This window comes from Cupriavidus sp. FW305-27 (assembly GCF_058787995.1).
This window is the reverse complement of the sequence record NZ_JBYTAG010000056.1, coordinates 1-47,701: the sequence shown is the minus strand read 5'-3', so window position 1 is coordinate 47,701 and position 47,701 is coordinate 1. Positions and strand designations below refer to the sequence as shown.

Annotated in this window: 47 protein-coding genes; 22 read left to right on the top strand and 25 right to left on the bottom strand. The window is 67.0% G+C overall.

Annotated features, from left to right (window positions below):
* The first annotated feature begins 254 nt into the window (after nt 1-254).
* From AC3WRI_RS24260 to AC3WRI_RS24230, 7 genes are all read left to right on the top strand, one after another.
* A complete protein-coding gene (locus AC3WRI_RS24260; RefSeq protein WP_010812814.1) occupies nt 255-941 on the top strand; it encodes a hydrolase in 687 nt (228 codons plus the stop codon).
* 60 nt (nt 942-1,001) lie between these two features.
* Nucleotides 1,002-1,823: an alpha/beta fold hydrolase gene (locus AC3WRI_RS24255; protein WP_010812815.1), complete on the top strand. Its 822-nt coding sequence runs from the start codon at nt 1,002-1,004 to the stop codon at nt 1,821-1,823.
* A 5-nt stretch (nt 1,824-1,828) separates the two neighbouring features.
* Nucleotides 1,829-3,769, top strand: a complete 1,941-nt coding sequence (locus tag AC3WRI_RS24250) for an amidohydrolase (RefSeq protein ID WP_011617553.1) — start codon at nt 1,829-1,831, stop codon at nt 3,767-3,769.
* Nucleotides 3,770-3,803: 34 nt separating this feature from the next.
* The gene (locus tag AC3WRI_RS24245; RefSeq protein ID WP_010812817.1) at nt 3,804-4,253 is read left to right on the top strand and encodes a DoxX family protein; all 450 of its coding nucleotides are present in this window, start codon (nt 3,804-3,806) and stop codon (nt 4,251-4,253) included.
* Complete coding sequence (locus AC3WRI_RS24240) at nt 4,250-5,875, top strand: MFS transporter (RefSeq protein WP_011617552.1); 1,626 nt, start codon at nt 4,250-4,252, stop codon at nt 5,873-5,875. Before AC3WRI_RS24245 ends, AC3WRI_RS24240 begins: the two co-directional genes overlap by 4 nt.
* Before the next feature lie 161 nt (nt 5,876-6,036).
* Complete coding sequence (locus AC3WRI_RS24235) at nt 6,037-7,497, top strand: aldehyde dehydrogenase family protein (RefSeq protein WP_011617551.1); 1,461 nt, start codon at nt 6,037-6,039, stop codon at nt 7,495-7,497.
* A gap of 39 nt (nt 7,498-7,536) precedes the next feature.
* A complete protein-coding gene (locus AC3WRI_RS24230) occupies nt 7,537-7,824 on the top strand; it encodes a XapX domain-containing protein (RefSeq protein WP_010812820.1) in 288 nt (95 codons plus the stop codon).
* A gap of 8 nt (nt 7,825-7,832) precedes the next feature.
* Here AC3WRI_RS24230 and AC3WRI_RS24225 read toward each other — a convergent pair whose 3' ends face one another.
* Nucleotides 7,833-8,807, bottom strand: coding sequence for a tripartite tricarboxylate transporter substrate-binding protein (locus AC3WRI_RS24225; protein ID WP_010812821.1), 975 nt, complete (start codon nt 8,805-8,807; stop codon nt 7,833-7,835).
* A 178-nt stretch (nt 8,808-8,985) separates the two neighbouring features.
* Between AC3WRI_RS24225 and AC3WRI_RS24220 the strand changes: the two genes are divergently transcribed.
* Together AC3WRI_RS24220 and AC3WRI_RS24215 are read left to right on the top strand one after the other, a co-directional pair.
* A complete protein-coding gene (locus AC3WRI_RS24220; RefSeq protein ID WP_010812822.1) occupies nt 8,986-9,915 on the top strand; it encodes a LysR family transcriptional regulator in 930 nt (309 codons plus the stop codon).
* 460 nt (nt 9,916-10,375) lie between these two features.
* The gene (locus AC3WRI_RS24215) at nt 10,376-10,681 is read left to right on the top strand and encodes a DUF1272 domain-containing protein (protein ID WP_010812824.1); all 306 of its coding nucleotides are present in this window, start codon (nt 10,376-10,378) and stop codon (nt 10,679-10,681) included.
* Nucleotides 10,682-10,693: 12 nt separating this feature from the next.
* Here the strand turns inward: AC3WRI_RS24215 and AC3WRI_RS24210 are convergent, their stop codons facing one another.
* The gene (locus tag AC3WRI_RS24210; RefSeq protein ID WP_010812825.1) at nt 10,694-11,122 is read right to left on the bottom strand and encodes a phasin family protein; all 429 of its coding nucleotides are present in this window, start codon (nt 11,120-11,122) and stop codon (nt 10,694-10,696) included.
* A 280-nt stretch (nt 11,123-11,402) separates the two neighbouring features.
* On the opposite strand from AC3WRI_RS24210, the gene AC3WRI_RS24205 reads away from it, so the two are divergent.
* Nucleotides 11,403-12,944 carry a methyl-accepting chemotaxis protein gene (locus AC3WRI_RS24205; protein WP_011617550.1) on the top strand — a complete coding sequence of 514 codons (1,542 nt, stop codon included), beginning with the start codon at nt 11,403-11,405 and terminating at the stop codon, nt 12,942-12,944.
* Between the two features lie 70 nt (nt 12,945-13,014).
* On the opposite strand, the gene AC3WRI_RS24200 is transcribed toward AC3WRI_RS24205, so the two are convergent.
* On the bottom strand, nt 13,015-14,376 hold the full coding sequence (locus tag AC3WRI_RS24200) for an esterase-like activity of phytase family protein (protein WP_011617549.1): 1,362 nt from the start codon (nt 14,374-14,376) through the stop codon (nt 13,015-13,017).
* A gap of 340 nt (nt 14,377-14,716) precedes the next feature.
* Here AC3WRI_RS24200 and AC3WRI_RS24195 point away from each other — a divergent pair, with 340 nt between their 5' ends.
* A complete protein-coding gene (locus AC3WRI_RS24195; RefSeq protein WP_011617548.1) occupies nt 14,717-16,954 on the top strand; it encodes an NADP-dependent isocitrate dehydrogenase in 2,238 nt (745 codons plus the stop codon).
* 82 nt (nt 16,955-17,036) lie between these two features.
* Here the strand turns inward: AC3WRI_RS24195 and AC3WRI_RS24190 are convergent, their stop codons facing one another.
* On the bottom strand, nt 17,037-17,264 hold the full coding sequence (locus AC3WRI_RS24190) for a hypothetical protein (protein WP_010812829.1): 228 nt from the start codon (nt 17,262-17,264) through the stop codon (nt 17,037-17,039).
* Between the two features lie 325 nt (nt 17,265-17,589).
* Here AC3WRI_RS24190 and AC3WRI_RS24185 point away from each other — a divergent pair, with 325 nt between their 5' ends.
* From AC3WRI_RS24185 to AC3WRI_RS24170, 4 genes are all read left to right on the top strand, one after another.
* Nucleotides 17,590-17,793 (top strand): cold-shock protein, encoded by a 204-nt coding sequence (locus AC3WRI_RS24185; RefSeq protein WP_010812830.1) that lies wholly within the window; start codon nt 17,590-17,592, stop codon nt 17,791-17,793.
* Nucleotides 17,794-17,971: 178 nt separating this feature from the next.
* Nucleotides 17,972-18,274, top strand: coding sequence for a hypothetical protein (locus tag AC3WRI_RS24180; protein ID WP_010812831.1), 303 nt, complete (start codon nt 17,972-17,974; stop codon nt 18,272-18,274).
* Nucleotides 18,275-18,414: 140 nt separating this feature from the next.
* Nucleotides 18,415-18,741, top strand: a complete 327-nt coding sequence (locus tag AC3WRI_RS24175; protein ID WP_010812832.1) for a hypothetical protein — start codon at nt 18,415-18,417, stop codon at nt 18,739-18,741.
* Nucleotides 18,742-18,835: 94 nt separating this feature from the next.
* Nucleotides 18,836-19,210 carry a hypothetical protein gene (locus AC3WRI_RS24170; RefSeq protein WP_010812833.1) on the top strand — a complete coding sequence of 125 codons (375 nt, stop codon included), beginning with the start codon at nt 18,836-18,838 and terminating at the stop codon, nt 19,208-19,210.
* A gap of 29 nt (nt 19,211-19,239) precedes the next feature.
* Here AC3WRI_RS24170 and AC3WRI_RS24165 read toward each other — a convergent pair whose 3' ends face one another.
* The 4 genes from AC3WRI_RS24165 to AC3WRI_RS24150 form a co-directional block, all read right to left on the bottom strand.
* Complete coding sequence (locus tag AC3WRI_RS24165; protein ID WP_010812834.1) at nt 19,240-19,494, bottom strand: hypothetical protein; 255 nt, start codon at nt 19,492-19,494, stop codon at nt 19,240-19,242.
* Between the two features lie 77 nt (nt 19,495-19,571).
* Nucleotides 19,572-19,793 carry a translation initiation factor IF-1 gene (infA, locus tag AC3WRI_RS24160; RefSeq protein ID WP_008646230.1) on the bottom strand — a complete coding sequence of 74 codons (222 nt, stop codon included), beginning with the start codon at nt 19,791-19,793 and terminating at the stop codon, nt 19,572-19,574.
* Between the two features lie 98 nt (nt 19,794-19,891).
* Complete coding sequence (locus tag AC3WRI_RS24155; protein WP_037023361.1) at nt 19,892-20,116, bottom strand: hypothetical protein; 225 nt, start codon at nt 20,114-20,116, stop codon at nt 19,892-19,894.
* Between the two features lie 427 nt (nt 20,117-20,543).
* Entirely contained in the window at nt 20,544-21,452 is a 909-nt protein-coding gene (locus AC3WRI_RS24150; protein ID WP_010812836.1) for a LysR family transcriptional regulator, read from the bottom strand.
* A 152-nt stretch (nt 21,453-21,604) separates the two neighbouring features.
* Here AC3WRI_RS24150 and AC3WRI_RS24145 point away from each other — a divergent pair, with 152 nt between their 5' ends.
* On the top strand, nt 21,605-22,282 hold the full coding sequence (locus AC3WRI_RS24145; RefSeq protein ID WP_010812837.1) for an isochorismatase family protein: 678 nt from the start codon (nt 21,605-21,607) through the stop codon (nt 22,280-22,282).
* A 90-nt stretch (nt 22,283-22,372) separates the two neighbouring features.
* Entirely contained in the window at nt 22,373-22,999 is a 627-nt protein-coding gene (gene ycaC / locus AC3WRI_RS24140) for an isochorismate family cysteine hydrolase YcaC (RefSeq protein ID WP_010812838.1), read from the top strand.
* 79 nt (nt 23,000-23,078) lie between these two features.
* Here ycaC and AC3WRI_RS24135 read toward each other — a convergent pair whose 3' ends face one another.
* The 4 genes from AC3WRI_RS24135 to AC3WRI_RS24120 all read right to left on the bottom strand — a co-directional run bounded on the left by AC3WRI_RS24135 (nt 23,079) and on the right by AC3WRI_RS24120 (nt 28,195).
* Entirely contained in the window at nt 23,079-24,437 is a 1,359-nt protein-coding gene (locus AC3WRI_RS24135; protein WP_010812839.1) for an MFS transporter, read from the bottom strand.
* A gap of 47 nt (nt 24,438-24,484) precedes the next feature.
* On the bottom strand, nt 24,485-26,089 hold the full coding sequence (locus AC3WRI_RS24130; RefSeq protein ID WP_058696524.1) for a benzoate-CoA ligase family protein: 1,605 nt from the start codon (nt 26,087-26,089) through the stop codon (nt 24,485-24,487).
* Between the two features lie 85 nt (nt 26,090-26,174).
* On the bottom strand, nt 26,175-27,722 hold the full coding sequence (locus tag AC3WRI_RS24125) for a 3,4-dehydroadipyl-CoA semialdehyde dehydrogenase (protein WP_492294237.1): 1,548 nt from the start codon (nt 27,720-27,722) through the stop codon (nt 26,175-26,177).
* A gap of 8 nt (nt 27,723-27,730) precedes the next feature.
* A complete protein-coding gene (locus AC3WRI_RS24120) occupies nt 27,731-28,195 on the bottom strand; it encodes a DUF4863 family protein (RefSeq protein ID WP_010812842.1) in 465 nt (154 codons plus the stop codon).
* An 88-nt stretch (nt 28,196-28,283) separates the two neighbouring features.
* On the opposite strand from AC3WRI_RS24120, the gene AC3WRI_RS24115 reads away from it, so the two are divergent.
* The 4 genes from AC3WRI_RS24115 (at nt 28,284) to boxA (ending at nt 33,961) form a co-directional block, all read left to right on the top strand.
* Entirely contained in the window at nt 28,284-29,246 is a 963-nt protein-coding gene (locus AC3WRI_RS24115) for a helix-turn-helix transcriptional regulator (RefSeq protein ID WP_011617543.1), read from the top strand.
* A 159-nt stretch (nt 29,247-29,405) separates the two neighbouring features.
* Nucleotides 29,406-31,064, top strand: a complete 1,659-nt coding sequence (gene boxC, locus AC3WRI_RS24110; protein WP_492294235.1) for a 2,3-epoxybenzoyl-CoA dihydrolase — start codon at nt 29,406-29,408, stop codon at nt 31,062-31,064.
* A gap of 45 nt (nt 31,065-31,109) precedes the next feature.
* Nucleotides 31,110-32,537, top strand: coding sequence for a benzoyl-CoA 2,3-epoxidase subunit BoxB (boxB, locus tag AC3WRI_RS24105; RefSeq protein WP_010812845.1), 1,428 nt, complete (start codon nt 31,110-31,112; stop codon nt 32,535-32,537).
* Nucleotides 32,538-32,680: 143 nt separating this feature from the next.
* Complete coding sequence (boxA, locus tag AC3WRI_RS24100) at nt 32,681-33,961, top strand: benzoyl-CoA 2,3-epoxidase subunit BoxA (protein ID WP_010812846.1); 1,281 nt, start codon at nt 32,681-32,683, stop codon at nt 33,959-33,961.
* A gap of 23 nt (nt 33,962-33,984) precedes the next feature.
* Here boxA and fusA read toward each other — a convergent pair whose 3' ends face one another.
* Together fusA and AC3WRI_RS24090 are read right to left on the bottom strand one after the other, a co-directional pair.
* The gene (gene fusA, locus AC3WRI_RS24095; protein ID WP_010812847.1) at nt 33,985-36,039 is read right to left on the bottom strand and encodes an elongation factor G; all 2,055 of its coding nucleotides are present in this window, start codon (nt 36,037-36,039) and stop codon (nt 33,985-33,987) included.
* A 202-nt stretch (nt 36,040-36,241) separates the two neighbouring features.
* Complete coding sequence (locus tag AC3WRI_RS24090) at nt 36,242-37,120, bottom strand: oxidoreductase (protein WP_010812848.1); 879 nt, start codon at nt 37,118-37,120, stop codon at nt 36,242-36,244.
* 189 nt (nt 37,121-37,309) lie between these two features.
* Here AC3WRI_RS24090 and gcvA point away from each other — a divergent pair, with 189 nt between their 5' ends.
* On the top strand, nt 37,310-38,206 hold the full coding sequence (gene gcvA / locus AC3WRI_RS24085) for a transcriptional regulator GcvA (protein ID WP_011617541.1): 897 nt from the start codon (nt 37,310-37,312) through the stop codon (nt 38,204-38,206).
* Between the two features lie 6 nt (nt 38,207-38,212).
* Here gcvA and AC3WRI_RS24080 read toward each other — a convergent pair whose 3' ends face one another.
* The 11 genes from AC3WRI_RS24080 to AC3WRI_RS24030 all read right to left on the bottom strand — a co-directional run bounded on the left by AC3WRI_RS24080 (nt 38,213) and on the right by AC3WRI_RS24030 (nt 47,622).
* On the bottom strand, nt 38,213-39,448 hold the full coding sequence (locus AC3WRI_RS24080) for a CaiB/BaiF CoA transferase family protein (RefSeq protein WP_058696520.1): 1,236 nt from the start codon (nt 39,446-39,448) through the stop codon (nt 38,213-38,215).
* A 1-nt stretch (nt 39,449) separates the two neighbouring features.
* Nucleotides 39,450-39,869 (bottom strand): PaaI family thioesterase, encoded by a 420-nt coding sequence (locus tag AC3WRI_RS24075; RefSeq protein ID WP_010812851.1) that lies wholly within the window; start codon nt 39,867-39,869, stop codon nt 39,450-39,452.
* Entirely contained in the window at nt 39,866-40,849 is a 984-nt protein-coding gene (locus AC3WRI_RS24070) for a tripartite tricarboxylate transporter substrate binding protein (RefSeq protein ID WP_010812852.1), read from the bottom strand. The genes AC3WRI_RS24075 and AC3WRI_RS24070 overlap by 4 nt, the downstream gene beginning before the upstream one ends.
* 32 nt (nt 40,850-40,881) lie before the next feature.
* On the bottom strand, nt 40,882-41,685 hold the full coding sequence (locus tag AC3WRI_RS24065; protein ID WP_010812853.1) for an enoyl-CoA hydratase/isomerase family protein: 804 nt from the start codon (nt 41,683-41,685) through the stop codon (nt 40,882-40,884).
* A gap of 11 nt (nt 41,686-41,696) precedes the next feature.
* Nucleotides 41,697-42,461: an SDR family oxidoreductase gene (locus AC3WRI_RS24060; protein ID WP_010812854.1), complete on the bottom strand. Its 765-nt coding sequence runs from the start codon at nt 42,459-42,461 to the stop codon at nt 41,697-41,699.
* Nucleotide 42,462: 1 nt separating this feature from the next.
* On the bottom strand, nt 42,463-43,608 hold the full coding sequence (locus tag AC3WRI_RS24055; RefSeq protein WP_492294233.1) for a thiolase family protein: 1,146 nt from the start codon (nt 43,606-43,608) through the stop codon (nt 42,463-42,465).
* A 28-nt stretch (nt 43,609-43,636) separates the two neighbouring features.
* Complete coding sequence (locus AC3WRI_RS24050; protein WP_010812856.1) at nt 43,637-43,990, bottom strand: Zn-ribbon domain-containing OB-fold protein; 354 nt, start codon at nt 43,988-43,990, stop codon at nt 43,637-43,639.
* A gap of 200 nt (nt 43,991-44,190) precedes the next feature.
* Complete coding sequence (locus tag AC3WRI_RS24045; protein ID WP_011617538.1) at nt 44,191-44,538, bottom strand: hypothetical protein; 348 nt, start codon at nt 44,536-44,538, stop codon at nt 44,191-44,193.
* A 194-nt stretch (nt 44,539-44,732) separates the two neighbouring features.
* Nucleotides 44,733-45,662: a LysR family transcriptional regulator gene (locus tag AC3WRI_RS24040; protein WP_010812858.1), complete on the bottom strand. Its 930-nt coding sequence runs from the start codon at nt 45,660-45,662 to the stop codon at nt 44,733-44,735.
* Nucleotides 45,663-45,798: 136 nt separating this feature from the next.
* Nucleotides 45,799-46,242, bottom strand: a complete 444-nt coding sequence (locus AC3WRI_RS24035) for a GNAT family N-acetyltransferase (RefSeq protein ID WP_010812859.1) — start codon at nt 46,240-46,242, stop codon at nt 45,799-45,801.
* 234 nt (nt 46,243-46,476) lie between these two features.
* Nucleotides 46,477-47,622, bottom strand: coding sequence for a xanthine dehydrogenase family protein molybdopterin-binding subunit (locus AC3WRI_RS24030; protein ID WP_492294231.1), 1,146 nt, complete (start codon nt 47,620-47,622; stop codon nt 46,477-46,479).
* Between the last annotated feature and the right edge of the window lie 79 nt (nt 47,623-47,701).

Genomic DNA, 47,701 nt, shown 5'->3' with positions numbered 1-47,701 from the left:
CTCTGGCAGTACCCACCCCGCAGCGCTGGGCAGCGCCCTCACGCTCGCCATTTCCCGCCACGGCCCGCCGCCCGACTGCATCTCCCGATTATTCGCAAATCGCGAACACTGTCCTCGGACTTTGCTACGTAGTCAGTGCACGGCGCCTTGCCTACTATGCACACACCCCAGGCGAACACCACTGGTGAACGAATACAGCGGTAGCAATAACTAACTTCACAGCCTATCCAGGCGCCCCCTGACCGGAGATCATCATGACGAACCCCAAGCTCGAAGTCCTGACCCCGCAAAACAGCCAGCTGATCTTTATCGACCACCAGCCGCAGATGGCCTTCGGGGTGCAGTCGATGGACCGCCAGGCCCTGAAGAACAACACCGTTGGCCTGGCCAAGGCGGCGAAGATCTTCAATATCCCGACCACCATCACCACGGTGGAAACGGAGTCGTTCTCGGGCTTCACCTACCCGGAACTGCTGGATGTGTTCCCGGACCACAAGCTGCTGGAGCGCACCTCGATGAACTCCTGGGACGACCAGAAGGTGCGTGACGCCCTCAAGGCCAACGGTCGCAAGAAGGTGGTGGTGTCCGGCCTGTGGACCGAGGTCTGCAACAACAGCTTTGCCCTTTGCGCCATGGCCGAAGGCGACTATGAGATCTACATGGTGGCCGATGCCTCCGGCGGCACCTCGAAGGAAGCCCACGACTACGCCATGCAGCGCATGGTCCAGGCCGGCGTGGTGCCGGTCACGTGGCAGCAGGTGCTGCTGGAATGGCAGCGCGACTGGGCCCACCGCGACACGTATGACGCGGTGATGAAACTGGTCAAGGAGCACTCGGGCGCCTACGGTATGGGGGTGGACTACGCCTACACCATGGTCCACAAGGCCGCGCAGCGCACCGCCACGCCGCATGAGGCACTGGCCGCCGTGCCTGCCCGCTGAGCCGGCACTGAACCAGCCGCAAGCTCACCCGATCCCTTGATTGCATCCAGGAGTCCCATCATGACCACCATTACGACGCAGGACGGCACGCAGATCTTCTACAAGGACTGGGGCAGTGGCAAGCCCGTGGTCTTCTCCCACGGCTGGCCCCTCAATGCCGATGCGTGGGACGCGCAGATGCTGTTCCTGGTGCAGCAGGGGTTCCGGGTGATCGCCCATGACCGCCGCGGCCACGGGCGATCGGACCAGCCGGCGCAGGGCAACGACATGGACACCTACGCCGACGACCTGGCCGCGCTGCTGGACGCGCTGGACCTGCGCGATGCCACGCTGGTGGGGCATTCCACCGGTGGCGGCGAGGTGGCGCACTACATCGGCCGCCATGGCACCGGCCGTGTCGCCAAGGCGGTGCTGATCGGCGCGGTGCCGCCGATCATGCTCAAGACCGCGGCCAACCCCGGCGGGCTGCCGATCGATGTGTTCGACGGCATCCGCAAGGGCGTGGCCGACAACCGCTCGCAGTTCTACCAGGACCTGGCGACGCCGTTCTTCGGCTTCAACCGCCCCGGCGCCAAGGTCTCGCAAGGCACCATCGATGCCTTCTGGGCGCAGGGCATGGCCGGCGGCATCGTGGGCCAGTACGCCTGCATCAGGGAATTCTCGGAAGTGGACTACACCGAGGACCTGAAGAAGTTCGACGTGCCCACGCTGATCCTGCATGGCGATGACGACCAGATCGTGCCTATCGACGCTGCGGCGAAGCGGTCGGTGGAACTGGTCAAGGGCGCGACCCTCAAGGTGTATCCGGGCGCTTCGCACGGCATGTGCGTGGTCAATGCCGACCAGGTCAACGCCGACCTGCTGGCCTTCCTGAAGGCCTGAGCCCGATGTCAGTCACCCGCCGGCAATTTATCGCCTCGGCCGCCGCGCTCGGCGCGGCGCCGCTCTCGGAGACCTTCGCCATGCCGCCTGGCAGCCAGCCCAGCCTCATTCTCGTCAACGGCAAGTTCGCCACGCTCGACAAGTCCAGGCCGCAGGCGGACGCCGTTGCGATCCGCGACGGGCGTTTCGTCGCCGTCGGCACGCGCCAGGACATCATGAAGCTGGCCGGCGCGCAGACCAAGGTGGTCGACCTGAATGGCCGGCGCGCCATTCCCGGGCTGATCGACAGCCATATGCATATCATCCGCGGCGGCCTGAACTACAACATGGAGCTGCGCTGGGACGGCGTGCGCTCGCTCGCCGACGCCATGCGCATGCTGAAGGAACAGGTCGCGCGCACGCCAGCGCCGCAATGGGTGCGGGTGGTGGGCGGCTTCACCGAGCACCAGTTCGCCGAGAAGCGGCTGCCCACCATCGAGGAACTGAATGCCGTGGCGCCCGACACCCCGGTCTTCATCCTGCACCTGTACGACCGCGCCATCCTGAACGGCGCCGCGCTGCGCGCGGTGGGCTACAACAAGGACACCCCGAACCCGCCCGGCGGCGAGATCGCGCGGGATGCGCGCGGCAATCCCACCGGCCTGCTGCTGGCCAGGCCCAACGCCACCATCCTCTACGCCACGCTGGCCAAGGGCCCGAAGCTGCCGCCTGAATACCAGAAGAACTCCACGCGGCATTTCATGCGCGAGGTCAACCGGCTGGGTGTCACCGGCGTGATCGACGCCGGCGGTGGCTACCAGAACTACCCGGAGGACTACAGCATCATCGAGGAACTGCACCAGGCCGGGCAGCTCACGGTGCGCCTGGCCTACAACCTGTTCACGCAGAAGCCCAAGGAAGAGCTCAGCGATTTCAAGACCTGGGCCTCCAGGGTGAAGCCTGGCCAGGGCGACGACCTCTACCGCCACAATGGCGCCGGCGAGATGCTGGTCTACACCGCTGCCGACTTCGAGGACTTCCGCGTCGAGCGCCCCGAGATGGCGCCGTCGATGGAGGCCGACCTGGAGCCGGTGATCCGCCTGCTCGCGGAGAAGCGCTGGCCGTGGAGGCTGCATGCCACCTACGACCAGACCATCTCCCGTGCGCTCGATGTCTATGAAAAGGTGGCCAAGGACGTCCCGTTCAACGGCCTGAACTGGTTCTTCGACCACGCCGAGACCATCTCCGACCGCAATATCGACCGCATCGCCGCACTCGGCGGCGGCATCGCGGTGCAACACCGGATGGCCTACCAGGGCGAGTACTTTGTCGAGCGCTACGGCGCACGCGCGGCCGAGGCGACGCCGCCGGTGAAGAAAATGCTGGAGAAGGGCGTCAAGGTCGGCGCCGGCACCGATGCCACGCGCGTGGCCTCTTACAACCCGTGGGTGTCGCTGTACTGGCTGACCACCGGCAAGACCGTGGGCGGCATGTCGATGTACCCGCAGGCCAACCTGCTCGACCGCGAGACCGCGCTGCGGCTGTGGACCGAGGCCAATACCTGGTTCTCGTCCGAAACCGGCAAGAAGGGCCAGATCAAGGCGGGCCAGCTGGCCGACCTGGCGGTGCTGTCCGCGGATTACTTCAGCGTGCCGGGCGACGAGATCCAGGACATCACCTCGGTGCTGACCATCCTCGGCGGCGAAGTGGTCTATGGCGACGGCGACTTCGGCAAGCTGTCGCCCGCCATCCCGCCGGCCATGCCGGACTGGTCGCCGGTGCGCCACGCGGGCGGCTACCAGCCGCGCCCGCAAGCCCAAAAGCTGGCCTTGAACACAGCCTGCGGCTGTGCCAGTTCATGCGGCGTGCACGGCCATGCGCATGCCAGGGCCTGGACGGCCGGCGTGCCCACCTCGGACGAGAGTACGTTCTGGGGCGCGCTGGGTTGCTCATGCTGGGCGTTCTGATGCCGCTGCGTTGCCGATACCAGGAGACCCGACCATGACTGCCCATCCCATCCGCCCCACGGCGCGCGCGGCGACCACGCCCGGCGCGCCCTCGGCCTGGCTGCGCTGGCTGGCGCTGCTGGCACTGTCCGCGCCCTACCTGCAGGGTGGACTGGTCAAGGCGGCTGACTTCGGTGCCGCCATCGCCGAGATGCAGCACTTCGGCCTGGCGCCGGCCGCGCCGCTGGCAGCGGCCGTGATCGTGCTGGAACTGGGCGCGGCCGCGCTGATGCTGAGCGGGCGGCTGCGGTGGCTGGGCGCGCTGGCGCTGGCCGTCTTCACCTTGTTGGCAACCTTTGTCGCCAACCGCTTCTGGCAGGCGCCGCCGGATGCACGCTTCGGGCAGGCCAACGCCTTCTTCGAGCATATCGCGCTGGCCGGCGGCCTTTGCCTGGTCGCCTGGGAAGACCTGCGGCAACGCCGCGCGGGCAGGGGCCAGGCATGAGCCCGGCCGCCAAGCCCGCGCCGATCCCCGGTGCCGCCGCGCCGGCCGGCGGCAGCTTCGCGCCGCTGGCGCATGGCACCTTCGCCGTGCTGTGGGCGGCGACGGTGCTGGGCAATATCGGCAGCTTCATGCGCGATGTGGCCAGCGCCTGGCTGGCGACTGACCTGTCGGGCTCGCCCGCCGCGGTCGCCATGATCCAGGCGGCCGGCACGCTGCCGGTGTTCCTGCTGGCGATTCCCGCCGGCGTGCTGTCTGACATCCTCGACCGCCGCCGCTTCCTGATCGTGATCCAGGTGGGGCTGGCAATGGTCAGCGGTTCGCTGATGCTGCTGGCATGGCAGGACGGGCTGACCATCGAGCTGCTGATCGGCCTGGCTTTCCTGGGCGGCATCGGCACCGCGATGATGGGGCCGACCTGGCAGTCGATCGTGCCGGAACTGGTGCCGGCCGGTGAACTGAAGCCGGCGGTGGCGCTGAACTCGCTGGGCGTCAATATCGCGCGCGCCATCGGGCCGGCCGCGGGCGGCCTGTTGCTGGCCGCGTTCGGCGCGGCGGCGACCTATGGCGCGGACGTGGCCAGCTATCTGTTCGTGATTGCCGCGCTGCTGTGGTGGAAGCGCCCGGCACGCGCCGAAGACCCGCTGCGCGAGCATTTCTTCGGTGCTTTCCGCGCCGGCGTGCGTTTTGCCAGGGCGCACAGCAAGCTCCATGTGGTGCTGCTGCGCGCGGCCTGCTACTTCGCGCTGGGCAGCAGCATCTGGGCCTTGTTGCCGCTGGTGGCGCGCCAGATGCTGCACGGCGGCGCATCGCTGTACGGCATGCTGCTTGGCGCGGTCGGCGTGGGTGCGATCCTGGGCGCGCTGGTGATGCCGCGCCTGCAGAAACGGCTGGACCTGGACCAGCTGATGCTGGCCGCGGCACTGGCTACCGCCGCGGTGATGGCGGTGCTGTCGGTGGCGCCGCCGGCATGGGCCGCCATGCTGGCGCTGCTGCTGCTTGGCGCCGCGTGGATCCTGGCGCTGACCACGCTGGCCGGCACGGCCCAGGCGATCCTGCCCAACTGGGTGCGCGGCCGCGCGCTGGCGGTCTACCAGATGGTGTTCAACGGCGCCATGGCGCTGGGCAGCCTGGTGTGGGGCTTTGTCGCGCAGGGGCTGGGCACTCCGGCGGCGCTGATGATCGCCGCGGCCGCGCTGTGCGTGGCCGCCTTCGTCATGCACCGCGTCAAGCTGCCGCGTGGCGAGGAAGACCTGGGCCCGGCACGGCACTGGCCAGCGCCCGAAGCCGCCGAGGAGGTGGCGCACGACCGCGGCCCGGTGATGATCCTGATCGAATACCGCGTGCGCGCGGCCGACCGCCAAGGCTTCCTGCAAGCCATCCACAAGCTGTCCGAGGAACGGCTGCGCGACGGCGCGTTCAACTGGGGCGTGATGGAGGACCCGGCCGATGCCGAGGCCTACACCGAGTGGTTCCTGGTCGAATCCTGGGCCGAGCACCTGCGCCAGCACGAGCGCGTGCCGCACGCGGACGCAGACCTGCAGCGCGAGGTCGCGCGCTTCCACACCGGCGAAGGGCCGCCGCGGGTGCGGCACCTGCTGGCAGCGGGGCGGCCTCTGGAATAAGCAAGCCATAGCGACGGCCTTCCGATCTGCCGCTGCGGAACTCCCCTCTCCCGCTTGCGGGAGCGGGGCAGGGGTGAGGGCAGGCGTGGCGCACCGACACCGCCCTTCAGGCAATGCCGCCACCCTGCCACCTACGCGTCCCTCATCCCCAAGGACCCCCCATGCACAACCAGCTGTTTATCGACGGCCGCTTCGTCGACGCCCTTGACGGGGACACCCTCGACGTCGTCAATCCGCACGACGGCAGCCTGATCACGCGCGTGACCGCGGGCGCGCAGCTCGATATCGACCGCGCCGTGGCCGCGGCACGCCGCGCCTTTCCCGCATGGTCGCGCCTCGCCGCCGGCGAACGCGGCAGGCTGCTGGCACGGCTGGCCGACGCCATCGAGGCCGACACGGGTCTGGCCGAACTCGAAAGCGCCGACACCGGCCACCCCATCCGCGATGCGCGCGGCCTCGACGTACCGCGCACCGCCGCGTGCTTCCGTTACTTCGCGGGCATGGCCGACAAGATCGAAGGCACCGTGGTGCCGGTCGAACCCGGTTTTCTCAACTATGTGCAACGGACCCCGGTCGGCGTGGTGGGGCAGATCGTGCCGTGGAACTTCCCGCTGATGTTCACCGGCTGGAAGCTGGGGCCGGCACTGGCGGCGGGCAATACGGTGGTGCTCAAGCCGTCGGAGCTGACGCCGCTGTCCGCGCTGCGCGTGGCGGCGCTGGCGGCTGACGTCGGTTTCCCGCCGGGCGTGATCAACGTCGTGCCCGGCTTCGGCAACGTGGCCGGGCAGCGGCTGGCCAATCATCCCGACGTGGACAAGATCGCCTTCACGGGGTCCACTGCCACCGGCCGGCGCATCGTCGAGGCCTCGCGCGGCAACCTCAAGCGCATCCAGCTAGAGTTGGGCGGCAAGGGCGCCAATATCGTCTTTGCCGATGCCGACCTGGATACCGCCGTGGCGGGCGCGGCCTGGGCCAGCTTCCACAACCAGGGCCAGGCCTGCATCGCCGGCTCGCGCCTGCTGCTGCATGAGGACATCGCCGATGCCTTCCTCGAGCGCTTCGTGGCGCTGGCGCAATCGATCCGCGTGGGCGATCCGGCCGACCCTGCCACCGAGATGGGGCCGCTGACCTCGGCCGCCCACCGCGACCGCGTGCTGGAGTCTGTGGAGATGGCACAGGCCCAGGGCGGCACCGTGCTGGCCGGAGGCAAGGCCCCTGCCGACCCCGGCCTGCGCCAGGGCTTCTATGTCGAGCCCACTGTGGTCGCTGCGCGCCCGCAGGACCGCATCGCCCAGGAGGAGGTCTTCGGCCCGGTCGTCACGGTGCTGCGCTTTGCCAGCGACGAGCAGGCGCTGGCCATCGCCAACGCCACGCAATACGGGCTGGGCAACGGGCTATGGACGCGCGACCTGGCCCGCGCGCACCGCCTCGCGCGCGATATCCGCGGCGGCATGTGCTGGGTCAACTGCTACAAGCGCGTCCATCCGGGCAGCCCCTTCGGCGGCGTGGGTGAATCCGGCTACGGGCGCGACATGGGGTTCGAGGCGATGCACGGCTACACCGAGTCGCGCTCGGTATGGATCAACGTGGATGCCGGCATTGCGCCGCACTTTGCGCGCTGAAGCCCGCGCGGCACCACCAATCATTTCAGGGAGAACGCAATGAAGCTCTATCTGGTATCACTGGCCGCCGGTATCCTGGTCGGCATCATCTATGCACTGCTGCAGGTGCGCTCGCCGGCGCCGCCGGTGGTGGCGCTGATCGGCTTGCTGGGCATGCTGATCGGCGAGCAAGTGGTGCCGCCCGTCAAGCGCCTGCTGGCGGGCGAGGCGGTCACGGTGGCCTGGTTCCGTGGCGAGTGCGTGCCGAAGATCACCGGCGCACCGTCGGCGCCGACGGCGGCACGCCCGGCTGCGGAAGCTGCACGGGACGAGCCGCAGGCGCACTAGGCATCGCGCTAGCTCAGCGCCAGCGTGCGTTGCCGCGCCAGTTCCGCCCAGCGCGCCGCTTCGGAAGCGACCAGTGCATTCATCGCCTCGCGTCCGCTGGCCACGACTTCAAAGCCATTGTCGTACAGGTACTGCGTGACGGCCGCTTCGCGCAGCGTCTGGCTGACTGCGGCGGCCAGGCGGTCGAGCTGCGCGGCCGGCGTGCCGGCCGGCGCGATCATGCCGACCCAGGAATAGGTGACCAGGCCCGGCCAGGTGTCGGCCAGCGTGGGCACTGTCGGCAGATGCGGATTGCGCGCAGAAGAGCTGACCGCGAGCGCCCGCAGCTTGCCGGCCTGCAGTTGCGCCAGCACCAGCGGCAGGCTGGCGAACATCGAATCGACATGGCCGCCCAGCAGGTCCTTCAGTGCCGGGGCGCCGCCGCGGAACGGCACGTGCAGGCCATGGGTGCCGGCGGCCTGGTGGAACCATTCGGCGGTCAGGTGGTTGGAACTGCCGACACCCACGGAGGCATAAGACACCTCGCGCCATTGTCGGCACGCCCGCACATAGTCCTGCAGCGTGCGCCACGGCGACGCGGCCGGCACCACCAGCGCCATTGGCGCGCGCACCATATACGACACGCCGGTGAGATCACGCCCGGCGCGGTAAGGCAGGTTCGGGTAGGCCAGCGGCTCGGTCGCATACGAGTCATAGACCAGGCCGATGGTGTGGCCGTTGGCCTTGCTGCGCGCCACGATGCCCGTGCCGATGGTGCCGCCGGCGCCGTCGTGGTTCTCGATCACCACGGTCTGGCCGAGCCGGCGTCCGAGGCCAACATGGACTGCGCGCGCGGTCTTGTCGACCACGCCGCCTGGCGCAAACGGCACGACCAGCACCAGCGGGCCGTTGCTGCGCGCTTGTGCGCCGGTGCGGCCGGCCAGCAGCATGGCCGCGGCGCCGCCCAGCACCAGGCGACGGCGATGCAATGCACGGATCTGCATGACGGATCTGCCCCTCGTTCGCTATGATTGCCGTCGAACTGCCTTCTGATCGCGGCCGGGATGTCGCCGCGCCCCACCGTTGTGCAAGCAACCGCGGCACGTTGTCGGCCTTGCTGGCCCGGCGAGGGCCAGATGGTAGCACTGCGGTGGGTCATGATCCTCTTCGCACGGGTTTGCCATGGACCGTTTTCTCAGTATCGAAGCCTTTGTCAGGGTCGCGGACACGTTAAGCTTTGCCGAGGCCGCGCGCCAGCTCGGTGTGACCAATTCCGTCGTCAGCCACCGCGTGCAGCAGCTCGAGAAGTACATCAACGCGCCGCTGTTCCATCGCAGCACGCGGCACGTGCGCCTGTCGGAAGTGGGCGAGACCTACTACCGTCAATGTGCCGACGTGGTCGCCAACCTGGCCGACCTGACCGACCAGATGCGCGACCTGCGCGCCACCCCGGCGGGGCGCCTGCGCATCCAGGTGCTGCCCGGCTTCGCCATTGGCCACTTCGCCGATATCCTGGCCGGCTTCAGCCAGCAGTATCCGGATATCGAACTGGACGTCGTCGTCAACGACCGCGTCATCGACCCGATCGAGGAAGGCTTCGACGTGGCCTTCCAGATCTTCGCGCCCCAGAACGATTCGCTGATCGCGCGGCGCCTGTTCACACTGCGCCGGATCTTCTGCGTGGCCCCGGAGTTCATTGAACGCTGGGGCAAGCCGGAGCGGCCGGCGGACCTGATCTGCAGCAAGGTGGCGCTGTACTCCGCCTACCCGACCCGCAACAAGTGGACCTTCTCGCGCGATGCCGAATCGGTCGAGATCGACCTGGCCCCGCGCATGCGCACCAACTCCGTCCACCTGCTGCGCGACTATGCGGTCAGCGGAGCCGCCGTGGTTTGCCTGCCCACGCTGGTCGCCAGCGAAGACCTGCTGGCCGGCCGGCTGGTCCCGGTGCTGCACGACTATGCGCTGTCATCGTTCGAGTTCGCCGCCGTGTATCCGGCCACGCAGCGGCAGGCGCTGAAGGTGCGGGTGCTGGTGGACTACCTGGCGGAAAGGCTGCAGGGCGAGCCGCCGTGGGATGTGCCGTTGATGGAGAGGGGGTGGGTGCGGTAAGGGGGAGCGATAAGCCAGTGCGACGAGGCTTCACTATCGCAGGCCGATGTAGGGGAGCATCGAGCCTTGGGACGTCCGGCGATGCCCAGAGACACGGTCGCGGCATTCATTTCCGTTGCCGAAAGGATGGTTGATATAACGCCCGGAAACGGTATCCGCCCGCTCGATTTCTTCAAACGTGAGCGCCTTGGCCCATGCGCCGAAGGGCCGGGCCTCGGGGTAGCGGGCCAGTTCGTAGAAGCCATCGTGGCCTTGCCACAGGCCTGGCTGTTGCTGACCGCGGCCACCGACCCGTCCGCCTGCAGGTCCACCGCGAAATCCTTGCGTTGGTAGCGCAGCAACTCGGCGGCGCCGGGCATCAGGCCGGGGCCGGCTGCGGTGGTGCGCTGGAACGAGCGAGCCCCGTCAGCGGAAATGCGGCTACGATAGCGTCGATCCCCAATCGTTCACCGCAAGCGATATGCTGGAACTCAGACCGGGCTGCGAGCATTGCAACAAGCCCCTGCCACCCGCATCGACCGAAGCCCGTATCTGCTCGTACGAATGCACCTTCTGCGCAGACTGCGTGGATACGCTCCGCAATGTCTGCCCGAACTGCGGGGGCGGCTTCGTGCCGCGTCCGGTGCGCCCGGCACGCGACTGGAAGAACGGCAACTACCTCGGCAACAACCCGGCCAGCACCAGGGTCAAGCACCGGCCGGTGGACCTCGAGGTGCATGCCCGCTTTGCCGGGGCGATCGCCCCGGTCCCGCCCGAGCAGCGCTAGCGGTGGCCTGGGCTAGCCCTTGGATTTCGGCTTGAGCAACTCGCCAGCCTCCTTCACATTCTGCTCGGCGCGCTTGCTGATCACGGCCAGCGCTTCGGCCTGCGCCTTCTGCGCGGTTTCGGCCAGCGCGCGCATGTTCTCCAGTGCCTGGTGCAGCTGCTGCTGCACGAATTCGCTGTGCTTGGCCATGGCCTCGGCAGGATTGCCCGCGGTGCTGTACTGCTGAGCGGCCGCCTGCAGCTGCTGCATGGTCTGGGCGAAGATCTCCTGCTGCTTCTGCACCAGGGCCTGGATGCCCTCATAGGCCAGCTTGTTGGCCTCGGTCAGGGCCTCGATGTCCTTGCGGCGCGCTTCCATTACCGCGCTCATGTCCACGCCCGGCAGGCGGAACTGTTCCATCATCTTGGTGAAGTCTGCAAAGGGATTGGGAGGCGTGGCCATGCTGGGTCTCCTTCTGGAAGGACTGGCAGGGTGGCCGGCGGCGGGGATGGAGCGTGCCCTTCGGCCGGGTTCCTGTCCACTATAGCCGGTATCCGCACACTTCTGGCCGTCAATCGAGGAAGACCCTAAAGTTTCCGGACCCCATGCCGTTGGCATCCATAGCCCGCAAGTGCGTCGGCCCGACCGGGCCCGTCCGCGGACGATGAGAGCGAAGAACGCCGCGCCGGTCCCAGGCGCGGACCGGCACTTCGCCGTAACCAGTGCTAATCAGGTAGAAGACATGAAGAATCTAGGCATCGGGGTACGCCTCGGCATCGGCTTTGGGGTGGTATTGCTGCTTTCTGCGCTCATGACGGTATTCGGCATGATGCGCCTGCAACAGGTGGCTGAGCGCACGCACGCGATGATGCAGCAGCCGCTGACCAAGGAGCGGCTGGTCAGCGACTGGTACCGCCTCATGCACACCAGCGTGCGCCGCACCACGGCGGTGGCGCGCAGTGCCGACCCGTCGCTCGGCGCGTTCTTCGCGGCCGAGACCAAGGCGTCGATCGAAGGCATCGCCGCCTTGCGCGACAAGCTCCAGCCCATGCTCAGCTCGGCCGAGGAAAAGGCCGCATTCCAGAAGATCCTGAGCGTGCGCGACCCGTACAACAACGGCCGCGACAAGATCACCAAACTCAAGCAAGAGGGGCTGACCGAAGAGGCCAACCAGGTGCTGGAGAAAGAGTTCGTCCCGGCCGGCGACGCCTACCTGGGCGAGATCCAGAAGCTGCTCGACATCCAGCGCGCCAGCATCGACGCCACCGCGCGCGAGATCAACAGCATCTACGTCAACGCCCGCAACAGCCTGATCGGGCTCGGCGTGGTGGTGCTGGCGATCGGCATCGCGTTCTCGGTATGGCTGACGGCAGGCATCACGCGGCCGCTGCATCGCGCCGTGGCGGTGGCGCGCACCGTGGCGTCGGGCGACCTGACCAGCCGCATCGACGTCGACAGCCGCGATGAAACCGGACAGCTGCTGCAGGCACTGGCGGACATGAACGCCAATATCCTGCGCATCGTGCGCCAGGTGCGCGCGGGCACCGAGTCGATCGTGTCCGGCACCAGCCAGATCGCGGCCGGCAACACCGACCTGTCGCAGCGCACGGAAGAACAGGCCTCGTCGCTGCAGCAGACCGCGGCCAGCATGGAAGAGCTGACCAGCATCGTGCGCCAGAACGCCGACAACGCGCGCCAGGCCAGCACGCTGGCGGTCAATGCCTCGGACATCGCCGAGAAGGGCGGCGACGCGGCGGGCAAGGTCGCCGAGACCATGGAGGAGATCAACGGCGCGTCGAGGAAGGTGGTCGACATCATCGCCGTGATTGAAGGCATCGCTTTCCAGACCAATATCCTGGCGCTCAATGCCGCGGTGGAAGCCGCGCGCGCCGGCGAACAGGGCCGCGGCTTCGCCGTGGTCGCGGGCGAGGTGCGCACGCTGGCGCAGCGCAGCGCTTCCGCAGCCAAGGAGATCAAGGCGCTGATCGGCGATTCGGTCGATCGCGTCGAGAAGGGTTCCATGCAGGTGACGCAGGCCGGCCAGACCATGGTGGAGATCGTTGCCGCGGTCAAGCGCGTGACCGACATCATGGGCGAGATCAGCGCGGCCTCGGCCGAGCAGAGCGCCGGGATCGAGCAGGTCAACCAGGCGGTGACGCAGATGGATACCGTGACGCAGCAGAACGCGGCGCTGGTGGAAGAGGCCGCTGCTGCAGCAGGCTCGCTGGAGGAGCAGGCGCAGCGGCTGAAGGAGGCGGTGTCGACGTTCAGGCTGGCGGCGTAAGCGTAGCCTGTTTGTTTTCTCCCCTCTCCCGCAAGCGGGAGAGGGGAGCACCCCCCATCACAGCAGACGCTCACCGCGCCTTCAGGAACTCCCCCACCTCCAGCAACACCAGTTCGTTGTCGTCCGCCTTGTTCGGCTCGCGGCTGCTGCTGAAGGGCAGGTTGTTGTCGTTGCCCACCACGATATGCGTGGCGTCGACCACGTCGACGTTCTCGATGGTGAAGAACGGGAACGCCAGCACGCCATCGGTCAACGGCTTGCGCGCAAGCTTGGCCGGGTCGGCAATGCGCAGCAGGTCGATATAGCCGATCTTGCGCAGCGGCCCGCCGGCGTTGGCATCGCTCAGCTCGACCTTGTACACGCGCTTGAACTTCGCCACATCGTCAAAGCAGTCCGGGCGCTTCTGCCCGGCCGGACAGGCCTTGTCCGGCGTGCCTTCGCCGTTGTCGCGCTCGATGATAAGGCCGGTGGTGGCATTGAACATGTTGAAGTCGCCGATGGCGTGGCTGGCGCCTTCCAGTACGTACTTCCAGTGGCGGCCGGTCCAGGCCTGCTGCCTGACATCAAACTCCAGCACGCGCAGGTAGGGCTTGCCGCCTTCGTTCTCGTAGCCCTTGGCGGCCTCGTCCCACAGCGCGCCTTCCAGCAGCGCGTACAGCTTGCTGCCATCGGGCGAGGACGCCATGCCCTCGAAGCCCTTGGAGCGCCGCACCTGGAACTTCACGCTGCCGTCTGGCGCACCGGGCGCGGTGACGGCGGGATGGTCGGGCGAGCGCACCACCTTGCCGTCGACCTTGGTGTCGAACACGGCCAGCACCTTGCCGTCCAGGTCCGCCTTGATCAGGAACGGGCCGAACTCGTCGCCGATCCAGATCGCTCCGTCGGCGAACTGGAAGCTCTCCGTATCGAAATCCGACCCCGTCAGGTAGCGCTGCCTGGTGCCCTCGTGGACGATGCGGAACGGCACCTTCTGGTCCGGGTCGTGCAGGAAGATGGTCTTCAGGCGCTGCAGGCGGCCGCTGCCGAAGTCCACCTTGTAGTGGTTCAGGTACAGCATGAAGTCCGGCGAGTTGGCCTTGGCGCCGGCGCCGTTGTCGGTCAGCACCCAGAAGCTGCCGTCGGCCATGCGCTTGATGCCGGAATGCCCCTGTGCCGGCTGGCCGCGGAACGGCAGCGACACGCCGGTGGGGCGGCCATTGGACTTGCCTTCGACCGTGCCCGGCGTGTCCACGCGCTGCGCGGTGGTGAACTTACCGCTGACCTGCAGGTCAGCGGGCGCGTCCTTCGGCACGGCAAGCAGGGTCTGGGCCGGCAGCACCGCGTGGCCTGCCAGCCTGGCGGGGTAGGCGACAGGGGCCTGCGCCCACGCCTGCGCCGCGCCCAGGCAGCCCAGTGCGATGGCCGCCGGGGCCAGCAGCAAATGACGAGACATTGTGGTTTTCCTTGGCGTTGAAGAGGACAAAACCCTGCATTGTCGGCGCCAAGTTTGACAGAACTGTGATCCGTGGGGCGCACGGCCCCGGCATGTTGCGTCGCAGCGTAGATGCGATATGGGCACCGTGCCGGTGCAATCTGCGAACGATCATGCTGTGCGGGCGGGCCCAACGCGGCACCGGCATCCGGATTTCTGCCGATAGCCGCGCAAAAAGCAGTGGGTTTTCAGGCCCCTGAAAGCAAACTGAGGCAAAATTCTATTTTTCGCCTAGTATGCTGCCGCGCTGTGACCCAGCAGGCGGATGTCCTACCACCCGTTCGAGGATCTGAGAGAAGCAATGAGTACCCAGCAACCCACCATCATCTACACGCTGACCGACGAAGCTCCGCTGCTGGCGACCAGTGCGTTCCTCCCGATCATCCAGACCTTCACCAAGCCCGCCGGCATCAACGTCACCACCAGCGACATCTCGGTGGCGGGCCGTATCCTGGGCGAGTTCCCCGAATTCCTGACCGAAGCGCAGCGCGTGCCGGACAACCTGGCCGAGCTGGGCAAGCTGACCCAGCTGCCGGACACCAACATCATCAAGCTGCCGAACATCAGCGCCTCGGTGCACCAGCTGGTCAGCGCCATCCGCGAACTGCAGGGCAAGGGCTACAAGGTGCCGGACTATCCGGAAGATCCGAAGAACGACGAAGAAAAGGCAATCCAGAAGCGCTATTCCAAGTGCCTGGGCTCGGCCGTGAACCCGGTCCTGCGCGAAGGCAACTCCGACCGCCGCGCACCGGCAGCGGTCAAGAACTTCGCGCGCAAGCACCCGCACAGCATGGGCGAGTGGAGCATGGCCTCGCGCACGCACGTGGCGCACATGAAGCATGGCGACTTCTACCACGGCGAAAAGTCCATGACCCTGGACCGCGCGCGTGACGTCAAGATGGAGCTGGTCACCAAGAGCGGCAAGACCATCGTGCTCAAGCCCAAGGTCTCGCTGCTGGATGGCGAGATCATCGACAGCATGTTCATGAGCAAGAAGGCGCTGTGCGACTTCTATGAAGAGCAGTTCGAAGACGCGCGCAAGACCGGCGTGATGCTGTCGCTGCACGTCAAGGCGACCATGATGAAGGTGTCGCACCCGATCGTGTTCGGCCACGCCGTCAAGATCTTCTACAAGGAAGCCTTCGCCAAGCACGGCGCGCTGTTCGACGAACTGGGCGTGAACGTCAACAACGGCCTGGTCAACCTGTACGAGAAGATCGAGGCGCTGCCCAGCTCCAAGCGCGAAGAGATCATCCGCGACCTGCACGCCTGCCACGAGCATCGCCCGGAACTGGCGATGGTGGATTCGGCCAAGGGCATTTCCAACCTGCACGCGCCCAACGACGTGATCGTGGATGCCTCGATGCCGGCCATGATCCGCATCGGCGGCAAGATGTGGGGTGCCGACGGCCGTCCGAAGGACACCAAGGCCGTGATCCCGGAAAGCACCTTTGCCCGCATCTACCAGGAGATCATCAACTTCTGCAAGACCAACGGCAACTTCGACCCGACCACCATGGGCACCGTGCCCAACGTGGGCCTGATGGCGCAGAAGGCCGAAGAATACGGCTCGCACGACAAGACCTTCGAGATCGCCGAAGACGGCGTCGCCAACATCGTCGACCTGGCCACTGGTGAAGTGCTGCTGACGCAGGACGTCGAGCAGGGCGACATCTGGCGCATGTGCCAGGTCAAGGACGCGCCGATCCGCGACTGGGTCAAGCTGGCCGTGACGCGCGCGCGCAACTCGGGCATGCCGGCGGTGTTCTGGCTGGACCCGTACCGTCCGCACGAAGCCGAGCTGATCAAGAAGGTCGAGACCTACCTGAAGGACTACGATACCAACGGCCTGGACATCCAGATCATGTCGCAGGTGCGCGCCATGCGCTACACGCTGGAGCGCGTGATCCGCGGCCTGGACACCATCTCGGTGACCGGCAACATCCTGCGCGACTACCTGACCGACCTGTTCCCGATCATGGAACTGGGCACCAGCGCCAAGATGCTGTCGATCGTTCCGCTGATGGCCGGTGGCGGCATGTATGAGACCGGCGCCGGCGGTTCGGCTCCGAAGCATGTCAAGCAACTGGTGGAAGAAAACCACCTGCGCTGGGATTCGCTGGGCGAGTTCCTGGCGCTGGCGGTGTCGCTGGAAGACGTTGGCATCAAGACCGGCAATGCCAAGGCCAAGATCCTGGCCAGGACGCTGGATGCTGCCACCGGCAAGCTGCTGGACAACAACAAGAGCCCGTCGCCCAAGACCGGCCAGCTGGACAACCGCGGCAGCCAGTTCTACCTGGCGATGTACTGGGCGCAGGAACTGGCCGGCCAGTCGGAGGACGCCGAACTGGCCGCGAAGTTCGCGCCGCTGGCCAGGACGCTGACCGACAACGAGCAGAAGATCGTTGGCGAACTCGGCGCCGTGCAGGGCCAGCCGGTGGATATCGGCGGCTATTACATGCCGGAAGCCGACAAGCTCAGCGCCGCGATGCGCCCGAGCCAGACGCTGAACGCCGCGCTGTCGACCGTGACGGCCTGACCGGACTGGCCCGCTCGGCGGGCCGGCAGGTGTCGCAACCCCGGGCCCTGGCCCGGGGTTTTTCTTTGCGCCGCGGAAGGCGTTATGGCTGCTGCGCTTCCATATGGATGTCCCACCCCTGTTCCGGGCCGCTCTTCTGGTCCCGGTAGGTCCAGAGCGCGCCGCAGTCCTGGCAGACGAAGCTGCTGATGGTGACGGCGGCGGAGCCGGCGGGCTTGATGCGTCGGGTGTCGGTGATGCGCAGTGCCGCGTGCCCGGGGGCGCCGCGCACGTGGCGTTCAATGGCCTGGCAGGCAGTGCAGAGTGTCATCCGTGTCTGTTCCGTTCGATCGGCCACTGTAGCATGCTGGCGCCTTCGGGGCCGGAAGTGGGAGGGGTACATGCCGCATACACAGGATTTCGCCCGGCGAGACCCTCAACCCGCACTTTCCCCGTGATTTGGGCCCGATCCGGTGAAGTTCGTTGACACGCCTGGGTGGGGCCTGTATAAGGATGAGTGCAGGATCTTTCAAGCAGCAACCTAGAAGTCCAGGTGCTTGCCCACACGGCGCCACTTTTTCTCCTTGTGTCTTCCTTGATCGTCATGCCTTGCCGGCGCTTTTGCCGGTGAGAAAAAACTTATTGAGGAATCCAACATGGAAACCGGTACCGTCAAGTGGTTCAACGATTCGAAGGGTTTTGGCTTCATTACGCCTGATGCAGGCGGCAACGACCTGTTCGCGCACTTCTCCGAAATCCAGGGCAACGGCTTCAAGTCGCTGCAAGAAGGCCAGAAGGTGCGTTACGTCGCTGGCGTCGGCCAAAAGGGCCCGGCCGCGACCAAGATCGAGCCGATCTGAATCGCACCGACCTGAGTTGAGCTGAGCGCCGAGGCGCCAGTCCAATGAAAAAAGCTCCGCCAACGCGGAGCTTTTTTATTTCCGTTGCCGCAATTCCCCGCAACCGTGAAATAAAGCCACTGCTGGCGCGGCAACAAGCGTAGAGTGGGGGCAGGATCACCAAACGGCGGAGGCTGCCATGGATATCTATCCGGCTGCAACTTACAAGGGCTACGACCTCTATCCCCTTGTGTACAAGCACGCCGCCGAGCGCGTGTGGCCCGAGCCGCGGCCGGACCGTTCCTTCGATGCTGCCGTGGTGATCTGCCTGGAAGGCGAGTCGCCAGAAGGCATGCAGGCGCGCACGTTCCGCCTGGACGCCGCACCGTGGGATAACGTCGGTGGCGCGCGACGCGGTGCGTTGCGCTATGCCGAGGCCATCATCAATGGCGCGGTGCCGGGGGTGTCGGTAATAGCGGCCGGCGCGCCGATGGCATCCTGAAGCTCCGACGACGGGCCCTGGCGCCGTGGTGCATTTGCGCCGCTGACGCCCGCGCCGGGCCATGGCTCATGCCGTGCGCGTGATCCAATGAGTTCAGCAATCCTTCCCATCAGCGCGGCACGATGCCGCATGGAGATGTCGTGAGCGACAGCAGTCCCAGCCGCAGTCCCGGCAACACTGTTCCCGGCAGTACGCCCTTTGCCAGCTACAAGGGTTTCGATCTGTATCCCCTGGTTTATCGCCATCGGCCTGAGCAGGCCTGGCCGCGCACCAAGCCCGACAACAGCTTCCTCGCGTCGATCGTGATTTGCCGCGAGGGCTATCGCCCTGGCAGCGACCATGCGCGCGTGTACCCCATGAGCGAGTCGCGCTGGGAGAACATCGGCTCGGCGCGCCGCGGCGCGCTGCAGTTCGGCGAAGACATCATCAATGGCCTGGTCGCCGGCGAATCCGTGACGTCGATCTAGGTATCCGGTTCCGTAGCGCGGCCTGGTCACAGGCCAAGTTGCGGAGCGGGGAGACAGGCGCGGCGCTATCCGTCAGACTGCAAGGAGTCCGTTCATGGACATGCGTTCGGGATCATCTGGTTTTCTGTGCACTTTGCCCGGTGAGGGCAAAGGCATCACCTATCACGTTGCAGTCTGCTTTATCGATGCGGAGCGCCCCACCGGGGTGCTGTTCACCAGCTTCGTGGGTGTGGGGCGGCGGTCGTTCGGCGTGCTGGCCGAGCCAGGGGCCCTGCAGGGCCAGCTTGCCGCCAGCGGCGAGGTGCTGTGCCGCCTGGCCATTGGCCAGGTGGTACGCGACCAGTTGCACGACAAGGCGCGCGAAGGCGATGCGGTGCTGGACCTCGCCGCCGCGCCATGGGACGGCGAACTGAGGCCGGTCGGCGCGGGGCTCAGGACGGCCCGGCCGCATGTGCGCGTGCTTGGCTGAGGCCGCACGCAGTCGTCAAGCCAGGTCAGTCAGATCTGGAATACCGGGTCGCCGTGGCGCTCCAGCAGCGCTTCGATCAGCGCCATGTCGGTAATCTCGGGAGTACGGTCTTCAACCGCGCGCGACGGCCCGCAATAGGTGGCCGTTACGTGGCGCCTGACGGTCAGCACGCCGGAAGCGGGCGGTGCGACTTCAACCGCCTGCCACGGTGCATGCCGGTAACTGCCTGCCTGCCAGCCTTCGGGCGTCAGGTGCACGGCTTCCCATTCTTCGATGACGGACATGATCGGTTCTCCTTGATTGAGGGATGAATCGTTAGCGGGACGGCACGCGCCGGCGCGGCGCATGCCATGACGACGGCCTACGACTTGTGCCGGTAGTTGATGCGCCCCTTGGTGAGGTCATAGGGCGACATCTCCAGCGTGACGCGGTCGCCCGCCAGCACGCGGATGCGGTTCTTCTTCAGCCGCCCGGACGAATACGCCCAGACTTCGAAGCCGTTTTCCAGGATCACGCGGAAACGGTTGTCGGGCAGGACTTCCGACACCTTGCCGCCGAATTCGACCAGTTCTTCTTTTGCCAAGGAGGCTCCTTGCTGTAGCCGCGCCGCTTGTGCGCGAGCTGTTGTGACGGCCAACTGGACACCAACTGGCCGATGGGATGGGGCTTACGGTGCCTGGCTTACTGCTGGCGCAGGCGTGCTGCGGCGCGTTCGCCGGCACGGCGGGCGGACTGCCTGGCGCGGGCTTCAGAGCGGTGCGTGTCGTGGCGCATTGCCACGTTGGCGACGATGCGTTCGGCGCCATTGCGGTATTCCGCAATCATGTAGGTCGCGAACCAGAGGCCGGGTTCCTGCTGGATGGGATAGACGGAAACGGTGTAAGGGGTAGGGTTGACTCGATTCAATGTGATGCCTGTTCTGAGGCACGGCCGCAGGGGCGCGGAGCATCGTTCCGATGCAGGCGTCGCGCGGTGGCGGCCGTTCGCCGTTGCTGTAGGCCAGCGTCGGGCCCGCGCGGCTGCGCAGGCGTTGCATCTGGCGTGAAGTGGACCATGCCTGCGCAGGCCGATGCGCCAGGTACAGGAGCGATCGTTGCGGAGCGGACGTGCCGCTGGTCGGATAGGGTGGTGGGCCGTTCTGCATCGGCTGGCCCAAAGACGCATCGGGTGTACGCCCGATAAGCCGCCGCTAATGCTTTTGTGGGATTGTTTGCGGCTGGCGCACAGAGGTCGGGCGTTGCCGATCCGTGCATAGGATCCTGGATGATACCACTTCCGGGCCAATCCTGCCCGCGTGACGGGCAGTGCCCCTGGCGCGGCCGCCTTGCGATGCCTAGAGTTCGCTGATCTGCGCGAAGCGCTGCGACAGGAAGTCGATCAGTTCACGCACCGAAGGCAGCAGCCCGCGCCGTGACGGGAACACGGCGTGGATCACGCCGCCCCTGACCGACCAGTCCGGCAGGACTTTTACCAGCCGGCCATCGCGCAGCTGGTCGGTCATCATCATGACCGGCAGCTGCACGATGCCGGCACCGGCCACGGCCGCGGTGCGCAGCATGATCATGTCGTCGGTGACCAGGCGGGGCTTGTGGTGCAGCTCGGCGCTGGCGCCATCGGGGCCGTATAGCGACCAGGTGTGCGAGGGGCGCGGCGGCCCCAGGTCCAGCGTTGGCAGCGCGTTGAGGTCCGCGGGTGCCAGCAGCGGCCCATGGCCGGCCAGCAGCGCCGGGCTGGCCACGAAGCACCAGGCGCGCTCGGCCAGCACGCGCATCACCAGGTCGCTGTCTTCGAGTGGCGGCACGCGCACGCGGATGGCCAGGTCGATCCCCTCCGCCACCACGTCCACGCGCCGGTTGGTGGCTTCCAGGTGCACGATGACCTTGGGGTTGGCCGCCATGAAATCCGCAATCATGTCGCCCACCCGTGCGTGCAGCAGCGCCACCGGGCAGCTCATGCGCACCAGGCCGCTGGGTTCGGCGCGGGTTTGCTCGATCGCGCTCTCGGCCGCTTCGGCCTCCACCAGCATGGCCTTGCAATGGGCGTAGTACGTCTGCCCCAGTTCTGTCACGGAGAAGCGCCGCGTCGAGCGCTGGATCAGGCGCACGCCCAGGCGTTCTTCCAGCATCGCCACGCGCCGGCTCAGCTTGGACTTGGGTATGCCGAGCACGCGCCCGGCGGGCGCAAAGCCCTGGTGATCGACTACCTGCGCGAAGTAATACAGGTCATTCAGGTCGGGATGCAAGCGGGCGGCTCCTGTCGTCCTGCCAGTAGGACGCTGAGGGCAGATTTTCCATCCTAGCGATGCGATCTGCCAAGACCTATGCTTTGGCCACACGGTCGGCTTGAGGATTGCCCGGAGTCGCCGGTTTCGCCAACCGCATAGGAGAAAGCCAAATGACCACACCCGCGAATTTCAACGGCAAGCGTCCGGTACTGGATCCCGCCGATACGGCCATGCTGCTGATCGACCACCAGAGTGGCCTGTTCCAGACCGTTGGCGACATGCCGATGCCTGAGCTGCGCGCCCGTGCGGCCGCGCTGGCCAAGATGGCGACGCTGTGCAAGCTGCCCGTGATCACGACGGCATCCGTGCCGCAAGGCCCGAACGGCCCGCTGATCCCGGAAATCCACGAAAACGCCCCCCATGCCAAATACGTCGCGCGCAAGGGCGAGATCAACGCCTGGGACAACCCCGACTTCGTCGCCGCGGTGCGTGAGACCGGCAAGAAGACCCTGATCATCGCCGGCACCATCACCAGCGTGTGCATGGCATTCCCGTCGATCAGCGCGGTGGCTGACGGCTACAAGGTGTTCGCGGTGATCGATGCGTCGGGCACGTATTCCAAGATGGCGCAGGAAATCACCCTGGCGCGCGTCGTCCAGGCCGGCGTGGTGCCGATGGATACCGCCGCCGTGGCCTCGGAGCTGCAGCAGAGCTGGAACCGTCCGGACGCGCAGGAATGGGCCGAGGTCTACACGCAGATCTTCCCGGCCTACCGCCTGCTGATTGAAAGCTATCTCAAGGCGCAGGACGTCGAGAAGAAGCACGAGGTGCTGGACTCCCAGCGCTGACGCCTTGCCGGTAACGCACGGCATACCCAGGGGTACGCACGCGTGGCTCAAGCCAAGCGTGCGTACTTTTTTTGTTGACAGGAGCACACCATGAGCAAGCCCTACAAGCGCCTTGACAAGAGCCAGGCCGCAGTCCTGATGGTCGATCACCAGGCCGGCCTGCTGTCGCTGGTGCGGGATATCGAGCCCGACAAGTTCAAGAACAATGTGCTGGCACTGGCCGACCTGGCCAAGTACTTCAAGCTGCCGACCGTGCTGACCACCAGCTTCGAGGATGGTCCCAACGGACCGCTGGTGCCTGAGCTCAAGGCCATGTTCCCTGACGCGCCGTTCATTCCGCGCCCGGGCCAGATCAACGCCTGGGATAACGAGGACTTTGTTGCCGCGGTGCGTGCCACCGGCAAGAAGCAGCTGCTGATCGCCGGCGTGGTCACCGAAGTGTGCGTGGCCTTCCCGGCGTTGTCGGCGATCGAAGAGGGTTTCGAAGTCTTTGTCGTGACCGATGCCTCGGGCACCTTCAATGAAATCACGCGCGATTCGGCCTGGCAGCGGATGTCGGATGCTGGCGCGCAACTGATGACGTGGTTCGGTGTGGCTTGCGAACTGCACCGCGACTGGCGCAACGACATCGAGGGTCTGGGCACGCTGTTCTCGAACCATATTCCGGATTACCGGAATTTGATTACGGCGTACACGACGGTGAAGGGCAGCAAGTAAGCTACGTCCTTCAGCGCTGCCGGTTCGCTCCCTCTCCCGCAAGCGGGAGAGGGAGCGAACAACTGGCGGTTGACTTCTCTCAGGCCTCCTTCACAGTTCCTCGCACCGGCGCCGCAGCGACTTCCGCCTGCGCCGACGCCGACCTCCGGTGGTTGATCATCGACACCGCCCCCACTGCAATCACCGCCGGGATCGCCATCGCCATGAAGTTCTGCTGCAACGGCAACGACATCCCAACCAGCACGCCGATCACGATCGGTGCCAGGATGGCGCCGCTGCGTCCCACGCCGGACGCCCAGCCGATGCCGGTGCCGCGCACCGCCATCGGATAGAACTGGCCCGCATAGGCATAGGTGACGATCTGCGTGCCGATGGTGGAAGCACCTGCCAGGCCCACCACGACGAACAGCGCTGCGCTGGGCATCGGGTAGCCCAGCAGCGTGATCGACACTGCCGCCAGCGTGTACATGCCGATCAGCACATGCTTGATCGGCAAGCGGTCGGCCAGCCAGCCGCCGCCGATGGCGCCGAGCATGGCGCCGAAGTTCAGCACCAGCACGAAAGTCAGCGCCGAGCCCAGGCTGTAGCCTGCGCCGGCCATCAGCTTGGTCAGCCACGAGCTGAGCGCGTACACCATGAACAGGCACATGAAGAACGCCACCCAGAACATCACCGTGCTGAAGCCGCGGCCGTCCTGGAACAGGCGGCGGATCGGCGCGCTGCCGGCCTTGTCGTCCGCAGCCAGCGTAAAGACGTCGCCGGCTTGCGCGCGATGCGACGGCACCAGGCGCGATACCACGGATTGCAGAGCGTCGGTCTGGCCGGTGCGGAGCAGGTAGGGCATCGACTCCGGCAGCGAGCGCAGCACCAGCGGGACCAGCAGCACCGGCAGGCCGGCGGCGAGGAACACCGACTGCCAGCCATAGCTTTCGATCAGTCCCTTGCCCAGCAGCGCGGCCAGCATGCCGCCCACCGAATAACCGCTGAACATCAGCGTCACCAGCGTGCCGCGCAGCTTGCGCGGCGAGTACTCGGTCATCTGCGCCACCACGTTGGGCATCACGCCGCCGATGCCCAGGCCCGCCAGGAAGCGCGTGACGCTGAACGTCACCGGGTCGCTGGTAAAGCCCGCCGCCGCGGTGAAGACACTGAACAGCACGATGCAGATGGCGATGGCGCGCCTGCGGCCGATGCGGTCGGCCACGGTGCCGAGGAAGATCGCGCCGAACATCATGCCGAACAGCGCCGAGCTGACCATGAAGCCGGCGCTGGTTGCGGTCACGCCCATCTCTTTCATGATCGACGGCAGGGCGATGCCGGCCACGGCCAGGTCGTAGCCGTCGAAGATGATGATCAGCGCGCACCAGAACAGGATGAGCGCATGGAAGCGGTTGAAGCGGGCCTCGTCGGCCAGCTTGTGGACATCGATCTGACGCATGGTTTGTCTCCGGTATGGTGGTATGACGGGGCGGGCGGCGTTGCCGCTCACGCCGCCGCGACGGCGCGCTCTGCGGCGGCCTTCAGTTCGCGTTCGCGCAGCATGAAGCGCTGGATCTTGCCGGTGGCGGTCTTGGGCAGCGTATCGACGAACTCGATCGCGCGCGGGTACTTGTAGGCGGCCAGCCGCTCCTTGACGAAGGCCTTCAGTTCGCCGTCGCCAAGCTGCGCGCCCGCCTTCAGCACCACGAAGGCCTTGGTCTTGACCAGTCCTTCATGGTCAGGTACGCCGATCACCGCGGCCTCCAGCACTGCCGGGTGCTGCACCAGCGTGGCCTCGACCTCGAACGGCGAAACGTAGATGCCGCTGACCTTGAGCATGTCGTCGCTGCGCCCGGCGTAGCTGTAGGTGCCATCCGGGTTGTGCACGTATTTGTCGCCGCTCTTGGTCCAGCCGCCGCGGAAGGTCTCGCGCGACTTCTCGCGGTTGGCCCAGTACATCAGCGCGGCGCTGGGGCCCTGGATATAGAGGTCGCCGATCTCGCCGTCGGGCACCGGGCGTCCTTCTTCGTCGCGCAGCTCGATGGCGTAGCCCGGCACCGGCCAGCCGGTGGTGCCGTAGCGCACCTGGCCGGGGCGGTTGGACAGGAAGATATGCAGCATCTCGGTGGAGCCGATGCCGTCGATGATCTCGCAGCCGAAATGCGCGGTGAAGCGCTGGCCGATATCGGCGGGCAGGGCCTCGCCGGCGGACGAGCACAGCCGCAGCGTGACCTCGGCGCGCTGCGGCAGCGCCGGCGAGGCGAGCATGCCGGCGTATCCTGTCGGCGCACCGAAGAACACCGTTGGCCGGTGTTGCAGCCAGCGGCGGAAGGTGGCCTCGGGTGTGGGCCGCTCGGCCATCAGCACCACGGTGGCGCCCACGCTGAGCGGGAAGCTGAGGCCGTTGCCCAGCCCGTAGGCGAAATACAGCTTGGCCGCAGAGAAGCAGACGTCCTGCTCCTGCAAGCCGAGCACCGGGCCTGCATAGAGCGCCGCGGTCCAGTACGGGTTGCCGTGGCTGTGCACCACGCCCTTGGGCTGGCCGGTCGAGCCGGACGAGTAGAGCCAGAAGCCGGGGTCGTCGCAACTGGTGGCGGCAGGCGCCTGCAACGGCGTTTGCGCGGCAAGCAGCGCATCCAGCGCCGTCATGCCATCGGGCAGAGGCTCATGCGCACGGGACACGAACACTTGCCCGACTTCATGCCCCGGACGGGCCAGCGCCTCCTGCAGCACGGGCAGCAGCGCGGCCGACACCAGCACAGCCTGCGCGCGGCTGTGCTGCAGCATATAGCTGTAGTCGTCGGCGGTCAGCAGCGTGTTGACGGCCACCGGGACGATGCCGGCGTACATCGCGCCCAGGAAGCAGACCGGCCAGTCGCTGCAGTCGTGCATCAGCAGCAGCACGCGTTCCTCGCGGCGGATGCCGGCGCCGAGCAGCGCCGCGGCCAGGCGCCGCACCTGCTGCGCCAGTTCGCCGTAGGTGAGCTGGCCGTCGTCATCGATATAGGCGACCTTGCCGGCGCGCCCGGCATTGCAGCCGAGCAGGTGCCCGGCAAAGTTGAAGGACGTGCCGGGTGGCCGGACGGGTGGTTCTGCGGGCGTGGCGGTCATGGGTGTCTCCCCGTTGCTGGTGTACGGTGTGCCGCGCGCCGCCATGCGGACGTGGCGGCGCGGTGAAGCGGGTTGGCTTGAACGGTCAGGCGAGTTCGTCGAGCACCGCGGTACTGGCCTGAATGGCGCTGCGCCGGTGATAGAAGTGCAGGGCGCGCAGTCCGCCCAGTTCCTCGCCGCCGCCGGCGCGGCCGGGGCCGCCATGCAGCGATTGCGGCATGACGTTGCCGTGGCCGGTGTGCAGCTGCGCCACGTCGGGCGAGATCACATGCACGCGGCCATGGCTGTCGGCCAGCTCGACGGCGGCCGCACCGAGCGCGGCCGCGTCGCTGCCATAGAGCGATGCCACCAGCGAGCCCTGTCCACGGCGCACGAGTGCCAGTGCGTGGGCGGTATCCCGATAGGGCAGCAGCGTGGCCACCGGGCCGAACACTTCGGTGTCGTGCACCGCGGCGGCGGCGTCCGCATCGGCCACGCCCAGCAGCGTCGGGCCGATGCAGCAGGCCACCGCCGGATCGGCATCGACCAGCGCCTGCTGCGTGCCGTCATGCAGCACCTGTGCGTGCTTGCGCAGGGTTGCCAGCCCGTCTTGCACGGCGTTGAACTGCGCACGGCTGACCAGCGCACCCATGCGCACCGTATCGTTGCGCGGGTTGCCCACGGTCACTTTCGACAGCCGTGCGCCGATCGCCTCGGCGGCCAGGCCATACAGCGCTTCAGGCACGAACACGCGCCGGATCGCGGTGCATTTCTGGCCGGACTTGACCGTCATCTCGCGCACGACTTCCTTCGCCAGCAGGTCGAAGGCGGCGGTATCGGGGCCGTCCTGCGGCAGCAGCACGGCGGAATTGATGCTGTCCGCTTCGATATTCACGCGAACAGAGCGTTGCGCGATGGCGGGATGCGAGCGGATCACCGCGGCCGTATCGGCCGAACCGGTGAACGACACCACGTCAAAGGGCTGCAACTGGTCCAGCAGGCCGGCCGAGCTGCCGCACACCACCGACAACGCGCCGGCCGGCAGCGCCCCGGCCTCGACCACGTCGCGCACCATGCGCTGGGTCAGCCAGGCGGTGGCGGTAGCGGGTTTGACGATCACCGGCACGCCGGCCAGCAATGCCGGCGCCGTCTTCTCCCACAATCCCCAGCTCGGGAAGTTGAAGGCATTGATAAACAGCGCCACGCCGCGCGTCGGTACCAGCACGTGCCGGGACTGGAACAACGGGTCCTTGCCCAGCCGCGCGGCCTCGCCATCCGGCAGGTAGTGCCGGTCGCCGAGCGTATCGCCCAGCCTGGCGTAGGTGCCCAGCGTGAAGATGCCGCCGTCGATGTCGACTGCGGAGTCGTTCCTGACGGTGCCGCTGTTGGCCGTGGCGATGTCGTAATAGGCATCGCGATTGGCCTGCAGCACCTTGACGATGTCAGCCAGCAACGCGGCACGCTGGCGATAGGTCAGCGCGCGCAGGGCCGCGCCGCCCTGTTCGCGGGCAAAGGCGAAGCCGGCAGCGAGGTCCAGCCCGGTGGCGTCAACGCGCACCAGTTCGTCGCCCAGCACGGGATCGAACAAGGGCGTGCCGGCACCGCTGCCGGCCTGCCACTTGCCGCCGAGATAGTTGGATAGCAATTCAGTCATCGGGAATCTCAGCGCGTGAAGTCGATGCGGCCTTCCGGCAGCAGGTAGAGCACCAGCGCGCGGCCGTTGCTGACGGTGGGGCGGTGGGCGCTGCCCGGCGGGCATACCAGCCAGCCGGCGGGGCGGCCGTCGAACTGCGCGTCGCCCTCGAGCGGCATGATCAGGTCGATCTCGCCGTTGGGATGGGTGTGATGCGGGCCGGCAATGTCCTGCATCTCGACCACGTCGACGGAAAAGCCGTGCAGGTCGTCGGCCGGCTTGAAGATGCGGCCGTAGCGGATGCCGCCGCCTTCGCGGTCGCACAGCCAGCCTTCGGCCACGCCGGCCTGGCAGGCGTCCTTAAGTTGCTGGTAGGTGGGGCTGCCGGCGCCGTGCTCGGCATTGAGCCAGGCATCGAGTGCGGCATCCAGCGGACGGCCTGCCAGTTGCGCGGTGAACTGCGCGATCTGGCTGCGGAATTCTGTGGGGGACATAGTGGGGGGCTCCGTCTGGTTCGCCAGTTGCCATCACTGGCTTCATGCATTATTGTGCATGTATGAAAAATAGAGCCGCGCCGAAATCATGTCAAGCACTATATTGCATGAATCTGGGTTAACCCCGGAAGTCGACCTGCATCATGATTCAGATGCACGTGCTGCCAACGGCACTGACAAGAACCCGTTTCTGGTCGCGCTGGGCGAGCGTGTGCGCGAGTTGCGCGCCTGCCGCGGCCTGACCCGAAAGGCCGCCGCGCAGGCCGCCGGCGTGTCGGAGCGGCACCTGGCCAACCTGGAATACGGCAGCGGCAACGCTTCCATCCTGGTGCTGCAGCACATTGCCGATGCGCTGCAGTGCTCGCTGGCCGGGCTGCTGGGCGACATCACCACGTCGTCGCCTGAATGGATCCTGTTGCGCGAACTGCTGGAGCACCGCGACGAAGCCACGCTGCGGCGCGTGCGCATTGCCGTGGGCGAGATGCTCGGCACGGGTGGCGAGAATGCCGGCCAGGCCGCGCGCAGCCCGCGTGTGGCGCTGATCGGGCTGCGCGGCGCCGGCAAGAGCACGCTGGGCGGGATGCTGGCCGAAGACCTCGACTTCCCCTTTATTGAGCTGAGCCGCGAGATCGAGAAGTTTGCCGGCTGCAGCATCTCGGAGATCCAGGGCCTGTATGGCATGAACGCCTATCGCCGCTACGAGCGGCGCGCGCTGGAAGAAGCCATCCAGATCTATCCCGAGGCCGTGATCGCCACGCCCGGCGGCCTGGTCTCTGATCCGGCCACCTTCAACCTGTTGCTGGCCCACTGCACCACAGTCTGGCTGCAGGCGGAGCCGGAAGACCATATGGAGCGGGTGCGCGAGCAGGGCGACTTCCGCCCGATGGCGGCCAGCAAGGAGGCGATGGAGGACCTGCGCCATATCCTGGCCGGGCGCGCGGCCTTCTATTCCAAGGCGGAGTTCTCGCTGGACACCAGCGCTCAGCCGCTGGAACCCACATTTGCCGCGCTGCGCGAGCTGGTACGCCAGGCCTTGCGCATGCCGTTGTGACGGCAGGGGCGCAATAACCCGGCATCAGGAGCGGTGACCCGCACCTCTTGAAGGATCTGCACAATAGTGCTTGCATGAAATCTGGTTGATGAACTATAGTTCGTGTCACCAGATTCCTGTTCATGCATGATAGTGCAGTTTCGCAGAGGAGACACCGCCGTGACCATCGCCCCCCGCGTCGATTACCAGACCGCCCCCGCCCAATACAAACACCTGAAGCTGACGTTCGACGGCCCCGTCGCCACGCTGGCGGTGGACATCGACGAGAACGCCGGCCTGCGCCCCGGCTACAAGCTCAAGCTCAACAGCTATGACCTCGGCGTCGACATCGAACTGAACGACGCGCTCAACCGCGTCCGCTTCGAGCACCCGGAAGTGCGCACCGTGGTCGTCACCAGCGGCAAGGACAAGGTGTTCTGCTCCGGCGCCAATATCTTCATGCTGGGCGTCAGCAGCCATGCGTGGAAGGTCAACTTCTGCAAGTTCACCAACGAGACCCGCAACGGCATCGAGGACTCGTCGCAGCACAGCGGCCTGAAGTTCCTGGCCGCGGTCAACGGCGCGTGCGCCGGCGGCGGCTATGAACTGGCGCTGGCCTGCGACGAGATCCTGCTGGTGGACGACCGCTCGTCGGCCGTGAGCCTGCCGGAAGTGCCGCTGCTGGGCGTGCTGCCGGGCACCGGCGGCCTGACCCGCGTGACCGACAAGCGCCATGTGCGCCATGACCTCGCCGATATCTTCTGCACCACCACCGAAGGGGTGCGCGGCCAGCGTGCCAAGGACTGGCGCCTGGTCGACGATATCGCCAAGCCCGCCGTGTTCGCGCAGAAGGTGCAGGAGCGCGCGCTGGCGCTGGCCGCGCAGAGCGATCGTCCGGCCGATGCGCAGGGCGTGGCGCTCGAGCCGATCGAGCGGACGATCGAAGCGGATGCGCTGCGCTATATGCATGTGACGGTCGAGATCGATCGCGCCGGCCGTACCGCGACCTTTACCGTGAAGGCACCCGTCGGTGCGCAACCGCAAAGCATCGAGGAGATCGTCGCCGCCGGCGCCGCCTGGTACCCGCTGCAACTGGCACGCGAACTGGAAGACGCGATCCTGTCGATGCGCACCAATGAACTGGACATCGGCACCTGGCTGATCAAGACCAGCGGCGACGCCGCCGCGGTGCTGGCCACCGACGCCGCGCTGCTGGCGCACAAGGACCACTGGCTGGTGCGCGAGACCATCGGCCTGCTGCGCCGCACGCTGAGCCGCCTGGATGTGTCGTCGCGCAGCCTGTTCGCGCTGATCGAGCCGCAATCGTGCTTTGCCGGCACCTTCCTGGAACTGGCGCTGGCCTGCGACCGCAGCTACCACCTGGCGCTGCCGGACGACGAGGAGCGCGCGCCGAAGATCACCGTGGCGGAAGTCAATTTCGGCCTGTACCCGATGGCCACCGGCCAGAGCCGGCTGGGCCGCCGCTTCTACGACGAGCAGCCCGCGCTGGACGCGGTGCGCGCCAAGGCCGGCCAGCCGCTGGATGCCGATGCCGCGTATGCGCTGGGCCTGGTCACCGCCAACCCCGACGACATCGACTGGACCGACGAAGTGCGCATCGCGCTGGAAGAGCGCGTGGCGATGTCGCCCGATGCGCTCACCGGTATGGAAGCCAACCTGCGCTTCAACGGCCAGGAAAACATGTTCACCCGCATCTTTGGCCGCCTGACCGCATGGCAGAACTGGATCTTCCAGCGCCCCAACGCGGTGGGCGACAAGGGTGCGCTCAAGGTCTACGGCAAGGGCGACAAAGCCGCCTTCGACTGGAACCGCGTCTGATCCAGCCTTACACGACAACCGAATCGTCCCCTGAAGGAGACCACAATGTCCGGCATCAACTACAGCGACAAGATCCCCAACAACGTCAACCTGAGCGAAGACCGCACCCTGCAGCGTGCGCTCGAGCAATGGCAGCCCAACTACCTGAGCTGGTGGAACGACATGGGGCCGGAAGGCTCGCACAGCCATGACATTTATCTGCGCACCGCGATCAGCGTCGATCCGCAGGGCTGGGCCCACTTCGGCCACGTCAAGATGCCGGACTACCGCTGGGGCATCTTCCTGAACCCGGCCGAGGCCAACCGCAAGATCCATTTCGGCGACCACAAGGGCGAAGACGCCTGGCAGGACGTGCCCGGCGAATACCGCGCCAACCTGCGCCGCATCATCGTGACGCAGGGCGATACCGAACCGGCGTCGGTCGAGCAGCAGCGCCACCTGGGCCTCACCGCCCCCAGCATGTACGACCTGCGCAACCTGTTCCAGGTCAACGTGGAAGAGGGCCGCCACCTGTGGGCGATGGTCTACCTGCTGCACAAGTACTTCGGCCGCGACGGCCGCGAGGAGGGCGAGGCCCTGCTGGAGCGCCGCAGCGGCCAGCAGGACAATCCCCGCATCCTGCAGGCGTTCAACGAACAGACCCCGGACTGGCTGTCGTTCTTCATGTTCACCTACTTCACCGACCGCGACGGCAAGTTCCAGCTGTGCGCGCTCGCGGAAAGCGCCTTCGATCCGCTGGCGCGCACCACCAAGTTCATGCTGACCGAAGAAGCGCACCACATGTTCGTGGGCGAGTCCGGCGTGTCGCGCGTGATCCAGCGCACCTGCCAGGTGATGAACGAACTCAAGACCGACGATCCCGCCAAGCTGCGCGCGGCCGGCGTGATCGACCTGCCGACGCTGCAGCGCTACCTGAACTTCCACTACAGCGTCACCATCGACCTGTTCGGCGCCGATGAGTCGAGCAACGCCGCCACCTTCTACAGCACCGGCCTCAAGGGCCGCTACGAAGAAGGCAAGCGCATGGACGACCACGTGCTCAAGGGTCAGACCTACCGCATCCTGCAGGCGCAGAACGGCCAGCTGACCGAGAAGGAAGTGCCGATGCTCAACGCGCTCAACGAAGTGCTGCGCGACGACTACATCAAGGACAGCATGGGTGGTGTGGAGCGCTGGAACAAGGTCATCGAGAAGGCCGGCATCCCGTTCCGCCTGAAGGTGCCGCACAAGGCCTTCCACCGCAATATCGGCGCGCTGGCGGGTGTCAAGGTATCGCCGGACGGCCGCGTGATCTCCGACGCCGAATGGCGCGACTTCCGCGACCAGTGGCTGCCCAGTGAAGGCGACCGCGCCTTTGTCGCCAGCCTGATGGGCCGCGTGGTCGAGCCGGGCAAGTTCGCCAACTGGATCGCGCCGCCGGTGATGGGTATCAACCGCCAGCCGGTGGATTTCGAGTACGTGCGGTTCAACTGAGCCACGGCCTTACCCTTTGCTCCCTGTTTGCTCCCCTCTCCCGCTTGCGGGAGAGGGGCCGGGGGAGAGGGCAGGCGCGTCCATGAAGCGCCGCTGCAACAACGACCCTCACCCCGAACGCCCCTGATCCTGTGGAGACCGCCATGGACATGGCAGAAATTCAAGTCATCAAGCAGCACCTGATCGATCCCGAGATCTGCATCCGCTGCAACACCTGCGAAGCCACCTGCCCGGTGGGCGCGATCACGCACGACTCGCGCAACTACGTGGTCGATGCCGACAAGTGCAACCTGTGCATGGCCTGCATTTCCCCGTGCCCGACCGGCTCGATCGACAACTGGCGCGCCATGCCGAAGCTGCGCGCCTACAGCATCGAAGAGCAACTCAGCTGGGACACGCTGCCGGAAGAGCTGACGCCCGAGCAACTGGCCGACCTGGCGCCCGGCGCCGAGCTGCAGACCGCCGCGCCGGAGATTCCCGCCGCGTCGCCGCTGGCCGGCACCGGCGAAGACGCCGTCAACAGCGCCCGCTACGGCGCCACCGTGCCGCCGTGGTCCGCCGCGCATGCCTACACCAACCTGTATGGCGCCAAGTCCGCCAACAAGACCATCACCGCTACCGTGACCGGCAATGTACGCGTGACCGAAGTGGGGCGCGAGTACGACACGCACCACATCGTGCTGGACTTTGGCGCGACCCCGTTCCCGGTGCTGGAAGGCCAGTCCATCGGCATCGTGCCACCGGGCACCGACGCCGGCGGCCGCCCGCACCATGCCCGCCAGTACTCGATCGCCAGCCCGCGCAACGGCGAGCGTCCCGGTTACAACAACCTGTCGCTGACCATCAAGCGCGTGCTGCAGGACCATGACGGCAACCCGGTGCGCGGCGTGGCCTCCAACTACATGTGCGACCTGAAGGTTGGCGACAAGGTGGAGGTGATCGGCCCGTTCGGCGCCAGCTTCCTGATGCCGAACCACCCGCGCTCCAACATCGTGATGATCTGCACCGGCACCGGCAGCGCGCCGATGCGGGCCATGACCGAATGGCGCCGGCGCTTGCGCAAGGCCGGCAAGTTCGACGGCGGCAAGCTGATGCTGTTTTTCGGGGCGCGCACGCAGGAGGAGCTGCCGTATTTCGGCCCGCTGCAGAACCTGCCCAAGGATTTCATCGACATCAACCTGGCGTTCTCGCGCACGGCGGGGCAGCCGAAGCGCTACGTGCAGGACCTGATGCGCGAGCGCGCGGCGGACCTGGCAGCGTTGCTGGCGGGTCCCGATACCTGCTTCTATGTGTGCGGGCTAAAGAGCATGGAAGAGGGCGTGGTGCTGGCGCTCAGGGACGTCGCGCAGCAGGCGGGGCTGCAATGGGAGGCGCTGGCTGAAGGGTTGAAGCGGGAAGGGCGGCTGCATCTGGAAACGTACTAGATGCAGCCGCGGGCGCGAACCCCTCAATCCGTATCCTGCTGCGCCTTGTGTTTCGATGCCATCTTGTCCTGCTGCGCCGGCGGCACGTTGTCGTAGTGGCTGAACTGGATGGTATAGCTGCCGTGGCCGCCGGTGATGCTGTTCAGCCGTGACTGGTAGTCGTTGAGCTCGGACAGCGGCACCTGGCCGGCCACCACCACGGCGTTGCCGACCGCGGTGCGCGTGCCGTGGACCTGGCCGCGCTTGGTTGAGAGGTCGCCGATGATGTCGCCCATGGCTGTGCCCGGCGCCGTCACCTCGATGTCGACGATCGGTTCCAGCACGCTGGGCCTGGCCTTGAGCACCGCGTCGATAAAGGCCTTGCGCCCGGCGGTCGCGAACGCGACTTCCTTGGAATCGACCGGATGGCTCTTGCCGTCATACACGGTCACGCGCACGTCCTGCATCGGGAAGCCCGCCAGCGGGCCGCTGTCCAGCACCTGGCGGATGCCTTTTTCCACGGCGGGAATGAACTGGCCGGGAATCGCGCCGCCCTTGACCGCATCGACAAAGTCGAAGCCCTCGCCGCGCGCCAGCGGCTCCACGCGCAGCATCACTTCACCGAACTGCCCGGCGCCGCCGGTCTGCTTCTTGTGCCGGTGATGGCCCTCGGCCTTGCCGCCGATGGTTTCGCGATAGGCAATCTTGGGCGGGCGCGTCACCACCTCCAGCTTGTATTGCTCGGTCAGCCGCTCCAGCGCGCAGCGCAGATGGAATTCGCCCAGGCCGAACACCACGGTCTCATTGGTGCCAACCGGATGCTCGACGCGCAGGCACGGGTCTTCCGCGCTGAGCTTGTGCAGCACTTCGGCCAGGCGCTGCTCGTTGCCGCGCCGCGCCGGTTCGATCGCCAGCCCGTAGATGGGAGTTGGGAACTCCAGCGGCGTCAGGTGGATATTGCCGTCCTCGGTGGCGTCGTGCAGCACGGCATCGAAGCCCAGTTCGTCGACCTTGGCCACCGCGCAGATATCGCCCGGGCCGGCCCGCGGGATCTCCTGGGTCTCCTTGCCCTGCAGCCGCAGCAGGTGCGCCACCTTGAACGGCTGGCGCCCGTCGCCGATATAGAGCTGGCTGTCGCGCGTGACCGTGCCCTGGTGGATGCGGAACACCGCCAGCTTGCCGACATAGGGGTCGATCACCACCTTGAAGACATGGGCCAGCACGTGCTTGTCAGGCACGGGCTCGGCGCGCACGGCCTTGCGGTGTTCGCTGCCATCGCCCGTATCGCGATAGAACAGCGGCGGATTGCCTTCAGTCGGGTTGGGCAGCAGTTGCACGAACACGTCGAGCAGTTCCGTGATGCCGGCGCCGGTGGCGGCCGAGGTAAAGCAGATCGGCACCAGGTGGCCTTCGCGCAGCGCGCGCTCGAATGGCGCGTGCAGCTGCTCCGGCGTGATCGCCTCGCCTTGTTCCAGGTACAGCTCCATCAGTTCGGGATCGATCTCGATCACCTGGTCGATCAGCGCATCGTGGGCGGCGGGAACAGATAAAAAATCCGACTCGCCGGCCGGATTGAAGAAGCAGTCCACCACCTGGCTGCCGTTGCCGGCAGGCAGGTTGATCGGCAGGCATTCCTTGCCAAAGGCCTCCTGGATGTCCGCAAGCAGCGCGGGCAGGTCGACCTTGTCGCCGTCGATGCCGTTGACGATGATCATCCGGCACAGCTGGCGCGCCTGCGCCCACGCCATCGCGCGGCGCGTGGTCATCTCGATGCCGGTCTGGGCATTGATGACGATGGCGGCGGTTTCCACCGCCGCCAGCGCGCTGATGGCGAGGCCGGAGAAGTCGGGATAACCGGGGGTGTCAAGCAGGTAGATGCGGGTGTCGCGGTAGTGCAGGTGGGCGGCGGCGGTGGTGAGCGAGCGTTTGTACTTGCGCTCGAGCGGGTCGCTGTCGCACACCGTGGAACCGCGTTCGACGCTGCCGGGCGTGTGCAGGGCACCGCCCTTGTGCAACAGCGCTTCGACCAGCGAGGTCTTGCCGCACCCCGCGTGCCCTAGCAAGGCGACGGTGCGGATGGCATCGGGACTATCGTGCATGGTGGCTCTCGTCCGGCAATGGCTGTCCGGGAATTATTGGCGAAATTCGCCGGAAGCGACATACGCGGATGCCCGACTCGGTGCATTGCCTGACGCAAGATGGCCCGCAAGTGGCGAAGCCGGCGCTCGGTCGGCCTCGTTTCGCGTTTCGCACGGCATGCCCGCATTGCAGCAAACCGTGCGCTGGTGCGCTGCAGCAAGATCAGCGGCGCACGTCGTCGTGGTCGGTCGACACCGCCAGCGCCTGCCACGCGGCCAGTTCGCTTTCCACCTTGCGGTTCTTCTCGGTGATGCGGTAGACCGTGTCCGAGCCCAGCGGCAGCCGCACTGGCGGGGTTTCGCTGTCGGCCAGGGTCAGCAGGGCTGCCGCCAGCTTGGCCGGGTCGCCGGGCTGCTGGTGGTTGGCCGAAGCCATGTGCTCGCGCATTGCCCCGACCGTATCGGCATATGCGGCGATCTCGGTGCGCACGCGCACCAGCGAGCTGGCATCGAGGAAGTCGGTGCGGAAGAAGCCCGGCTCGACCACGGTGGCGCGGATGCCCAGCGGCGACAGTTCCGCATCGAGCGCTTCGGTCAGGCCCTCCACCGCGAACTTGGTGGCGCCATAGACGCCCCAGCCGGGATACGCGGCGTAGCCACCGATCGACGAAATGTTGAGGATGCGGCCGCTGCGCTGACGGCGCATCTGCGGCAGCACCGCACGCGTCACGGTCAGCACGCCGAACACGTTGGTGGCGAACTGCTGCTCGACTTCCTCTGCGGAGGCCTCTTCGACCGCGCCGAGCAGGCCGTAGCCGGCGTTGTTGACCAGCACGTCGATGCGGCCGAAGCGGGCCACGGCGGCCTCGGCGGCGGCGATGGCCTGCGCTTCGTTGGTGACGTCCAGCGCCACGCCCACCAGGTTATCGTGCTCGCCCAGTGCGGCGGTGATGGTTTCCGGGCGGCGCGCGGTGGCGACGACCCGGTCGCCGCGTGCCAGCGCGGCACGGGTCAGTTCCAGGCCGAAGCCGCGCGAAGCGCCGGTGATGAACCAGACCTTGCTGGCAGCGTTGATGGCGGTGTTGGTGGTGTTGGCGGACATGGTGAATCTCCTTTCAGGGTGCTCGGTTTGACTGCGATGTCTGATGGCGGGGGCCACGGAGACAAATTTAGGCCGGCAACGCCCACAACACTAGGCGGTGCAATCGCGTTTCAATGACAACTATTAGTTTGGAATGGATGTCCGGCGCATCGATTGAGGAAACCTCAACCGTATGGCAGACTCCCCGGCATGGACAAACTGCCCCCACTGAACGCGTTGCGCGCCTTCGAGGCCGCCGCCCGGCACCTCAGCATCACCACGGCCGCCGAGGAGCTGCATGTCACCCCCGGCGCCGTCAGCCGCCAGATCCGCGCGCTGGAGGACGGGCTGGGCGTGCAGCTGCTGCATCGCGGCCACCGCCAGATCTCGCTCACGCGCACCGGCGAGGACTACTACCGCGCCGTGACCAGGGCGATGGACGACCTGCGCGAGGCCACGCGGCGATTGAGCAAGCGCGCCAAGCGCAAGCAGCTGAAGGTGCGCGCCTACACCACCTTTGCCATGCGCTGGCTGATCCCGCGGCTGTCGAGCTTCCATGCCGCCAATCCCGGCATCGAGGTGCTGCTGACGGCGTCGCTCGATCCGGTCGACTTCCGCAAGGAAGACATCGACGGCGCGATCAGGCTGGGTGACGGCAAGTGGAGCGGCGTGAATACCTACCGGCTCGTGTCGAACATCCTGGTGCCGGTATGCAGCCCGGGGCTGCTGGAGGGCGGGCCGAAGGTGAAGAAGCCCGCCGACCTGCAGCACCAGACCCTGCTGCACTCGATCGCGCGGCCCGACGATTGGGCCCACTGGCTCAAGGCCGCGCGCGCCGACAAGGAGGTCGATGCGCGCAGCGGCATGACCTTCCAGAGCTCGGCCATGGCCTATGCGGCCGCGGCAGAAGGGCAGGGCTTCGCGATCGCGCAGCGCTTCCTGGTGGCGGCGGATCTCGACGCCGGCCGGCTGGTGGCGCCATTCCGCCAGACTGTGGACATGGGCGACTTCACCTACTACCTGCTGACGCCTGCCGATCGCAAGGAGAGCCCGAGCATGGCAGTGTTCCGGCAATGGCTGCTGGCGCAGTTTGACACTCAGGGTTGAGCGCGCTCACGATGCCGCCGCGACCACGTGTCGCTTTTCCTCGATATCGCCGCAGCGGATAGCGCCCCGAGACGACAGCGCGGCGATTTCGTCGCGGCTGTAGCCAAGCTCGCCCAGCACCGCCTGCGTATGCTGTCCGCAAGCTGGTGCCGGCCGCGATGGCAACGCGTTCTCCTGAGCGCTGTTGATCGGGAATCCCGGCATGCGGATCTCGCCCAGCGTGTCGTGCCGGACGCGCTGCACCATGCGGTTGGCGGCCACCTGCGGATGCGCCATGACGTCCTCGTAGGTCGCCACGGGGGCGCACAGAATGTCGGCGTCCTGGAGCAACGCCAGCCATGTGTCGGTCGCGCGGGTGACGAAGGCACTGGTCAGCACCTCCACCATTGCCGCGCGATTGACCACGCGCAGCGGTGAAGTCGCAAAGCGCGGATCGTCGGCCAGTTCGGGCCGGCCCAGCACATCGCACAACCGGCGCCAGCGCTCGGGCATATAGGCGGCCACCATGACCCAGCCATCGGCGGTGCGGAAGGCCTGGTTGGGCGCTGAGTAGGGCGCCGCGCTGCCCACACGTTCCGGCAGTTGCCCGTCGGCGCAGTAGCTGGTGATGGACGACTGCTGCAGCGCCAGCGCCGCATTGAGCAGGTTGACGTCGAGATGGCCGCCCAGGCCGTCGCGGGCCCGCTGCGCGAGCTTCGCCAACACGCCCACGGAGGCCACGTAGCCGGTCATCACGTCGACGACCGGCGCCTGCACCTTGCACGGCTCGCCGTCGGGCAGGCCGATCAGGCTCATCAGGCCGGAATCCGCCTGCATGATGCCGTCGACGCCGGCGCGGCTCGCATATGGTCCCTCCTGCCCGTAGGCGGAGATCGAGCAGTAGATCAGCGCGGGGTGTTCGTCCGCCAGTTGCGCATGGCCAAGGCCGAGGCGTTCCATCACGCCGGGCCGCATGCTTTCCACCACGATGTCGGCACCCACGATCAGGCGGCGGGCCACGGCCACGCCGTCGGCGGACTTCAGGTCGAGCGCCACGCCCAGCTTGTTGCGGTTGAAGCCGTGAAACAGCGCGCTGTCGTCGCCGAGCCAGCCGGGCCCCAGCCCGCGGCCCATCTCACCGCCCGGCGGCTCCACCTTGATGACCCTCGCGCCCATGTCGGCCAGCAGCATGGTGCAGGTCGGCCCGGCGCCGATCTGCGTGAAATCGATGACGGTCAGGCCGTCCAGTGCGTCGCGCAACATGTCATGCCTCCGGTAGGGTGCGGGATCGTTTGAACGTGCCTTGCGCGGTCGCCACCAGCACGCCGGCATCGGTGGTCAGCTCCGCCGAGGCGAAGTACAGGCTCTTGCCGGCGCGGGTGAGTTGCGCCGTGGCGCGCAGCCGGCCCGTGCTGGCCTTGCTGAGATAGCTGATCGTCAGCATGACGGTGACCGCGTGGCCGAGCGTGCCGTCCGGGCCGGCGGGCAACCCGGCGTAGCCGCAGGCGGCGTCGAGCAGCGTGGCGGTGACGCCGCCCTGCACGCTGCCCTGCCGGTTCAGGTGGCGTGGCTCGAGGTCGAGCTCGAAGGTGCAGCGGCCGTCGCCGACGCTGGCCAGGCGGATGCCGAGGTAGTCCAGCAGCGGGTTGTCGGTTGACGGCACCGTGGCGGGATGCATGTTCATAAGGCCACCTTGATGCCGTTGTCCTGGATCAGCCGCTGCCAGCGCGCCATTTCCTTGCCGATATAGGTCTTCAGCTCGGCCGGCGACGACGCCTGCGGCTCGAAGCCTTGCTTTGCCATCTGCTCGGCGATGTCAGGCGATTTCAGCGCGGCCACCAGTGCGGCGTTGAGCTTGTCGACCACTGGCTTCGGCGTCTGCGCCGGCGCCAGCAGGCTGTACCACAGCTCGGCGTCGTAGCCGGCGATGCCTGCTTCCGCAAAGGTCGGCAGGTCGGGCATGAGCGCGGTCCGCTTCTTGCCGGCAATGCCCAGCGCGCGCAGTTTGCCGGCGCGCACATACTGGATCGCCGAAGCAAAGGTCGCGAACGAGATCTGCACTTGCCCGCCCATCAGGTCGGTGATCGACGGCCCGGTGCCGCGATAGGGCACGTGCAGCAGTTCGGTCTTGTTGAGCCTGGCAAAGACTTCACCGGCCAGGTGCTGGGGCGTGCCGTTGCCCGGGCTGCTATAGCTGAGCTTGCCGGGATTGGCGCGGGTGTACTGGATAAAATCCTGCAGCGTGCGGAACGGCTGGTCGGGGTTGGCGACCAGCATGATCGGCACTGACGCGATCCGCCCCACCGGCTCGAAGTCGCGTTCGATGCTGAACGGAATCTTCGTGCCGAGAAACGGGTTCATCGTCACCTGGCTGGATGCGATCACCAGCGTATAGCCGTCCGGCGCCGCGTGGGCGACATAGTCGGCGCCGAGATTGCCGCCCGCGCCGGGCTTGTTCTCGATCACGACGGTCTGGCCCAGCAGCTTGCCCATCTTCGGCGCGATCAGCCGCGCGAGGATATCGTTGCCGCCGCCGGGGGCGAACGGCACCACCAGCGTAATCGGTTTTTGCCTGGGGAAGGGCGCCTGCGCCGCGGCGCCCAGCGCCGTGGCTGCCAGCATGCCTGCCAGCGCCACGCGTGCGAATCGGGTAATGCGGGTCATGGTCTGTCTCCTGTCTGTCTGTTTGCGAACGCTTAGCGCCCGGTGTAGCGGGGCTCGCGCTTCTCGGCGAAGGCCTGCCGGCCTTCGGTGCGGTCCGCGGTATCGCGCAGCACGCCCCAGTAGAGTTCGGTCAGTTGCTGGGCGTCGGCTTCGCTGAGGTGGCTGGTCTGGCGCGACAGCTTCTTGACGGCCTGCACCGCCAGCGGCGCATTGGCGGCGATGCGGGTCGCGATCGCCAGCGCACGGTCGAGCAGCGTGGCAGGCGCCACCGTCTCGGTGACCAGCCCGATGCGCGCGGCCTGCGCCGCGTCGATTCGCTCGCCGGTCAGCACCATCTGCATCGCATGCGCCGCCGGCACGGCCTTCAGCAGGCGATGCAGGCCCGAGACAGCGGGGATTGACCCGACCGCGGCTTCGGGCAGGCCGAAGCTCGCTTGTTCTGACGCGATCCGCGCATCGCATTGCAGCGCTATCTCAAGCCCCGCTCCAAGGCAATGGCCGTTGACCGCCGCGATCAGCGGCTTGAACAGGCCCAGGTCGGTCAGGTCCATCAGCCGGATATAGAGTCCCAGGTCGGCGGCCTGCTCCGGCGCGCGGAACAGTGCTTCCGGATAGGTCGCGGGCGAGCTGCGCGTGCCTTTCAGGTCGGCGCCCGCGCAGAAGGCGCGCGTGCCGGCGCCGGTCAGCACCGCCACGCGCAGGTCGTCGCGGTCGCGCACTTCGATGAGGTGCGCGCGCAGTTCGCGCAGCGCGGCCACGTCCAGCGCATTGAGGGCATCGGGCCGGTCGATCGTTAGCACGGCGACCGCGCCTTCGGTGTGGAGTCGTACGGTCATGGCTTGCCTCCTTACACGCTTGGCGACGACAGGCTGCGGCCGCCACAGACATAGAGCACCTGCCCGGTCACGTAGGACGACTGCGGGTCGAGGAAGAAGCTGACCGCGTTGGCGATATCGTCGGCGGTGCCGATGCGCTGCACCGGGACCGACTTCTGCAGCCGGGCCTGCACGTCGGGCGCGAAGCCGCGGAACAGCGGGGTATCGACGATGCCCGGCGCCACTGCATTGACGGTGATGCCCTTGCTCGCAAACTCGATCGCCAGCGAGCGCGTCAGGCTGACTACGCCGCCCTTGGCCGCGGAGTAGTTAGCCTGTCCGAATCCGCCCAGCCACGCCCGCGACGAGATATTGACCACGCGCCCGTAGCCGCGCTCGACCATGCCGGGCAGCGCCGCGCGGCAGCACAGGAACTGCGAGCGCAGGTTGGTATCGATGACCAGGTCCCAGTCGTCGTCGGTCATCTTCAGGAAGCGCATGTCGCGCACGGCGCCGGCGTTGTTGACCAGGTAGTCGACGCGGCCAGTGCGCGCCTGGATTTGCGCGAAGGCATCGTTGACCGCGGCCGAGTCGGTCAGGTCGGCACTGGCGCCAAAGGCGTTGAAGCCCTCGGCAACCAGCGCACCGACGGCGGTATCGAGCGCGGCGGCGTCGCGGTCGAGCAGGGCCACGGCCAGCCCCTGGCGGGCCAGTTGCGTGGCGATGCCCAGGCCGATGCCGCGCGCTGCGCCGGTGACCACCGCCACATGGGAAGGATCGAAGCGTTGCGTGCCCATCTCAGACTCCCAGCAGGTGGACGGAAGAAGCGGCGTGGTCCACGCCCGCGATGCCGCCGCCGGTGCATTGCGTCAGGCCGATGCGGGTATCCGCCACCTGGCGTTCGCCGGCGCGGCCTTGCAGCTGCCACAGGATCTCGACCATCTGCGCCACGCCGGTGGCGCCCAGCGGATGCCCCTTGGCCAGCAGGCCGCCGCTCGGGTTGACCGGCACGCGCCCGCCCAGGCGCGTCGCGCCGGACTTGAGCAGCGCCACGGCATCGCCACGCGGCGCCAGGCCGAGGGCTTCGTAGTAGAGCAGTTCGGCGATGGTGAAGGCGTCGTGCAGTTCGACCACGTCGACGTCCTGCGGGCCGAGCCCGGCCTGTTCGTAAGCCTGGCGCGCGGCGCGCGCGGTGATCTCGGCATCGAGGATATCGTCGTCGGCCTCCTCGCGCATGCCCGACACCACTACAGACGACAGTACCTTCACCGGCCGCGCCTGCGCCGGCCGGCGCGTGCTCAGCACCACCGACGCCGCGCCATCGACCTGCGACGGGCAGCACTGCAGCAGCGTCAGCGGGTCGGCGATCATGCGCGAGGCCAGCACTTCCTCGACCGTGGTGGTCTTGCGCTGCTGGGCATACGGGTTCAGCGAGCCGTGGTAGCGGTTCTTCACGGCCACTTCAGCGAGGTCGGACGGATTGGCGTCGCGCTCGTGCAGGAAACGCGTGCCGCGCATCGCATACACCGCGGGCAGTACCATGCCGGACCTCGCATAGAGGTCGGTCTTGTGGTCATTGCGCTGCAGCGGGATGGTGCCGCCGCCGAGCGCGGTCAGCTGCTCGATGCCGAAGACCAGCACCGTGTCGTATTGCCCGGCCAGCAGCGCGTGCCGTGCCAGGTGCACGCCGGTGGCGCCGCTGGCGCAGGCGTTCTCGACGTTGTAGACCGGGATGCCCTTGAGCCCCAGATCGCGCACGATCAGCTGGCCGAGGATCATGCCGCCCAGGACGTTGGCGCAGTAGACCGCCTGGATGCGGCCGGCCGGCACGTCGGCATCGGCCAGCGCCTTCAGGATTGCCTGTTGCGCCAGCTCCGGCGCCAGCACGCCGGGGTGCCGGCCGAACGGCGTCATCGCGCCGCCATGGATGTAGATGTCCTGCATCTTGCTTACCTCTCCTTCTCTCGATCGATCAGACCGTGACGGCCTCGAAGACATAGCCCAGCTCGGCGTCATGCCGCTGCGCGTAGCGTTCGCCGATGACCGGACGCGCCGCGCCCTGCAGGCGGCCGAAGATTCGCACCGGCCCGACGAAATCGACATAACCCAGCGCATATGGAGCCAGTCCGCTCTTGGGCGCGGGATGGATCACGGTGAAGCTGTAGAGCACGCCCGTGCCGGTGATGGCGACGGTCTCGTGGCCGTCCGCCAGCGGCGAGTCGGCGGGCAGCGCCGGGAAGATCCACTCGCCGGTGGCGCGGTCACGCGAGGCGAGCAGGTGGGGGACGGGTTCCGCGCTCCAGAGCGGATAGGGCTGGTCTGACATGGCTGTCTCCTGTGGGTTGGCCTTGGCGTAATATTTGTCGTCGGCGGCCTGCGCGACAAACGATATTTCCGGCGCTTTCGGTTGAGAAAAAGTCAAACGAAAAGGCGAGGCAGGGCGTATGGAAAAGCGTTTTGTCCGGGGATTGGAGTCAGCCGTTCAGGGCTCGTCCTGCCGCGTTGCGTCGACTTCGGACCGGGCGATCACACCCACGCCGATGCGCCATTCAAGGCCGTGCCGCGCAGGCGCGGATTGCCTTCGACCGCACGGGCACCCTCGGTGTACGGATCGAACTTTCGCCCCGGCGTGGCCGAGACCCCGCTGCGGTCGGGCCCGGCGACGAGCGCAGTGGCGCCACTGTCATGCGCGCCTTCTGAGAAGGTGTCGAAGCGGCCCTGCCGCTGGCCGTCGGTGAACACGTCATGCGTGCGCGCTGCCACGCTGGCGGGCGCGCTGTTGCCGGCTTGTGCGGCATTGGCGTTCTGGAGGGAGACGGCGGCCACCAGCGAGATGGCGGCGGGAACAAGGGTGCGTGCGAGTTGGGCAATCATGATGTCGCTCCTGGAGACTGGTCATCAGAGAAAGAGGCGGACGGCGGCTGCTGCGCGTTTCCCGGTGTGGTTCCGGGGATGGCGCTGTGCAGCCGCCGTTGAGACCAATTTAGGCGTGGAGCGAACGTCGCACTAGAGAGTGGAATGGCGTTTCAATAGCAACTTCTGGTTGTCTGTGCTGCGGGGTAGCAGGCTCAGGTCACGACCCCGACCAGCCGTGACAGCGACTGCTCCGCGCCCCGGCCCGCCTCCACCACGAAGTCGATGAAGCGCCGGACCCGCACCGGCATCTGGCTGCGATGCGGGTAGTACATGTACATGCCGACATTGCTGCTGCTGTACCCCGGCAGGATCGCCTTCAGCCGCCCGCTCACGAGGTCGGCGTGGATCATGTAGGCGGGCAGCTGGCCGATGCCCATGCCGGCGCGCACCGCTTCGACCTCGGTTTCCACGTCATTGAAGCTCGCCACGGCAGGCACCTCCTGGTAGATCAGGTCGCCGTCCACCTGCAGCTCCCACGGCACCATGCGCCCGGTCGCGGGGCGGCGGAAGCCGGTGCACTGGTGCTGCGGCAAGTCGTCGAGGGTGGCCGGCTCGCCGTGCCGCGCCAGGTAATCCGGCGCCGCGCAGATGACCAGCGGCAGGTCGCACAGCCGCCGCGCCACCAGGTTCTGGCCGGGGCTGGTGCCGACGCGGAAGCCGACGTCGATCTTGGCTTCGACCAGGTCGGTGAAGAGGTCGCTCAGCACTACATCGAAGGTGATGCCGGGGTATTGTTCGCGAAAGCCCCGCACCAGCGGGACCAGCACGCGGCTGCCGAGCGACGGCGGAGCGGTCAGGCGGATCAGACCGTCGTTGTCGCTCTTGCTGCTGCGGACCTGCTCGAGCGCTTCGTCGAGCTGGCGCATGCCCGGCGCGGCCAGCTCGAACAGGCGTGCGCCTTCTTCCGTCAGGCTGAGCTTGCGCGTGGTCCGGTGCAGCAGGCGCACGCCGAGATGATCCTCCAGCGTGCGCACGGCCTTGCTGGCGGCCTGCGGGGTGACGCCAGCTTCCACCGCGGCGCGGTGGAAGCTGCCGGCGCGTACCACGCCGAGGAAGAGGGTGAGGACACGGGCCTTGTCCATGACTGGCAACGGATGGTGGAGAATGCCGCCATCATAGTGCCGATTTGGGGACAACCGGCGGGCGTGGGCCGCCACAGACCCCGTGCCTGTGAATTGCGGATAGAGCGAACAGAGCGGATTGAGCGGGCAGAGGCGTCTACTTCAGCTCGCAATGCATGCACAGCCCTGGCGGTATGCCTGCAATCCTGAGCGTGTGCGACGCGCGGACTTCAGCGGGAAGGTTCTCCGCGGAGACCAGCTGGAAGCCATAGCGGGCGAAATGACTCGGGCAATTGCTGGTCGCCAGTACGGCGCGACGCACGCCTTGCGCGCGCGCCCGCATCAATACCGCGGAGACCAGGTGAGTCGCCACCCCGAGCTGGCGATATTCGGGAAGGACGGCCACAGACCGGATGACGACGAGATCGTCGTATCGTTCGGCGCCGGCGCATCCAACGATGCGGCCTTCCAGCACGGCAACATGGAAAGTCTCCAGATGCGCTTCGATTTCGTGCTCGTCCAAGCCGCATTGCGCGAGAACCTTCGAAATTGCCGGCAGATCTTGCGTGCCCGCAGAACGAATGCGTAGATCTTTGATCATGATGAAGCCTGTCGCCGGCGGTCCTTGACGCGTGGGCGGATACGGAGTGTTTTGGTGTTGGGGGGAGAAAAGTACCTTATCAATCCCCGGCAGCCTAGGTTTTCGTACACTAGAAAACCCTAGGTCCTCGGGTAAGCCCTGTAGAGAAATACATTTCAAAATCGCGTCGAGCCTGCGGATCCCCGCCGACGCCGTCAGTTTGGGCGGCGTCGGCGGCATGTCGCACTTGCCGGACTAGTGCTCGACCAGGTGCTCGATGCGGATCGGAAGCTCCCGCACGCGCTTTCCCGTTGCGTGAAACACGGCGTTGGCTACGGCCGGCGCCACGCCCACCAGCGCGATTTCACCTAACCCCTTGACGCCCAGTTCGTTCACATGGGGATCGACCTCGTCGACAAAATGCGCTTCCAGTCCGTGGATATCCAGGTTGACGGGCACGAGGTAATCCGCCATGTGCGCATTCACCGGCCGGCCGTCCCGCGGATCCAGCGCGGTTCGCTCCATCAGCGCCATGCCGATGCCGCCGACCATCCCGCCCGTGCATTGGCTGGCTGCGAGCCGCGGATTCACGATACGACCCGCGCCATAGGCGCCGACCACGCGCCGGACACGGATCGTGCCGACATCGGGATCGATGGCGACTTCGACGAACACGGCACCGAAGGCATGCATGGAAAACCGGCTGCGCACCTCGCCATCCGGGCCTGCCGTGGCGCTCGCTTCGATGGCGCCGTCCGTGCGATCCGCGCGCGCCTGGCGCTGGTCCAGCGCGGCAATGCAGGCCGCGCGCACGGCCGAGCCGACGGACGCGAGGGTCATCGAGCCCCCGTGCGGCGGGGTAGGTGGGAAATCCGAACGGCCAAGGCTGAAGCGCACGCTGTCCATCGGCAGGCCCAGCGTCTCGGCGGCAATCTGCGTGATCGAGGTGTAGGTGCCGGGCCCCATGTCGCTGGCGGCGGCTTCGACTTCGGCCGTTCCGTCGGCAAGCAGGCGCACGCGGGCGCTGGCCTGGCCGTGGAAGACCGGGTAGCTGGCACAGGCCATCCCCCAGCCGATATGCAGGCGGCCGTCCCGCATCGAGCCGGGCGAGAGCGTGCGGCGGGACCAGCCGAACGCGTCGGCGCCGCGTTCGTAGCAGGCAAGCATGGAGCGACTGGAGAACGGCAGTTGCATGCCCTCGTCGAGCCCGGGTTCATTGCGCCGCCGCAGTTCCAGCGGATCCATCTCGAGGGCGTAGGCCAGCTCGTCCATCGCGCATTCCAGCGCAAAGACGCCGGTCGCCTCGCCCGGACCCCGCATAAAGGTCGGCGTGCCGATGTCCAGCGGCACCAGCCGGTAGCGAGTGCGCACATTGGGACAGCGATAGAGGAACGGCGTCACCGCAGTGAACTGACCCCGTAAAGTTGGACGGGTAAGTTAGGCCGCCAAGGGCTGAGTCCTGTATTGCACGGGGCTCAGC

Excerpts from the sequence above, each read along its gene's own strand:
- AC3WRI_RS24080 (WP_058696520.1), bottom strand. The coding sequence starts at position 39,448 with ATGTTGCGCGACGCACTGGACGGCCTGACCGTCATCGATTTCACGCAG.
- AC3WRI_RS24130 (WP_058696524.1), bottom strand. The coding sequence starts at position 26,089 with ATGACCGCCACGCCCGCAGAACCACCCGTCCGGCCACCCGGCACGTCC.
- fusA (WP_010812847.1), bottom strand. The coding sequence starts at position 36,039 with ATGCACGATAGTCCCGATGCCATCCGCACCGTCGCCTTGCTAGGGCAC.
- AC3WRI_RS24060 (WP_010812854.1), bottom strand. The coding sequence starts at position 42,461 with ATGGGCACGCAACGCTTCGATCCTTCCCATGTGGCGGTGGTCACCGGC.
- AC3WRI_RS24090 (WP_010812848.1), bottom strand. The coding sequence starts at position 37,120 with ATGTCCGCCAACACCACCAACACCGCCATCAACGCTGCCAGCAAGGTC.
- AC3WRI_RS24255 (WP_010812815.1), top strand. The coding sequence starts at position 1,002 with ATGACCACCATTACGACGCAGGACGGCACGCAGATCTTCTACAAGGAC.
- AC3WRI_RS24245 (WP_010812817.1), top strand. The coding sequence starts at position 3,804 with ATGACTGCCCATCCCATCCGCCCCACGGCGCGCGCGGCGACCACGCCC.
- AC3WRI_RS24115 (WP_011617543.1), top strand. The coding sequence starts at position 28,284 with ATGTCAAGCACTATATTGCATGAATCTGGGTTAACCCCGGAAGTCGAC.
- AC3WRI_RS24235 (WP_011617551.1), top strand. The coding sequence starts at position 6,037 with ATGCACAACCAGCTGTTTATCGACGGCCGCTTCGTCGACGCCCTTGAC.
- AC3WRI_RS24190 (WP_010812829.1), bottom strand. The coding sequence starts at position 17,264 with ATGACACTCTGCACTGCCTGCCAGGCCATTGAACGCCACGTGCGCGGC.
- AC3WRI_RS24200 (WP_011617549.1), bottom strand. The coding sequence starts at position 14,376 with ATGTCTCGTCATTTGCTGCTGGCCCCGGCGGCCATCGCACTGGGCTGC.
- AC3WRI_RS24135 (WP_010812839.1), bottom strand. The coding sequence starts at position 24,437 with ATGCGTCAGATCGATGTCCACAAGCTGGCCGACGAGGCCCGCTTCAAC.
- AC3WRI_RS24210 (WP_010812825.1), bottom strand. The coding sequence starts at position 11,122 with ATGGCCACGCCTCCCAATCCCTTTGCAGACTTCACCAAGATGATGGAA.
- AC3WRI_RS24250 (WP_011617553.1), top strand. The coding sequence starts at position 1,829 with ATGTCAGTCACCCGCCGGCAATTTATCGCCTCGGCCGCCGCGCTCGGC.
- AC3WRI_RS24065 (WP_010812853.1), bottom strand. The coding sequence starts at position 41,685 with ATGACCGTACGACTCCACACCGAAGGCGCGGTCGCCGTGCTAACGATC.
- AC3WRI_RS24220 (WP_010812822.1), top strand. The coding sequence starts at position 8,986 with ATGGACCGTTTTCTCAGTATCGAAGCCTTTGTCAGGGTCGCGGACACG.
- AC3WRI_RS24215 (WP_010812824.1), top strand. The coding sequence starts at position 10,376 with ATGCTGGAACTCAGACCGGGCTGCGAGCATTGCAACAAGCCCCTGCCA.
- AC3WRI_RS24035 (WP_010812859.1), bottom strand. The coding sequence starts at position 46,242 with ATGATCAAAGATCTACGCATTCGTTCTGCGGGCACGCAAGATCTGCCG.
- AC3WRI_RS24180 (WP_010812831.1), top strand. The coding sequence starts at position 17,972 with ATGGATATCTATCCGGCTGCAACTTACAAGGGCTACGACCTCTATCCC.
- ycaC (WP_010812838.1), top strand. The coding sequence starts at position 22,373 with ATGAGCAAGCCCTACAAGCGCCTTGACAAGAGCCAGGCCGCAGTCCTG.
- AC3WRI_RS24145 (WP_010812837.1), top strand. The coding sequence starts at position 21,605 with ATGACCACACCCGCGAATTTCAACGGCAAGCGTCCGGTACTGGATCCC.
- AC3WRI_RS24125 (WP_492294237.1), bottom strand. The coding sequence starts at position 27,722 with ATGACTGAATTGCTATCCAACTATCTCGGCGGCAAGTGGCAGGCCGGC.
- AC3WRI_RS24205 (WP_011617550.1), top strand. The coding sequence starts at position 11,403 with ATGAAGAATCTAGGCATCGGGGTACGCCTCGGCATCGGCTTTGGGGTG.
- AC3WRI_RS24070 (WP_010812852.1), bottom strand. The coding sequence starts at position 40,849 with ATGACCCGCATTACCCGATTCGCACGCGTGGCGCTGGCAGGCATGCTG.
- AC3WRI_RS24120 (WP_010812842.1), bottom strand. The coding sequence starts at position 28,195 with ATGTCCCCCACAGAATTCCGCAGCCAGATCGCGCAGTTCACCGCGCAA.
- AC3WRI_RS24240 (WP_011617552.1), top strand. The coding sequence starts at position 4,250 with ATGAGCCCGGCCGCCAAGCCCGCGCCGATCCCCGGTGCCGCCGCGCCG.
- AC3WRI_RS24050 (WP_010812856.1), bottom strand. The coding sequence starts at position 43,990 with ATGTCAGACCAGCCCTATCCGCTCTGGAGCGCGGAACCCGTCCCCCAC.
- AC3WRI_RS24165 (WP_010812834.1), bottom strand. The coding sequence starts at position 19,494 with ATGTCCGTCATCGAAGAATGGGAAGCCGTGCACCTGACGCCCGAAGGC.
- AC3WRI_RS24170 (WP_010812833.1), top strand. The coding sequence starts at position 18,836 with ATGGACATGCGTTCGGGATCATCTGGTTTTCTGTGCACTTTGCCCGGT.
- AC3WRI_RS24055 (WP_492294233.1), bottom strand. The coding sequence starts at position 43,608 with ATGCAGGACATCTACATCCATGGCGGCGCGATGACGCCGTTCGGCCGG.
- AC3WRI_RS24260 (WP_010812814.1), top strand. The coding sequence starts at position 255 with ATGACGAACCCCAAGCTCGAAGTCCTGACCCCGCAAAACAGCCAGCTG.
- AC3WRI_RS24185 (WP_010812830.1), top strand. The coding sequence starts at position 17,590 with ATGGAAACCGGTACCGTCAAGTGGTTCAACGATTCGAAGGGTTTTGGC.
- AC3WRI_RS24075 (WP_010812851.1), bottom strand. The coding sequence starts at position 39,869 with ATGAACATGCATCCCGCCACGGTGCCGTCAACCGACAACCCGCTGCTG.
- AC3WRI_RS24045 (WP_011617538.1), bottom strand. The coding sequence starts at position 44,538 with ATGATTGCCCAACTCGCACGCACCCTTGTTCCCGCCGCCATCTCGCTG.
- boxA (WP_010812846.1), top strand. The coding sequence starts at position 32,681 with ATGGACATGGCAGAAATTCAAGTCATCAAGCAGCACCTGATCGATCCC.
- boxB (WP_010812845.1), top strand. The coding sequence starts at position 31,110 with ATGTCCGGCATCAACTACAGCGACAAGATCCCCAACAACGTCAACCTG.
- AC3WRI_RS24040 (WP_010812858.1), bottom strand. The coding sequence starts at position 45,662 with ATGGACAAGGCCCGTGTCCTCACCCTCTTCCTCGGCGTGGTACGCGCC.
- AC3WRI_RS24230 (WP_010812820.1), top strand. The coding sequence starts at position 7,537 with ATGAAGCTCTATCTGGTATCACTGGCCGCCGGTATCCTGGTCGGCATC.
- AC3WRI_RS24195 (WP_011617548.1), top strand. The coding sequence starts at position 14,717 with ATGAGTACCCAGCAACCCACCATCATCTACACGCTGACCGACGAAGCT.
- gcvA (WP_011617541.1), top strand. The coding sequence starts at position 37,310 with ATGGACAAACTGCCCCCACTGAACGCGTTGCGCGCCTTCGAGGCCGCC.
- AC3WRI_RS24225 (WP_010812821.1), bottom strand. The coding sequence starts at position 8,807 with ATGCAGATCCGTGCATTGCATCGCCGTCGCCTGGTGCTGGGCGGCGCC.